54 protein-coding genes, 1 tRNA gene and 1 riboswitch (2 of these 56 only partly in view) are annotated in these 56,134 nt (G+C 61.4%); of the genes, 24 read left to right on the top strand and 31 right to left on the bottom strand.

Annotated elements, in window-relative coordinates:
• Positions 1-300, top strand: partial view of a 5-guanidino-2-oxopentanoate decarboxylase gene (locus tag IFT99_RS22585; RefSeq protein ID WP_192135280.1) — the end only. It extends 1,332 nt beyond the left edge of the window; only the last 300 of its 1,632 coding nucleotides appear in the window; the start codon falls outside the window, past its left edge; its stop codon occupies positions 298-300.
• Positions 301-326: 26 nt separating this feature from the next.
• On the opposite strand, the gene IFT99_RS22580 is transcribed toward IFT99_RS22585, so the two are convergent.
• On the bottom strand, positions 327-1,280 hold the full coding sequence (locus tag IFT99_RS22580) for an AraC family transcriptional regulator (protein ID WP_192135278.1): 954 nt from the start codon (positions 1,278-1,280) through the stop codon (positions 327-329).
• A 368-nt stretch (positions 1,281-1,648) separates the two neighbouring features.
• Between IFT99_RS22580 and IFT99_RS22575 the strand changes: the two genes are divergently transcribed.
• Positions 1,649-2,002, top strand: a complete 354-nt coding sequence (locus IFT99_RS22575) for an antibiotic biosynthesis monooxygenase family protein (protein ID WP_192135276.1) — start codon at positions 1,649-1,651, stop codon at positions 2,000-2,002.
• A gap of 102 nt (positions 2,003-2,104) precedes the next feature.
• Positions 2,105-2,344 (top strand): hypothetical protein, encoded by a 240-nt coding sequence (locus IFT99_RS22570; protein ID WP_065992300.1) that lies wholly within the window; start codon positions 2,105-2,107, stop codon positions 2,342-2,344.
• Here IFT99_RS22570 and IFT99_RS22565 read toward each other — a convergent pair whose 3' ends face one another.
• The 7 genes from IFT99_RS22565 to bglX all read right to left on the bottom strand — a co-directional run bounded on the left by IFT99_RS22565 (position 2,345) and on the right by bglX (position 12,830).
• On the bottom strand, positions 2,345-2,968 hold the full coding sequence (locus IFT99_RS22565) for a flavin reductase family protein (RefSeq protein ID WP_065992302.1): 624 nt from the start codon (positions 2,966-2,968) through the stop codon (positions 2,345-2,347). It abuts the gene before it with no gap.
• 216 nt (positions 2,969-3,184) lie between these two features.
• Entirely contained in the window at positions 3,185-3,508 is a 324-nt protein-coding gene (locus tag IFT99_RS22560; protein ID WP_065992303.1) for a hypothetical protein, read from the bottom strand.
• Between the two features lie 408 nt (positions 3,509-3,916).
• Entirely contained in the window at positions 3,917-4,342 is a 426-nt protein-coding gene (locus tag IFT99_RS22555; protein WP_192135274.1) for a hypothetical protein, read from the bottom strand.
• 248 nt (positions 4,343-4,590) lie between these two features.
• On the bottom strand, positions 4,591-5,913 hold the full coding sequence (locus tag IFT99_RS22550; RefSeq protein WP_065992311.1) for an MFS transporter: 1,323 nt from the start codon (positions 5,911-5,913) through the stop codon (positions 4,591-4,593).
• Between the two features lie 1,472 nt (positions 5,914-7,385).
• On the bottom strand, positions 7,386-8,732 hold the full coding sequence (locus IFT99_RS22545) for a sigma-54-dependent transcriptional regulator (protein WP_192135272.1): 1,347 nt from the start codon (positions 8,730-8,732) through the stop codon (positions 7,386-7,388).
• A complete protein-coding gene (locus tag IFT99_RS22540; RefSeq protein WP_192135270.1) occupies positions 8,726-10,489 on the bottom strand; it encodes a sensor histidine kinase in 1,764 nt (587 codons plus the stop codon). Before IFT99_RS22540 ends, IFT99_RS22545 begins: the two co-directional genes overlap by 7 nt.
• 43 nt (positions 10,490-10,532) lie before the next feature.
• Positions 10,533-12,830 (bottom strand): beta-glucosidase BglX, encoded by a 2,298-nt coding sequence (gene bglX, locus IFT99_RS22535; protein ID WP_065992316.1) that lies wholly within the window; start codon positions 12,828-12,830, stop codon positions 10,533-10,535.
• A 342-nt stretch (positions 12,831-13,172) separates the two neighbouring features.
• Here bglX and IFT99_RS22530 point away from each other — a divergent pair, with 342 nt between their 5' ends.
• The 4 genes from IFT99_RS22530 (at position 13,173) to IFT99_RS22515 (ending at position 16,525) form a co-directional block, all read left to right on the top strand.
• Positions 13,173-13,736 (top strand): LemA family protein, encoded by a 564-nt coding sequence (locus tag IFT99_RS22530; RefSeq protein WP_420793016.1) that lies wholly within the window; start codon positions 13,173-13,175, stop codon positions 13,734-13,736.
• The gene (locus tag IFT99_RS22525; RefSeq protein ID WP_192135268.1) at positions 13,736-14,521 is read left to right on the top strand and encodes a TPM domain-containing protein; all 786 of its coding nucleotides are present in this window, start codon (positions 13,736-13,738) and stop codon (positions 14,519-14,521) included. Before IFT99_RS22530 ends, IFT99_RS22525 begins: the two co-directional genes overlap by 1 nt.
• A gap of 27 nt (positions 14,522-14,548) precedes the next feature.
• Positions 14,549-15,166, top strand: coding sequence for a TPM domain-containing protein (locus tag IFT99_RS22520; protein WP_192135266.1), 618 nt, complete (start codon positions 14,549-14,551; stop codon positions 15,164-15,166).
• Between the two features lie 141 nt (positions 15,167-15,307).
• Positions 15,308-16,525, top strand: coding sequence for a class I SAM-dependent methyltransferase (locus tag IFT99_RS22515; protein ID WP_192135264.1), 1,218 nt, complete (start codon positions 15,308-15,310; stop codon positions 16,523-16,525).
• Here the strand turns inward: IFT99_RS22515 and IFT99_RS22510 are convergent.
• The gene (locus tag IFT99_RS22510; protein ID WP_192135262.1) at positions 16,522-17,421 is read right to left on the bottom strand and encodes a DMT family transporter; all 900 of its coding nucleotides are present in this window, start codon (positions 17,419-17,421) and stop codon (positions 16,522-16,524) included. The genes IFT99_RS22515 and IFT99_RS22510 overlap by 4 nt on opposite strands.
• A 410-nt stretch (positions 17,422-17,831) precedes the next feature.
• Between IFT99_RS22510 and IFT99_RS22505 the strand changes: the two genes are divergently transcribed.
• Both IFT99_RS22505 and IFT99_RS22500 read left to right on the top strand, forming a co-directional pair.
• Positions 17,832-18,062: a hypothetical protein gene (locus tag IFT99_RS22505; protein ID WP_192135260.1), complete on the top strand. Its 231-nt coding sequence runs from the start codon at positions 17,832-17,834 to the stop codon at positions 18,060-18,062.
• A 354-nt stretch (positions 18,063-18,416) separates the two neighbouring features.
• On the top strand, positions 18,417-18,860 hold the full coding sequence (locus tag IFT99_RS22500) for a DUF2442 domain-containing protein (protein WP_192135258.1): 444 nt from the start codon (positions 18,417-18,419) through the stop codon (positions 18,858-18,860).
• A gap of 3 nt (positions 18,861-18,863) precedes the next feature.
• Here IFT99_RS22500 and IFT99_RS22495 read toward each other — a convergent pair whose 3' ends face one another.
• The gene (locus IFT99_RS22495; RefSeq protein ID WP_065992328.1) at positions 18,864-19,898 is read right to left on the bottom strand and encodes a DUF4917 family protein; all 1,035 of its coding nucleotides are present in this window, start codon (positions 19,896-19,898) and stop codon (positions 18,864-18,866) included.
• Positions 19,899-20,108: 210 nt separating this feature from the next.
• Here IFT99_RS22495 and IFT99_RS22490 point away from each other — a divergent pair, with 210 nt between their 5' ends.
• A complete protein-coding gene (locus IFT99_RS22490; RefSeq protein ID WP_192135256.1) occupies positions 20,109-20,306 on the top strand; it encodes an SPOR domain-containing protein in 198 nt (65 codons plus the stop codon).
• A 92-nt stretch (positions 20,307-20,398) separates the two neighbouring features.
• On the opposite strand, the gene IFT99_RS26525 is transcribed toward IFT99_RS22490, so the two are convergent.
• Positions 20,399-20,524, bottom strand: coding sequence for a hypothetical protein (locus IFT99_RS26525; protein WP_274605157.1), 126 nt, complete (start codon positions 20,522-20,524; stop codon positions 20,399-20,401).
• A 39-nt stretch (positions 20,525-20,563) separates the two neighbouring features.
• On the opposite strand from IFT99_RS26525, the gene IFT99_RS22485 reads away from it, so the two are divergent.
• Positions 20,564-21,040 (top strand): hemerythrin domain-containing protein, encoded by a 477-nt coding sequence (locus IFT99_RS22485; protein ID WP_133772400.1) that lies wholly within the window; start codon positions 20,564-20,566, stop codon positions 21,038-21,040.
• Positions 21,041-21,676: 636 nt separating this feature from the next.
• Entirely contained in the window at positions 21,677-22,447 is a 771-nt protein-coding gene (locus tag IFT99_RS22480; RefSeq protein ID WP_192135254.1) for an alpha/beta hydrolase, read from the top strand.
• A 57-nt stretch (positions 22,448-22,504) separates the two neighbouring features.
• Here IFT99_RS22480 and IFT99_RS22475 read toward each other — a convergent pair whose 3' ends face one another.
• On the bottom strand, positions 22,505-23,314 hold the full coding sequence (locus IFT99_RS22475; RefSeq protein ID WP_192135253.1) for an EAL domain-containing protein: 810 nt from the start codon (positions 23,312-23,314) through the stop codon (positions 22,505-22,507).
• Here IFT99_RS22475 and IFT99_RS22470 point away from each other — a divergent pair.
• The gene (locus tag IFT99_RS22470) at positions 23,309-23,449 is read left to right on the top strand and encodes a hypothetical protein (RefSeq protein ID WP_167355829.1); all 141 of its coding nucleotides are present in this window, start codon (positions 23,309-23,311) and stop codon (positions 23,447-23,449) included. The two genes, IFT99_RS22475 and IFT99_RS22470, sit on opposite strands and share 6 nt — an antisense overlap.
• 99 nt (positions 23,450-23,548) lie before the next feature.
• On the opposite strand, the gene IFT99_RS22465 is transcribed toward IFT99_RS22470, so the two are convergent.
• The 11 genes from IFT99_RS22465 to IFT99_RS22415 all read right to left on the bottom strand — a co-directional run bounded on the left by IFT99_RS22465 (position 23,549) and on the right by IFT99_RS22415 (position 37,117).
• Positions 23,549-23,622 (bottom strand) — tRNA-Gly (locus IFT99_RS22465).
• Between the two features lie 184 nt (positions 23,623-23,806).
• On the bottom strand, positions 23,807-24,691 hold the full coding sequence (locus tag IFT99_RS22460) for an alpha/beta fold hydrolase (RefSeq protein WP_192135251.1): 885 nt from the start codon (positions 24,689-24,691) through the stop codon (positions 23,807-23,809).
• Between the two features lie 83 nt (positions 24,692-24,774).
• On the bottom strand, positions 24,775-25,467 hold the full coding sequence (locus IFT99_RS22455) for a pseudouridine synthase (RefSeq protein ID WP_192135249.1): 693 nt from the start codon (positions 25,465-25,467) through the stop codon (positions 24,775-24,777).
• Positions 25,457-25,675, bottom strand: coding sequence for a cysteine-rich CWC family protein (locus tag IFT99_RS22450; RefSeq protein WP_108122281.1), 219 nt, complete (start codon positions 25,673-25,675; stop codon positions 25,457-25,459). Before IFT99_RS22450 ends, IFT99_RS22455 begins: the two co-directional genes overlap by 11 nt.
• A gap of 82 nt (positions 25,676-25,757) precedes the next feature.
• Positions 25,758-29,174: a dermonecrotic toxin domain-containing protein gene (locus IFT99_RS22445; protein ID WP_192135247.1), complete on the bottom strand. Its 3,417-nt coding sequence runs from the start codon at positions 29,172-29,174 to the stop codon at positions 25,758-25,760.
• 128 nt (positions 29,175-29,302) lie between these two features.
• Complete coding sequence (gene uca / locus IFT99_RS22440; RefSeq protein ID WP_192135245.1) at positions 29,303-32,941, bottom strand: urea carboxylase; 3,639 nt, start codon at positions 32,939-32,941, stop codon at positions 29,303-29,305.
• A gap of 128 nt (positions 32,942-33,069) precedes the next feature.
• Entirely contained in the window at positions 33,070-33,705 is a 636-nt protein-coding gene (locus tag IFT99_RS22435; RefSeq protein ID WP_192135243.1) for an urea amidolyase associated protein UAAP2, read from the bottom strand.
• Between the two features lie 11 nt (positions 33,706-33,716).
• Positions 33,717-34,442, bottom strand: coding sequence for an urea amidolyase associated protein UAAP1 (locus IFT99_RS22430; protein WP_192135242.1), 726 nt, complete (start codon positions 34,440-34,442; stop codon positions 33,717-33,719).
• A gap of 12 nt (positions 34,443-34,454) precedes the next feature.
• Entirely contained in the window at positions 34,455-35,219 is a 765-nt protein-coding gene (locus tag IFT99_RS22425; protein WP_192135240.1) for an ABC transporter ATP-binding protein, read from the bottom strand.
• Positions 35,216-36,031 (bottom strand): ABC transporter permease, encoded by an 816-nt coding sequence (locus IFT99_RS22420; protein ID WP_065992408.1) that lies wholly within the window; start codon positions 36,029-36,031, stop codon positions 35,216-35,218. Before IFT99_RS22420 ends, IFT99_RS22425 begins: the two co-directional genes overlap by 4 nt.
• Before the next feature lie 18 nt (positions 36,032-36,049).
• Positions 36,050-37,117: a putative urea ABC transporter substrate-binding protein gene (locus IFT99_RS22415; protein ID WP_192135238.1), complete on the bottom strand. Its 1,068-nt coding sequence runs from the start codon at positions 37,115-37,117 to the stop codon at positions 36,050-36,052.
• A 58-nt stretch (positions 37,118-37,175) separates the two neighbouring features.
• Positions 37,176-37,278, bottom strand: a riboswitch (guanidine-I (ykkC/yxkD leader).
• Positions 37,279-37,555: 277 nt separating this feature from the next.
• On the opposite strand from IFT99_RS22415, the gene IFT99_RS22410 reads away from it, so the two are divergent.
• Positions 37,556-38,131, top strand: a complete 576-nt coding sequence (locus IFT99_RS22410; protein WP_192135236.1) for a hypothetical protein — start codon at positions 37,556-37,558, stop codon at positions 38,129-38,131.
• A 289-nt stretch (positions 38,132-38,420) separates the two neighbouring features.
• Here IFT99_RS22410 and IFT99_RS22405 read toward each other — a convergent pair whose 3' ends face one another.
• Positions 38,421-39,533 (bottom strand): enoyl-CoA hydratase/isomerase family protein, encoded by a 1,113-nt coding sequence (locus IFT99_RS22405; protein WP_192135234.1) that lies wholly within the window; start codon positions 39,531-39,533, stop codon positions 38,421-38,423.
• A 172-nt stretch (positions 39,534-39,705) separates the two neighbouring features.
• Between IFT99_RS22405 and ung the strand changes: the two genes are divergently transcribed.
• The gene (gene ung, locus IFT99_RS22400; RefSeq protein ID WP_065993194.1) at positions 39,706-40,401 is read left to right on the top strand and encodes a uracil-DNA glycosylase; all 696 of its coding nucleotides are present in this window, start codon (positions 39,706-39,708) and stop codon (positions 40,399-40,401) included.
• 199 nt (positions 40,402-40,600) lie between these two features.
• Here ung and IFT99_RS22395 read toward each other — a convergent pair whose 3' ends face one another.
• The 4 genes from IFT99_RS22395 to IFT99_RS22380 form a co-directional block, all read right to left on the bottom strand.
• Positions 40,601-41,647, bottom strand: coding sequence for an AbrB family transcriptional regulator (locus IFT99_RS22395; RefSeq protein WP_192135232.1), 1,047 nt, complete (start codon positions 41,645-41,647; stop codon positions 40,601-40,603).
• A complete protein-coding gene (locus IFT99_RS22390) occupies positions 41,640-43,154 on the bottom strand; it encodes a tripartite tricarboxylate transporter permease (protein ID WP_065992418.1) in 1,515 nt (504 codons plus the stop codon). The genes IFT99_RS22395 and IFT99_RS22390 overlap by 8 nt, the downstream gene beginning before the upstream one ends.
• Position 43,155: 1 nt before the next feature.
• Complete coding sequence (locus IFT99_RS22385; protein ID WP_108122261.1) at positions 43,156-43,614, bottom strand: tripartite tricarboxylate transporter TctB family protein; 459 nt, start codon at positions 43,612-43,614, stop codon at positions 43,156-43,158.
• Positions 43,615-43,688: 74 nt separating this feature from the next.
• Positions 43,689-44,669 carry a Bug family tripartite tricarboxylate transporter substrate binding protein gene (locus tag IFT99_RS22380; RefSeq protein WP_065992422.1) on the bottom strand — a complete coding sequence of 327 codons (981 nt, stop codon included), beginning with the start codon at positions 44,667-44,669 and terminating at the stop codon, positions 43,689-43,691.
• Positions 44,670-45,143: 474 nt separating this feature from the next.
• Between IFT99_RS22380 and IFT99_RS22375 the strand changes: the two genes are divergently transcribed.
• Entirely contained in the window at positions 45,144-45,815 is a 672-nt protein-coding gene (locus IFT99_RS22375; protein WP_192135230.1) for a response regulator, read from the top strand.
• Entirely contained in the window at positions 45,808-47,232 is a 1,425-nt protein-coding gene (locus tag IFT99_RS22370; RefSeq protein ID WP_192135228.1) for a sensor histidine kinase, read from the top strand. The genes IFT99_RS22375 and IFT99_RS22370 overlap by 8 nt, the downstream gene beginning before the upstream one ends.
• An 18-nt stretch (positions 47,233-47,250) precedes the next feature.
• Here the strand turns inward: IFT99_RS22370 and IFT99_RS22365 are convergent, their stop codons facing one another.
• Together IFT99_RS22365 and ygfZ are read right to left on the bottom strand one after the other, a co-directional pair.
• A complete protein-coding gene (locus IFT99_RS22365) occupies positions 47,251-48,072 on the bottom strand; it encodes an HDOD domain-containing protein (RefSeq protein WP_065992430.1) in 822 nt (273 codons plus the stop codon).
• Positions 48,073-48,169: 97 nt separating this feature from the next.
• Entirely contained in the window at positions 48,170-49,111 is a 942-nt protein-coding gene (ygfZ, locus tag IFT99_RS22360; RefSeq protein ID WP_192135226.1) for a CAF17-like 4Fe-4S cluster assembly/insertion protein YgfZ, read from the bottom strand.
• A gap of 142 nt (positions 49,112-49,253) precedes the next feature.
• Here ygfZ and IFT99_RS22355 point away from each other — a divergent pair, with 142 nt between their 5' ends.
• On the top strand, positions 49,254-49,508 hold the full coding sequence (locus IFT99_RS22355; protein WP_065992433.1) for an FAD assembly factor SdhE: 255 nt from the start codon (positions 49,254-49,256) through the stop codon (positions 49,506-49,508).
• Positions 49,492-49,959 (top strand): protein YgfX, encoded by a 468-nt coding sequence (locus tag IFT99_RS22350; protein WP_192135224.1) that lies wholly within the window; start codon positions 49,492-49,494, stop codon positions 49,957-49,959. Before IFT99_RS22355 ends, IFT99_RS22350 begins: the two co-directional genes overlap by 17 nt.
• Here the strand turns inward: IFT99_RS22350 and nadB are convergent.
• Entirely contained in the window at positions 49,928-51,544 is a 1,617-nt protein-coding gene (nadB, locus tag IFT99_RS22345; protein ID WP_192135222.1) for an L-aspartate oxidase, read from the bottom strand. The genes IFT99_RS22350 and nadB overlap by 32 nt on opposite strands.
• A 495-nt stretch (positions 51,545-52,039) precedes the next feature.
• Here nadB and rpoE point away from each other — a divergent pair, with 495 nt between their 5' ends.
• The 5 genes from rpoE to lepA all read left to right on the top strand — a co-directional run.
• Positions 52,040-52,621, top strand: coding sequence for an RNA polymerase sigma factor RpoE (gene rpoE / locus IFT99_RS22340; protein ID WP_037014368.1), 582 nt, complete (start codon positions 52,040-52,042; stop codon positions 52,619-52,621).
• Positions 52,622-52,654: 33 nt separating this feature from the next.
• Entirely contained in the window at positions 52,655-53,242 is a 588-nt protein-coding gene (locus IFT99_RS22335) for a sigma-E factor negative regulatory protein (RefSeq protein ID WP_192135220.1), read from the top strand.
• Between the two features lie 8 nt (positions 53,243-53,250).
• A complete protein-coding gene (locus tag IFT99_RS22330; protein WP_192135218.1) occupies positions 53,251-54,213 on the top strand; it encodes a MucB/RseB C-terminal domain-containing protein in 963 nt (320 codons plus the stop codon).
• Between the two features lie 292 nt (positions 54,214-54,505).
• The gene (locus IFT99_RS22325; protein WP_197986076.1) at positions 54,506-55,942 is read left to right on the top strand and encodes a DegQ family serine endoprotease; all 1,437 of its coding nucleotides are present in this window, start codon (positions 54,506-54,508) and stop codon (positions 55,940-55,942) included.
• Positions 55,943-56,113: 171 nt separating this feature from the next.
• Positions 56,114-56,134, top strand: the beginning of a protein-coding gene (gene lepA, locus IFT99_RS22320) for a translation elongation factor 4 (RefSeq protein WP_065992448.1). The gene runs 1,776 nt beyond the window's last position; 21 of the gene's 1,797 nt are visible here — the first part of the coding sequence; its start codon is at positions 56,114-56,116; the stop codon falls past the right edge of the window.

The following is a 56,134-nucleotide window of genomic DNA, read 5'->3' as shown; positions in this document are numbered from 1 at the left end:
CAGTTCACCTTGTCCGAACTGGCGAGTGCGGTGGAAGCGCGAACGCCCATCGTGGTGCTGCTGTGGAATAACCAGGGCTATGAAGAGATCAAGAAGTACATGGTCAACCGCGCCATCGAGCCCATCGGTGTCGACATCTACACGCCCGATTTCATCGGCGTCGCCACAGCACTGGGATGCGCCGCGGAGGCGGTTGGCAGCGTTGAGCAACTGACCACGGCCCTCAACTCAGCCAGCCAGCGTGACGGCCCGACGTTGATCGAGATCGACCAGAAGCGCTGGATGAGCAGCATCGGCTGACGTCTTACTTCGACTGAGCGGCGCGTTCAAACCGTGCTGCGCAGGCGCGCCAGGTCCCGCAGTGGTGGCGCGCCGAACAGGCGGCTGTATTCGCGGCTGAACTGCGAGGCGCTTTCATAGCCGACCCGGTAACCGGCGGCGGACGCTTCCAGGCCGTCCGCCAGCATCAACCGTCGGGCCTCCTGCAGACGCAGTTGCTTCTGGTATTGCAGCGGGCTCATGGCGGTGACGGACTTGAAACGGTGGTGCAGCGTCGAGACGCTCAGGTTCACCTCTCTCGCCAGATCTTCAATGCGCAGCGGCTCCTGGAAATGGTCGTTGAGCCACTTGATCGCCTGGGTGACGCGATGGGTCTGGCAGTTGGAGATGGCGATTTCATACAGCCGATGCCCTTCGCTCCCACGCAGGAGTCGATAAAGGATCTCCCGATTGATCAGCGGGGCGAGCATGGGAATGTCTTTTGGCGTGTCCAGCAGACGGATCAGGCGGATGACAGCGTCGAGCAGCTGAGCGTCGATCCGCTCGACGTACATGCCGCGCCCGCTGTGACGCGTCGGTACGCTCATCGGCCCTGCTTCGGCGATCAGCGCGTTGATTTCCACCGGATCGATTTCCAGGCGCAAGGCCAGATGCGGCTCTTCCGGGGTCGCGTAAATCACCTTGCCGCTGATGGGCAGCGCCACTGACAGCACCAGGTAGTTGAGCGGGTCGTAGGTGTACAGCTCGCCGCCCAGCGTCACGTCCTTGCGGCCCTGAGCCATGATGCACAGCGCCGGCTGCACCAGCCCCGGCACCGATTGCGACGGGCGATCGTGGCGCACCATGAACAACGGTTTGATCACCGTCTGGAAACTGCCGTCGACGGGGGCATGCCGGCGGATCAGTTCTGCCAGCTCGGCGCGCTGTTGCGTCATCTGCGCGCTCAGCTCGGCAACAGGTCGAGCATCCGGAGCGGACGGCGCAAAAGCGGATAACGACATGGGGAGTTCCTCTGACAGGGCGTTGATGCAGCACAGCTTATTTTTGGGCAAGCGCAAGCGTTAGGCGAATCCTGCCGAATGCTTGCCTGATTCTGTTGCCGATGTGTTGCGTTACCGTGAACGGGCCCTGTTCGCCCGGGATCGTTGCTCGAAAGTCCACAGGCATCACGCGACCCAGCGACGAGAGCGGCCGTCACTATGAACCTGCCCGCGCAGAATCAGGCAATAACCGCGCAGTAATTGGCTACCGCAGGGTGCGCGTCTGCCCCTAACCTTCACTTCCCGCCGCCGCCTGTTCCACGGATGCCAGATCCCGAATCGCGGCACGCCTGCTTAAGCCAAGCACGTAAAGAGAAGGAGCGCAGAGCATGCTAAATACGTCAGTCGTGAGCCATTGGGTCTCCGTCCGCGCCCGGCCCGGACACAGTGCGCAGCTGGGCGCCCGCTTGAGCAGCCTGATCAACCCGTCCGCTGCCGCGTCGGGTTGCCTGCACTTCGCGCTGCAGAAATCCATGACCGACGACGACCTCTGGGTCATTACCGGCTCCTGGGCCGACCCCTCCGCAATGAACGACTGGTTCGGCGCGCCTGAGCTCAACCTGTTTTCCGAACTGGTGACCGAGTTGCTGGTGGCGAGCCTCGACTTTCAAACCTTCGCCACGGTATCGACGGCTCAGGCACAGACGGTTGATGTCCCTATAGGTGCTCGCCTGGTGGGCTAACTGGTTTCGGTAGCCGATAAGGCCTGCGAAGAAAACCTTTCAGGTGTTCGAACGCCTGCGTTTAAAATCCTGCCTTCATTTTTCCAGGCAGGACGTCGGACCATGGCACGCAAAGAATTCCAGCATCACGAGGCCGTTTCGGCAGCGGTCCCCGGTGACGACGGCTACAGTGCCGCGATCGCCGTCAAGGCTCGGGTCATGGGCGGGGCGCCAACCTTTCATCGCGTCCTCGCCGAACAGAAATTCCCCACCGCGCTCGCCGCTGACGACGCCGCCGTAAAAGAGCTGGAGCGGCTCGCCGACGTCACCCAAGAGGGCGAACTGGTGTTCGCCCAGGATTGATCAGACGTTCGGCCGGTACATCTTGAACAGCGACTCTGCGCTCAGCTGGAAATAGTCAGCCGGGCCGCCGCCGCGCAGGATGGGCTCGCCGGCTGCGGTGTCATACACACCTTCCTTCAGCAGCCGCTTGGCGATATGCACCGCCACCACTTCCCCCAGAATCAGCCAGCTCGGCACCACTTCCTTGTCGGCGCGTTGCAGCTGGATGATCTGCGTGACTTTGCATTCGAACGAAACCGGCGTCTCTTTGACCCTCGGCACGGCAACGATGCGCGACGGTTCTGCGGTAAGGCCCGCCAGCTCGAACTCACTCACGTCTGCCGGCACTGCCGCGCAACTCATGTTCATCTGCTCGGCCAGGCTGCGCGTGGCGAGGTTCCAGACGAACTCGCCGGTCTGTTCGATGTTGTTCAGGCTGTCTTTGCGGCCGATGCTGCAGAACCCGATGATGGGCGGTACATAGTTGAAGGCGTTGAAGAAGCTGTAGGGCGCCAGGTTCAGCTTGCCCTCTGCGTCCTGGGACGAGATCCAGCCGATCGGACGTGGGCCCACGATAGCGTTGAACGGGTCGTGGGGCAGTCCATGACCTTTGGACGGTTCGTAGAAATGAATATCGTCTGACATGGTGTGTTCCTGAATGTGGGGGTGCGGGCGTGCCGGCCACGGTGAGTGCGTTCACGGAATGCAGGCCGACATAGTGCAAGGCATTGGATGAGGATTCCAGCGACCTCCGAACCCCGCGCAAAAAAAAAGCCCGACAAGTGTCGGGCTACAAAGGGAGTTCAGGAGGTGGAACATGAAGCGGTCAACATGAAGCGGTGGGCATGGTGCGGATAACGCTTAGCTGGCGCGATTGGCACCGACGCGATCGGCGCCGTCAGCGGCCAGACGGTTTGCACCGATATGGTCAGCGCCATCGGCAGCCTGGCGGTTGTTACCTACGCGGTCAGCGCCGTCGGCGGCGAGGCGATTGGCACCAACGTGATCGGAACCATCGGAAGCCTGACGATACGAACCGGTGTGCGACGCATTGGTGTGGGAAGAACCGCCTTCTGCGACAACAGTGCCGTTAAATGCAGAGTGCTGTTCGGAAACAGGCAGAGCGAATGCGCTCGATGCCAGAATGGACAGACTAATACCAAAAATAATATTCGACGTTTTCATGAGTGTTGCTCCAGTAAGTTCAATAATGTTTTCAACTTGGGAATGGAGCCAATGTTACGCGCGTGCCGATTAAGTTGAAGTTAACGCTGTTGCTATCGACCATCGCTAAAAATGATAGTGGGCTGGAGCGCCCGGTTTTAAAGCGTCGGCGAGACATTTGCGCTGGAATGGAGCAATTTTCACCGGCGAAGGCGAATTTGCCTGTTGACTCGGGTGGCTGTTATTTGGTAGGTCGGTGCGCAGCGGGGAGGGGATCGGGCATGCCAGCTAAAGAAAACGAGATGGATACGCGATTCGCTGTCGACCCACATCTGTCAGGAGACCAGTCAAATCGGGGGGGGGCAGTCTTCCACGTGCGGGAAAAATTAAGCCCGGCATAAAGCCGGGCTGGGAGAACGACAGGGCGAATCAGCTCAGGCGATTTGCACCAACATGGTCCGAGCCGTCAGCTGCCTGGCGATTGGCACCGACACGATCAGCGCCGTCAGCAGCGAGGCGGTTGGCACCAACGTGATCCGAACCATCAGCGGCCTGGCAGTTGTTACCCACACGGTCAGCGCCGTCAGCAGCGAGGCGGTTGGCACCAACGTGATCCGAACCATCAGCGGCCTGGCGGTTGTTACCTACACGGTCAGCGCCGTCAGAAGCGAGGCGGTTGGCACCTACATGGTCCGAACCGTCAGCAGCGACACGACCAATATTAGTGTGGGACGAGCCGTTTTCTGCAACGACCGCAGTATTAACTGCGTGCTGGGCATCAACAACGGGAAGTGCAAATGCGCTGCTGGCAAGAAGGGAGAAAGCGAGGCCGAAGATCAGTTTGTTAGTTTTCATGGTAGTTGCTCCAGATCGATTTAATGAGTGGGTAACTCGGTATGGAGTGAACTTTACTCGCCTCAACATTATTAAAAAGTCAATCGCATTAGTAGCGATCATCGCTGAAATTGATACTGCGAAAAGCGATCGTTATTCATGCACTTAGCGGCTTCTGCGAATGCAAAAGGGCAGCTCATGTGCGTGAGCTGCCCTCGTTTTGCTGCCTTTAAGCGCTGGTCGAAGCGGCTAGCCAGCGCCGTTTCAGGTCAGTCAGTCTCGATCCGCGAATGCTTGCGGGTGTCTTTCATGAACACATACACCAGCAGCGACACTGCGATGCAGGCGGTGACGTACCAGTAGTAGCCGGTTTCCATGCCAATGCTCTTGAACCACAGCGCGATGTATTCGGCTGTGCCGCCGAAGATCGACACCGTCAGTGCGTACGGCAGGCCGACGCCCAGGGCGCGGATCTCGGTCGGGAACAGTTCGGCTTTCACCACGGCGTTGATCGACGTGTAGCCGCTGACGATGATCAGCGCGGCCATGATCAGGAAGAACGCGCCCCACCAGCTCTGGATGGTGTGCAGGGTGGTGAGGATCGGCACGGTACACAAGGTGCCCAGCACGCCGAAGGCGATCAGGATCGGGCGGCGACCAATCTTGTCAGACAGCGCGCCGATCACCGGTTGCAACAGCATGAACAGGAACAGCGTAGCGGCGGAAATCGTCGTCGAATCGGTGATGCTCATGCCCACCGTGTTCACCAGGTATTTCTGCATGTAGGTGGTGTAGGTGTAGAACGCCAGTGTGCCGCCCATGGTCAGGCCGACGACGGTCATCAGCTCCTTGGGATGGCGCATCAGGGTGCGCATGAGGCTTTCTTTGGGTTTGTCCTTCTTGCGGTTGAACGACTCGGTTTCTTCCATCCCGCGACGCAGGAACAGCGCCACCACCGCGCACAATGCACCAATGGCGAACGGGATGCGCCAGCCCCATGCGTGCAGCTGTTCAGTGGTCAGCGTCTGTTGCAGCACAATCAGCACCGCCAGCGCGATGAGCTGGCCGGAGATCAGCGTCACGTACTGGAAGCTGGAGAAAAAGCCCCGGCGTTCTTTGGTCGCCATCTCGCTGAGGTACGTCGCCGAGGTGCCGTACTCGCCACCTACCGACAGGCCTTGTAGCAGGCGGGCGAACACCAGCATGATCGGGGCGCCAACGCCGATGGTTTCATAGCCAGGGGTGAGGGCGATGATCAGCGAACCGAAACACATCAGCAGCACCGACGCCATCAGCGCGGCCTTGCGGCCTTTGCGGTCTGCGTAGAGGCCCATGAGCCAGCCGCCGATGGGGCGCATCAGGAAGCCCACGGCAAAGATCGCGGCGGTGTTGAGCAATTGGGCGGTGGTGTCGCCCTTGGGGAAGAAGACTTTGGCGAAGTAGAGGGAGAAGGCGGCGTAGACGTACCAGTCGTACCACTCGACCATGTTGCCGACCGAACCGCTGAAAATGGATTTCAGGCGACTTCCGGTGGTTTTTTCGGCGGCTGGCGTGGCAGCCGTTCCGTGGGAGGCAGAATTGGGGATGGCCATGGGATTTCCTGCAAGTCATTGTTGTTAGAAGGAACGCATCGAGGCGGTCTGACGACAGTGATAGCAGGAGCTGTGCCAAAGGCTGAAAGGCCCGTAGTAGAGGGGTTGTCGCGGTCAGGGTAAGCGGAAATCCGCTTGATGTCTGAAACCCATGAGCGAAAATCCGCTCATTCCCCGATCTGACAGGATCGAAGTTTCTTCCCGGCTGAAGCCGGTCACACGGAATCACCGCATGCTCTTGTAGGACTGGCTTTAGCCGGGAATGCGTCGGGTGTCGCGCCGCGGAATCGAGGGTGATTTTGCTGGCCTCTTCCCGGCTGAAGCCGGTCCCACGGGATCGCCGTACGCGCTTGTGGGACTGGTTTTAGCCGGGAATGCGTCGGGTGTCGCGCGGCGGAATCGTGGGTGATCTTGCTGGCCTCTTCCCGGCTGAAGCCGGTCCCACGGAATCGCCGCGTGCTCATGTAGGACTGGCTTTAGCCGGGAATGCGTCGTGTGTCGCGCCGCGGAATCGAGGGTGATCTCGCGGGCCTCTTCCCGGCTGAAGCCGGTCCCACGGGATCACCGCATGCGCTTTGTAGGACTGGCTTTAGCCGGGAATGCGTCGTGTGTCGCGCCGCGGAATCGAGGGTGATCTTGCTGGCCTCTTCCCTGCTGAAGCCGGTCCCACGGGATCACCGCATGCTCATGTAGGACTGGCTTTAGCCGGGAATGCGTCTGGTGTCACGCCGCAGAATCGTGGGTGATCTTGCTGGCCTCTTCCCGGCTGAAGCCGGTCCCACGGGATCACAGCGTGCGCTTTGTAGGACTGGCTTTAGCCGGGAATGCGTCGGGTGTCGCGCGGCGGAATCGTGGGTGATTTTGCTGGCCTCTTCCCGGCTGAAGCCGGTCCCACGGAATCGCCGCGTGCGCTTTGTGGGACTGGCTTTAGCCGGGAATGCGTCGTGTGTCACGCCGCAGAATCGTGGGTGATCTTGCTGGCCTCGTCCCGGCTGAAGCCGGTCCCACGGGATCACCGCGTGCGCTTTGTAGGACTGGCTTTAGCCGGGAATGCGTCTGGTGTCGCGCCGCGGAATCGTGGGTGACCTTGCTGGCCTCTTCCCGGCTGAAGCCGGTCCCACGGGATCACCGCATGCTCATGTAGGACTGGCTTTAGCCGGGAATGCGTCGGGTGTCGCGCGGCGGAATCGTGGGTGATCTCGCGGGCCTCTTCCCGGCTGAAGCCGGTCCCACGGAATCACCGTGTGCGCTTTGTGGGACTGGCTTTAGCCGGGAATGCGTCGGGTGTCGCGCGGCGGAATCGTGGGTGACCTTGCTGGCCTCTTCCCGGCTGAAGCCGGTCCCACGGGATCACCGCGTGCGCTTTGTGGGACTGGCTTTAGCCGGGAAGGCGTCGGGTGTCACGCCGCGAAATTGATGGTGTTCACGCTGGCCTCTTCCCGGCTGAAGCCGGTCCTACGGACCCCCCGCGGTCATCCTGTAGGACTGTCTCCCGCTAGAAAGTCCTCGCGCACCAGTCCGTGTCGCTGCATTTTTTCATTCAGCGTACGGCGGGGCAGTTGCAGTTCGTGCATGACCGCTTTGATGTCGCCCCTATGCCGTCGCAACGCCGAGCGAATGCAGTGCGCTTCGAACGCTTCCTGCTGCGCCACCAGCGATTGCCCCATCGGGTTCTCTTGCGCAGCGGGACCGTCCAGCCCCAGCACCTGGCGCTCGGCCGCGTTCGCCAACTCGCGCACGTTCCCTGGCCAGTCGTGGCTGAGCAGATGGCTCAGTTGTTCCCCGCTCAATACCGGCGCGTCGCGGCCGAGGCGCTCCGCCGCAGTCCGCGAGAAATGGCTGAACAGCATCGGGATGTCTTCTCGCCGCTCGCGCAACGGCGGCAGGCGCAATTCCGCGATGTTCAGCCGATAGGCCAGGTCTTCGCGGAAACGCCCGGCCCTGGCTTCGTCCAGCAGATCGGGCTTGGTCGCGGCAATGATGCGCACATCAATGTCGATGCTCTGGTTCGAACCCAGTCGCTCGATCCGCCGCTCCTGGATCACCCGCAGCAGCTTGACCTGCTGCGCCAGCGGCATGCTTTCGATTTCGTCGAGGAAGACCGTGCCGCCGTGGGCGTACTCCAGTTTTCCGATCCGCTTGCCCTGGGCGCCGGTGAACGCGCCGCTTTCGTGGCCGAACAGCTCGGCTTCGAACAACTGCTCCGGGATCGCCGCGCAGTTGACCGCAACGAACGGCTTGTCTGCCCGCGGACCGAAGTCATGGAGGCAACGCGCGACCATTTCCTTGCCACTGCCGGTCTCGCCGCGAATCAGCACATTGACCGGCAGTTGCGAGAGGTCCAGGACCTGCCGCCGCAATGTCTGCATCGCCGGCGACATCCCCAGCAGCGTGGCATCGAGCCGCGAGCGGTTATCCGCCCGTTCATGCAGCGCGCGGTTTTCCAGCACCAGCGCGCGTTTCTCCAGTGCCCGCCGCAGGCTTCCGAGCAGGGTTTCAGGGGTGAACGGCTTTTCGAGAAAGTCATAGGCGCCGTCGCGCATGGCGTCCACGGCCATTGGCACGTCGCCGTGGCCAGTCAGCAAGATCACCGGCAGATCGCGATCCCGCCGTTGCAACTCGGCCAGCAACTGCAAGCCATCCATGCCGGGCATGCGCACATCGCTGAGGATCACGCCGGGAAAGTGCTCGGGCACTTGCGCCAGGCATTCCTCGGCACGGCTGAACAGACGCACCTCGAACCCGGACAGCGTGAGCCATTGCTCCACCGCTTCCCGGATGGGCGCCTCGTCATCCACCACGATTACCGCGTTCAGCATGGGGCGTCGGCCTCCGGGGCCTGGGGCAGACAGAAGAAAAACCGCGCGCCGTTATTAATGTTTTCGGCGCTGAGCCGGCCGCCCAGTTCATGCACGATGGCGAACGAAACCGCGAGCCCCAGCCCCAGGCCATCGCCCACCGGTTTGGTGGTGAAAAACGGATCGAATACGTTAGCCAAGTGTTCTTCGGCAATCCCGCCGCCACTGTCGATGACGGAAACGCACCAGTGCTCGCCCTGTGCATCGATGCGGATTTCCAGACGCCTGAGCGGTTTATCGCCCATCGCGTCCAAGGCGTTGCGCATCAGATTGATCAGCACCTGTTCCAGCCGAATCGCGTCACCGCGCACCCAGGCCGGACGCGTGAGGTCGAGCACGCAGCTGACGCGCTCTTCGCGAATCCGCGCATCCAGCAACAGCAGCGCCTGATCGACCACGGTGGCCAGATCAAGGCGCTCGCGCAGGCCGCTGGGGCTTTTACGGGCGAAGGTTTTCAGGTGGCCGGTGAGCGCGGCCATGCGCGTCAGCTGCTGATCCAGCAGGCTCAACGCCTTGTACGCATCGTCGACACGGCCATGCTCCAGCAACAAACGCAGGGTCGCGAGCTGCATGCGCTGCGCCGTCAGAGGCTGGTTGATTTCGTGGGCGAGGGCGGCGGACATCTGGCCGAGCGCCGCCAGCTTGGTCGACTGCACCAGACCGTCTTGCGCGGTGTGCAGGTCGCGCGTGCGCTCTTCCACCAGACGCTCAAGCTCTTCGCGACTGCGCTGGCGCACCCGGGCAAGGCGCCAGCGTTGATACAAAAACAGCCCGAGGAACACCAGGGTCAGCCAGATGCCTGCCGCCGCCAGACCTGCATTGCGCGCGTCTTCGCTGGCGGGCTGCGGTTTACGCAGCAGGTGCAGCGTCCAGCCCTCGGTCGGCAGCGGCATCGACTGCCACAAGAAATCCGCCTGCTCGTTGGGGGCGTCAACGCGGCTGAGGTGGCTATTTTCGCCGAACGCAAGCAGCGGCTCCTGATGCAAGGGCGTCAACGGTTGCTTGTCGTACTGACGCGTGCTCGCCAGTTCGGCGCGCTCTTGCTCGTTCAGCGGTCGCAGGGCCCGATAGCGCCAGCCCGGCTGATTGGCAATGAAGACGATGCCCTTGGCGTCACTGACCAGCAGCAGGTCATCGTTTTGCGCCCAGGTGTGTTCCAGGTCCGGAAACTCGAGCTTGACCACCATGGCACCGATGAACTGCCCGGCCTCGTCACGCACCGCGTTCGACAGGAAGTAACCCGGGATGCCGCTGGTCACGCCGACGGCATAAAAGCGCCCGACGCCGTTGGCGCGGGTTTGCGTGAAGTAGGGGCGGAAGCCGTAGTTGTGACCCACATAGCTGCTCGGCAGACGCCAGTTGCTCGCGCCGACGGCAAGGCCGTTGCGGTCGAGCAGTTCGAGGGTGGAGGACTGGGCAGCGCCGTTGATCTGCTCCAGTTTGAGATTGAGCGCCTGGGTGGTGTCGGCGCTGACCGGGCCGCTCAGCGCCGCCCGCAGTTGCGGATCAAGGGCCAGAACGGCCGGCAGTGCCCGATAGCGTTCGATCAGGGTTTGCAGCGTATTGGCGTAGAGCGCCAGACGGTCCCTGGAACGTTCGGCATCGTCTTCCAGGGCATGCCGCTGAGCCTGATGCATCGCCAGCGTCGCCGCGATGGCGGCACCGGCGAGGATCAGCAACACGTAGAGCACAAGGCGGACGGAACGGGGCATGGGCATGACCTCCTTTCAGTGGCTGGCGCATTCGCCCCGGATTCCTGCCTTATAGCAAGTTAAACGTCGTCTCTTTCACGTTCTCCGAATCCAGGCCGATCATCAGCTTGAACTCGCCCGCCTCGGCCGCGTACTTCAGCGACGGATTGAAGAACTTCAAGTCTTCTTCGGTCAGGGTGAAGCTCACGGATTTCTCTTCGCCGGGGTTCAGCATGACCTTCTGAAAGTTCTTCAGCTCTTTCACCGGGCGGCTAATCGACGCGGCGACGTCGCGCAGGTAAAGCTGGACCACGGTTTCACCCGCGACCTTGCCGGTGTTCTTGACCATGACGCTGGCGGTCAACTTGTCCTTGCGGGTCATCTTGTTGATCGACAGGGTGATGTCCGAGACGCTGAACTGGGTGTAGCTCAGGCCGTAACCGAACGGGAACAGCGGGCTGGTCGGCTCTTCGAAATAGTTCGAGGTGTAGTTCGAATCATTCGGGCGGTACGGACGACCGGTGTTCAGGTGATTGTAGTAGGCCGGCACCTGACCCACGGAACGGGGGAAGGTCATCGGCAGTTTGCCGGACGGGTTGTAGTCGCCGAACAACACGTCAGCCAGAGCATTGCCGCCCTCGGTGCCGAGGAACCAGCTCTCCACCATGGCGTCGGCCAGCTCGTTTTCTTCGCCCAGCGCCAGCGGCCGGCCGTTCATCAACACCAGCACCAGCGGCTTGCCCGTGGCTTTGAGCGCGCGGATCAGCTCCCGTTGACGGCCGGGGATCACCAGGTCGACACGGCTCGCGGCTTCGTGGGACATGTTGCGTGACTCACCAACCACTGCCACCACGACGTCAGCCTGCTGCGCGGCCTTGACGGCTTCGTCGATCATTTCCTGTTCCGGACGCGGATCGATGGCGATCTGGTCGTCCATTTTGTTCAGGTAGGTAATGGCGTGCTGATTGTCGGTGACGTTGGAGCCCAGTGCATAAATCAGCTTGGCCTTGTCGCCGACCGCCGCCGCAATGCCGTCGTAGGCGTTGACGGTCTGACGCGCCAGACCGGCCGCCGACCAGCTGCCCAGCATGTCCATCGAGCTCTTGGCCAGCGGGCCGATCACGGCGATGGTGCCTTGCTTCTTCAGCGGCAGGGTGTCGTTCTGGTTCTTCAGCAGCACGATGCTCTTGCGCGCGACGTCGCGGGCTTCGGCACGGTGCAAACGGTTTTCGGCGTTACGGTCGGCGGGGTCATCCACTGCCGCGCCGATGCGCAGGTACGGGTTGGCGAACAGGCCCATTTCCCACTTGGCGCCGAGCACTTCTCGCACGGCATTGTCGACTTCTTTCTCCGACACTTCGCCGCTCTTCACCAGCCCCGGCAGCTCTTCGCCGTAGGCTTTGTCGTTCATGCTCAGGTCGACGCCGGCCTTGATCGCCAGCTTGGCGGCTTCGCGGAAGTCTTTTGCCACGCCGTGGTCGATCAATTCCTTGATCGCGCCGTGGTCGCTGACGGTCACGCCTTTGAAGCCCCAGTCCCTGCGCAGCACGTCCTGCAGCAGCCAGGCGTTGGAGGTGGAAGGCACGCCGTTGATGGAATTGAGCGCGATCATCACGCCCCCTGCGCCAGCATCAATCGACGCGCGATAGGGCGGCAGGTAGTCCTGCTGCATGCGCACCGGGCTCATGTCGACGGTATTGTAGTCGCGACCGCCCTCGACCGCGCCATACAGGGCGAAGTGTTTGACCACCGCCATGATGCTGTTGGGCGCCTGCATGCTGGTGCCCTGAAACGCACGGGTCATGGTGGCGGAGATGCGCGACACCAGATAGGTGTCCTCGCCGAACCCTTCGGAGCTGCGGCCCCAGCGTGCGTCGCGGGTAATGTCGACCATGGGCGCGAAGGTCATGTCCACGCCGTCGGCCGCCGCTTCGATCGCCGACACGCGACCGGTGCGGGTGATGGCGTTCATGTCCCAGGTCGACGCCAGGCCCAGGCTGATCGGGAATACCGTGCGCTGGCCGTGGACGACGTCGTAGGCGAAAAACATCGGAATCTTGTTGCGGCTGTGCCCGGCGGCGTCCTGCATGGCGCGGTTGTCCGGCAGCACGACGGAGTTGAACGTGCCGCCGATGCGGCCGGCGGTGATTTCCTTGAGAATTTCCGGCTTGGGCATTTCCGGACCGATGCTGATCAGGCGCAGTTGACCGATCTTCTCGTCTAGGGTCATTTGCTTCATCAGGTTGGCGATGAATGCATTCTTGGCTTGCAGCGTGGAAGCGGTGCCGACGCCGGTGGTGGCGTTTTCGGCCCAGGCGGACTGACTGACCAGGCCGATGACGAGACTCAGGAAACACAGCTTATTCATGAATGGTTTTCTCAAGGCGTCGCCGGCAACTCGCGCGTAATACCGGTCAGCCATTGTTATAGGTGTCGAACCTTTGGTTTTTTATTGTCGTCAGGACGGCAACGTCGCTGAACTCCTGTCTCATATGAGCATCAGTAGCGCAACGAGTTTTATCTGATTGTGGCCCGGCAATCCAGAGCCCTGACAACGCGATGGGGCGGGATTATGCCGGGGATCGTCCGGTTTGGCTAAAGTCATGACTGACAGGACTAATTATTGATGAGTACAGGGAGCACGCACGCCATGCAAACAGAGCGTTATGACCACAGCCGGGGCAGTCGTTACAAATTGTCACTGGCGTTGATGATGCTGCTGACGACCCTGTTGTCCGGCTGCGGGATCAACAACATTCCGACCTACGACGAGCAGGTCAAGGCCGCCTGGGCACAGGTGCAGAACCAGTATCAACGCCGCGCCGACCTGATCCCCAACCTGGTGGAAACGGTGAAGGGCTACGCCAAACAAGAGCAGGACACCCTGACCGCAGTCATCGAAGCGCGGGCCAAGGCGACGTCGATTCAGGTAGACGCCAGCACCCTGAACGATCCGGCCAAACTCAAGCAGTTCCAGGACGCGCAAGGTCAGCTGACCGGCGCATTGAGCCGCTTGATGGTGGTTTCGGAGCGCTATCCGGACCTCAAATCCAACCAGAACTTCCTGGCGCTGCAATCTCAGCTTGAAGGCACGGAAAACCGCATTGCGGTGGCCCGTCGCGATTTCATCACGGCGGTCGAGCGTTACAACACCGAGATCCGCACCTTCCCGGGCCGTCTGTGGCATACGGTGATGTACAGCGATCTGCCGGTGCGTCCGAACTTCGAAGCCACCGCCGCTGACGCTGACAAAGCGCCGCAAGTGAAGTTCTGATGGGACGCGCGCGCCGGGGAGTGCTGGTCGCGTTACTGGCGATGTCGGTGGGTATGTTTGCCCAATGGGCTCAAGCCGACCTCACGTTTCCGCCGCTGACCGGGCGCGTTGTCGACGCCGCCGGGATGATCGACGGCCCGAGCAAAGAGCATCTCGAACAGATGCTGCGCGCGCACGAAGAACTGACCACCGAGCAAGTGGTGGTGGTCACGTTGCCTGACTTACAGGGCTCAAGCATTGAGGACTACGGCTATCAGCTGGGTCGTCACTGGGGCATCGGGCAGAAGGGCAAAGACAACGGCGCCTTGTTGGTGGTCGCCCGCGACGAGCGCAAGGTGCGCATCGAAGTGGGTTACGGCCTGGAAGATCGTCTGACGGATGCGCAGTCATCGGTGATCATCAATCAGATCATCACGCCGGCGTTCCGGCAGGGCGATTTTGTCGGCGGTATCACCAAAGGTGCCGAGGCGATGGTTCAGGTGCTCGGCGGCGATCCCCTCGCCGAGCCGGCAGTCGGCGCCACTGGCAGTGCTGCGGCGAGTGAGGACCAAGGCGTCGACTGGAAAGTGACCCTGCTGTTTCTGGTGCTGTTCGTGGTCATCAGTTACATCAGCGCACGGTCCGGGCGGGGCAGGTCCATCGGCTCCGGTGGCGGCGGTGGATTTGGCGGTTTCGGTTCCGGCGGTTCCGGCGGCTTCGGTTCAGGAGGATCGGGCTCCGGCTCCGGCGGTATGCGCGGTGGCGGTGGTGGATTTGGCGGGGGCGGTGCCTCCGGTGGCTGGTAGTCGTTCGCTCAGGAAGGGTTTGCTTGCATGACATTGCTCAATAAAGACGAACAGCAGCGGGTTGCCCACGCCATCGAAACCGTCGAGCGTCAGACCGACGCAGAACTGGTGACGGTGCTGGCGACCAGCGCTGATGACTACACCTACGTGCCGCTCATCTGGGCCGGGGTCGTCGCGTTATTGGTGCCGGGGTTGATCAACCTGCTGACCGGCTGGCTCAGTGCCAATCACCTGCTGCTGGTGCAGGTTGTCACCTTCATCGTGGTAGCGCTGGTGTGCCGCTTGCCGGGCATCACCACGCGGCTGGTGCCTATTCGCGTGCGGCATTGGCGGGCGGGTAATCTCGCCCGTCGGCAGTTTCTCGAACAGAATCTTCATGCCACCGCCAATGGCACCGGCGTGCTGATTTTCGTCAGCGAGGCCGAGCGCTATGTCGAGATCATCGTTGATGACGGCATCGCTCGGCGCGTGGACAACGAAGTCTGGCGCGCGATGGTCGAGACCTTTACCCGGCAGGTGAAGGACGGCCGGATTCTGGAAGGTTTCGTAGGGTGCATTCGTTCGTGCGGCGACGTGCTGAGCGAGCAGGTGCCCGTGACCCAGGCGCGCAACGAGCTGCCAAACCGGTTGGTGGTGTTGGAGTAGGGCCTCACGGCTGCCGACACGATCGTTCCCGCGCCCCGCGTGGGAATGCGTCTTCCGATGCTCCGCGTCATTTAATTGCACCTACTGCTTACGACCCGCCTAAAATAGCGCCTCGCATTTCTGCTCCCGAGGCGCTTTCCGATGTCCGTTACCGCACCCGCCACCGTTCCTGCGCAGGACCACCGCGCTCAGTTCCTGAGTCTGCTGGACACCTGCCTGACGCAAAATTCGCTGATCAAACTGGTGCTGGCCAAGTACGTCGGAAGTGAAGCGGAGTTGCAGCGGGTCATCATCAAGCCCGTCACGGTCAAGGATCAGCCTTGCCTGTCCTTCGTCTATCGCTACAAGACCCGCGACATCACCAAAAATCACCCCCTCGCCGAAGCGCAGACGCTGATCGCCAGCCTGCTGCCCGAGTCCTTCAAGAACGCTCATCTGCTGTCGCTCACCGATGAAGTGCAGCTGGAGTTCAGCAAGAAGGGCAAGAGCACGCTGTTCCGCAACAAGGCCCAGCAGGAACGCGAAGCCCCGACGGCCGAGCATGACCGCGAAAAGAAACGCTACCTGGAACTCAGCCGGCCGTTCCTGACCGACCTGGGCGTGACCAACAAGCAGCACGAGCTGATCCCGGCCATGTCGCGCAAGTGGAAGCAGATCAACAAGTTCATCGAGGTGTTCTCCCACGCCCTGGCGACGTCGCCGATCAAGCTGGACAAGCCGGTGACGGTCGCAGATTTCGGCTCGGGGAAGGGTTATCTGACCTTCGCCATCCACGATTACCTGCGCAACACCTTGCAGGCCGAAGGCAACGTCACCGGCGTCGAGTTGCGCGAAGACATGGTCACGCTGTGCAACAACGCCGCCGCGCAGCTGGAGCATCCGGGGCTGGTGTTCAAGTGCGGTGACGTGCGTTCGGTGGCGCCCAGCGAACTGGACGTGATGATTGCCTTGCACGCCTGCGACATCGCCACCGATTACGCCATCCACACCGGCATCCGCTCGGGCGCCTCGATCATCATGTGCTCGCCGTGCTGCCACAAACAGATCCGCCTGCAGATCCAGAGCCCGACGCTGCTCAAGCCAATGCTGCAATACGGTTTGCACATGGGCCAGCAGGCCGAGATGGTCACCGATGCTTTGCGCGCGTTGCTGCTGGAGGCCAGCGGTTATGAAACCAAGGTCTTCGAGTTCATCTCGCTGGAGCACACCAACAAGAACAAGATGATTCTGGCGGTCAAGCGCGCCACCCCGGCGGACCCTGCTGAATTGCTGGCAAAGATCCAGGAGCTGAAAGTGTTCTACGGTATTCAGGAACAGTGCCTGGAGCGCTTGCTCCAGGCGGATGGCCTGCTCGGCTAAATGGGAGCGGCAGCAACCGGCTTGGGTGCAATCACCGCCGTTTTGCGCCCAATGGCCAGCGTGACCACGACACCGGCGGCGAAGATCCAGGTCGTCGGATCAATGTGCTCACCGAAAAACAGCGCTGAAAAGGCCATGGTGAAGAACAGCTGCACCAGCTGAATCTGGCTGACCCGCGCGATGCCGCCCATGGCCAGCCCGGCGTACCAGGCGAAGAATCCGATGAATTGCGAGAACAGCGACACGTACCCGAAGGCCCACCAGGTGCCGGGAGAAATCGGGCCCTGGTGCTGCCACGCCAGATAGCTGACGGGCACGATCAATACCGGGATCGAAATGACCAGCGCCCAGCAGATCACCTGCCAGCCACCCATCTCCTTGGCCAGACGGCCACCTTCGGCATAACCCAGCCCACCGATCGCCACTGCGGCGACCATTAGCACATCACCGGCCTGAAGATTGCCGGCGCCGCTGATCAGCGCGTAACCCAGCACCAGAACGCTGCCCATGGCCGCGCAGGCCCAGAAGGCTTTCGACGGTCGTTCATGGGAAAGCCATGCGGCGTAGATGGCGACCAGCAGCGGTTGCAGGCCATTGACCAGTGCGCCGTGGGAGGCCGGCAGGGTTTTCATGGCCCAGGCCGAGAGCACCGGGAACCCGACGATCACTCCCAACGCCACGACCATGAGCGCCTTGAACTGCGCGCGGGTAGGCCATTTTTCTCTGCGCCAGAGCAGCAACGCCGCCGCCGGCACCGCCGCAAACAAGGCGCGGCCCAGACCGTTGAGCAAGGGATGGATTTCCTGCACCACGATGCGGGTCATGGGCAGCGTCAGACTGAAGATCACCACGCCGATCAGTCCGAGGACCATGCCGGTGTTTTCACGAGAGGACATAGAAGGTCTTGCCTTGTTCTTGTGGGGGCGAAACGCGAGCTCATTCAGCCACAGAAGCGGAGTGGCGGCCCTTTACAGCTGCGTGCGGAATCGTCCGTACACTTCACCCGTTAATCCTGCGGCGCTCAAACCGGCCTCTTCCCGGCTGAAGCCGGTCCTACATTTGAATTGCGCGCATTCAGCGGGATTGGCGACGGCCGTATTTGTAGGACCGGCTTCAGCCGGGAAGAGACTGCACCCAGTGGGACGGGCTTTAGCCGGGAAGGGGGCGAGGGCGGAAATGCCGTTTTCGAGGATTTTGCGACTGCGGACTGAATCGTTCCAAATGTTGGTGCAGAAGTTGAATGCAATGTTGCTGCAACAGTTAGAAGGTCAAATTGATGCCGTCGAATTCAGCCAGGAGAACCATCGTGTTGGTTATCGGAAAATGGGCGTTGCAGGGTGTCGTGGTATTCCTTTTCGCATGGCTGGCGACGGTGGCCGCTCAATGGTCGGGCAGCGTCGTGCACACGACGAGCAGCGACCGACTCGCCGCCCTCAGCAGCATGCGCCTGACCACCGAATCGGTCGCCACCAGTGTCAATAAACATACCCAGGGTGGGGCAGTGGTGGTGGGGTCGTTGTCGGAAGGTAACGAATAAAGGGCAGCGGCTGGGAAGATTGGAAGCGGTAAGCGGCTGGAGGACCGGACCTGAAAGGTCCGGTTCTTGTTTTTCCGTGCAGAGTTTGTCCTGGGGAAAAAATCTCTAGTATCCCGCCATGGCTACCGTACATAACAATCGCAACTGGAAGATCAAAATCTATCCGGACGACCACGCCCCACCCCATTTCCACGTCCAGACCCTGGCGGGGAGTCGCTCGTGCAAATTGATGGCTTAAGGGTCTTAGGCAAGGGCGCTGAGGGGACGGCGCTGAAAGAAGCGCTGCAGTGGGCCAGGAGTCATACCCGCGACTTATGGCGGATCTGGTATGAGCAGAATCGGAGGACTTGAGACATGACCAGCAAATTACGCATCGCCGCTGCGCAACCTGTCGCGAACAGCCGCTCATTGATACTCGACTGGAACAACGGCAAGCGTCATACCGTAGATTTATCCCCCTACATCGACCAATTTGAAGCGCTGACGCCGCTGAAGGATGAAACGCTATTCGGCCAAGTGACTTTGGGTGACTGGGGGTTTGACGTCTCGTGGGGCAATGACATCGAGCTGGCTGCGTCGACGCTTCACCGGCTGGCGTTGGAGCAGGCCGGTGAAGTCATGCCGACGCGAGACTTCAAACAATGGATGGAGAAGAACAACCTTTCTCTCTCGGCAGCGGCCATCGAGCTGGGCTTTACGCGTCGAACCATTACTGCTTATAGCAGCGGTGCTGCACTTATCCCCAAGCACGTAGCTTTGGCCTGTCGGGGTTGGGAATATGAGCATTCACCGCGCTAACCCTCAGCTCTTCTTCAACTCCAGCGCTTCCTTCAATCGCGCCACCGGCACGGCCAGTGTCGGATCGCCCAGCGGGTGGGTGGTGGCGTTGAAAAATGTCAGCTCGATGTTCTGCCCTTCAAACAGTTCGCTGTAGCGGCGTTTCTGGTGCTGGATGAAGGCGTCACTGCGCGGCAGCACCGAGATGGCGATGGATTTGGGGCGGGCCTGGAGAATGGCGTTCAGGATGTGTCGATCCTGCTTGCCCAGCGAGTGGCCGAAGACGCACAGCGCGCCCTGATGCTGCGCCAGTTGGGCGTGGCAAAACGACAGATAGTCCGAGCCGCGAATGATCTTCATCTTTTCGTCGCTGCGGCCCTCGCAGACAAACAGCGGCACATCCTCCAGCGCGTTGATCGCGAAACTGCCCAGCAGCGTGCTTTCCGAGGACATCAGCTTGCGCGCCGTACCGTCGAAATTCTTCACCAGGTGCATGCCGCCGTGCAGATACAAGACGCGGGTGGCGTGGCTGTCGGTGCGGTGCAGGTTGAACATCGCATCGTCGTCGAACAGATCATCGAATGGCTGCGCGCCATGCATCGCCGCCCAGTACGCCAGCAGGTCGTAGTTGGTGGAATACACCGTCTGGTAGCGGCTCAGGGCGTCGCTGATCCTGGCGATGGTGGCCGCTTCCATCAGCCGCCACGGGATATGCGCCGAGCGGATGCCGTGAATCAGGGCTTCCTTGATCGCAAAATAGCGGTTGCGTGGCGATGACGAACCAATCGTCAGCGCCGCATTGACGCGCATGGCGACTTTCAAGCCGCTGAGCACCGGCTCGAAATTTTCCGTTTCCATGGATTTGAACAGCGCCAGCTCGGTGGCGCTCAGGGGTTTGTTGCGCGTGGTCTGCGCGAGCTCGAACAGCGAGTCATAGGCGAAGTTCTTCCATACGGCAAGACTGGCGCCGTTGCCCAGCAGCAGTCCCGAGCAGGGAGTGGCGGCTTGCAGGGTGTTCCAGTCGGCCAGTTCGGCATCAAAATCCGTGAATTCCATCATCTCGCTTCGCTTTCAGGTGAGCAGGTACTGACCGGACGCCAGAACGGAGGGGACTTATAGAAACCCAGGTCGGCGTTGTCAACGCAGCATCCCGGCTTCGAGCATTCTTGGCAGGGCACCGCTGGTCTCGGTAACGTCTATAGAGTGAATGGCGGGTGTAAGGTTTTATCCGACAACCCACAACACTCTCTTGAATGAGGGGAGATCGCCATGCATACCGCAATGCTCAGCAAGACGCATTTCAACGGCTACGATGTGATCAACGTGAACAACGGTCCTTGGCGGGTCTGCACCCATCACGACCGACTAGGCTCGTTCTCCACTCGCGAAGAAGCCATGGCGTTCGCGGCTTCCCTGCCGGCTTATCAAGAGCGGACGGCGTTGGCGCCTGCGACTAAATCGCACTAATAACGCTATTTATCGCTAGTTGAGCTCTGGCTTTGCCGGAGCTCAATCAGGCGGATGGCAACTCGTGAACTGCACTATCCGTTCGCGAAGTTTCATGCAGGCTGCACGATTCCGTATTTCACGTCTTTTGCTAACTGTCTGATTCGTTGCGCTTTTTGATACTCCGCTTTTTCGGCACGCTCGATGCAATACTCATCACGAACCAGCAGGGTCGGCACTTAGATCGACCCGCCTACCGTGATCTAGAGGAAATCTATATGAACGCCATCGAACTGTTGAAAGCCGACCATGAACGCGTAAAGGCCATCTTGACCCAACTGAGTGAGTCCACTGAGCGCGGTGTTAAAAAGCGCACGGACTTGCTGGCCAAGCTGGAAATGGAAATCACCATCCACACCAAGATCGAAGAAGAAATTCTTTATCCGGCTTTCAAAGAGGCGGGCGGTAAAGAGCAGGACATCATGTACTACGAAGCCAAGGAAGAGCACCGCACTGTCGATGCCCTTGTGCTGCCGGACCTCAAGCAAACTGACCCTGCCACCCCGGAGTTCTCCGGTCGTGTGAAAGTGGTCAAAGAGCTGCTGGAGCACCACATCGAGGAAGAAGAGGAAGAGATGTTCCCGCAAGCTGAAAAGTTGCTGGGCAAGAAGAAGCTGGAAGAGCTTGGTGCGCAGATGGAAGCGATGAAGGCTGAATACAAGAAGTCACTGTCGTCGCCGAGCCTTGCGGCGTAAGCGTTGACGGCACGAACAAGCCCGGAATTTCCGGGCTTTTTTGTGGGTGACTGGTTGTGCCTATAGGCCAGGTCGGGATCTGCCCAGCATCCTGGTTCCGCTCAAGCCTGCTGCAGCACTTTCAATGGGGCGGATGGGCAACCGACCTGTTCCCGGCTGAAGCCGGTCCTACATTTGAATTGCATGCGTTCAGCGGTACTGGCGGCTAGCCCATTGTAGGGCTGGCTTTAGCCGGGAAAGCGTCAGCCGACACGCTGCAGAACTGATGACGAACATACTTGCCTATTCCCGGCTAAAGCCAGTCCCACATTTCAATTGCGTGCATTCAGTGGGACTGGCGGTGGACCTCATTGTAGGACCGGCTTTAGCCGGGAAAGCGTCAGCCGACACGCTGCAGAACTGATGACGAACACACTTGCCTCTTCCCGGCTAAAGCCAGTCCCACAAAAAAAGCGCCAGCTTTGTATACCCGTGTATCCAGACCCCTTGCCGATACGTGCTGACTGAAAGCTCCCCCCTCAGCGACACACTGCAGATACGTGCAGCGCATTCAATGATTCACAACGAAGGGCGGCGCCAGGCTTTGGCTATCCCGGGCAGATCGCCGACCATGAATGCACACTGAGGAAACACCCCATGAACAGAATCAACGCGTCATTGCTGCTAAGCGTTTTTACGGCGGGCGCCCTGGCGCTGGGCGTTGCCAGTGCGGCGCAGGCTGCCCCGGTGAAGAACATCGTGTTGGTCCACGGCGCCTTTGTGAACGGCTCGGGATGGAAGCCGGTCTACGAGATCCTGCGCAAGGACGGGTACAACGTCTTGATCGCTGAACACCCATTGATGTCGTTCGCCGATGACGTGACGGCGGTCAAGCGCATCGTTGACCAGCAGGATGGCCCGACGATTCTGGTCGGTCACAGTTATGGCGGCGCGATCATCACGGACGTCGGCAATGACGCGCACGTCGTGGGCTTGGTGTACATCGCCGCTCACGCGCTGGATCAGGGTGAAACCGAAGCGCAGAACGGCAAATTATTTCCTAACGCCACCAAGGCGGTGAAGCAAACCGCTGACGGTTTCCTGTCCCTTGACCCGGCGTTCTACCCGGCGGATTTCGCGGCTGACCTGCCCAAGGCTCAGGCTGAGTTCGAAGCCATTTCCCAGAAGCCGACCGCTGCGTCGGTATTCACCACGCCCGCTGGGGTGCCTGCGTGGAAAACCAAACCTAGCTGGTACGCAGTGGCCGGGGCGGACCGGATCATCAACCCGGACCTTGAACGCATGTACGCCAAGCGGGCCAACAGCCACACCATCGAGATCAAAGGCGCCAGTCACTCGGTGTACCAGTCCCGTCCGCAGGAAGTGGCCGCGTTGATCGAACAGGCAGCCACTCACGCGGCGGAGTGATGTGTCGCCTTCATAACTGACCCCTAACCCCAGGATCGTCAACGATTGCTCTGGGAATCAAGCGACTTCGACAACGTCCGAGCCGCTTATCAGATGCGACGGCATCGGCTGCAATTGCCCCACCATGGGCTTGGCAAACAGGTAGCCCTGCATCAGTTCGACGCCCAGGCCCAGCAAGGCGTCGCGCTCTTCGCAGGTCTCGATGCCTTCGGCGACCACGGTGATACCCAGACGCTTCGAAACCAGCACAATCCCTTCAACAATCGCCTGACGTACACCGTCCCGGTCGATATCACGGGTGAGCGCCATGTCGATTTTCAGCACCTGTGGCTGAAACATCGCCAGCATGTTGAGGCCGGAATATCCTGATCCGAAGTCATCTATAGCGGTGGTGAAACCTTGCCGCGCGTACTCTTCAAAAATCGACTTGAGATGGTTCGGGTCTTCGACGCGCTCGCCTTCGGTGACCTCGAACATAAGCCGATCCACCGGGAAGTCGAACGTCCGAGACGCTTCAAGGGTTGCGCGAATGCAGGTTTCCGCCCGATACACCGCTTTGGGCAGGAAGTTGATACTCAGCTTGCAGTCTGGAATCGCGGGAAGGCCCAACTGGGTAGCGAGCTCGATGGCCCGCACTCGGCATGCCTGATCGAAACGGTATCGGTTGCCGTCGTTGACCTGGCCCAGGATAAACGCGGCGGACTCGCCGTTGACACCCCTTACCAGCGCCTCGTAAGCGAAGGGCGCGCCCGTGGTGACGTTGAAAATAGGCTGAAAAGCCATGGTGAAGTCGAATCCCAGCCCTTCAAGGTTTCGGCATTCAGCGCAGCCAATGGATTCGAAGGTTGCCAGGGGAATGTGTTGCATGATCGTCACTGCCTTGAGATTTGGTCGGTCGATCTGTGGATTTCGAGCGACTGGTTTCTCTGTATCGGCAGCGTCGGTGAAAACTTTGCTGCGGATTTTCAGCAGGGGATCAGCGGTAGCGAAGTCGATGCGTGAGAGGGGGCGGCCTGTCTCGGGCTTTTAGAAGGCGAGGGCAAGAGGCGAGGTTGATTCTGAGAGAAGGAGGGCTGAAAGGCCCGGAAACACTGGGGGAGATGGAGCGGGTAGAGGGAATCGAACCCTCAACTAAAGCTTGGGAAGCTTTCGTTTTACCACTAAACTATACCCGCTTTTAAATCGACGCCTTTGGCGCGGCTGACTTTGTACCAGATGCTGCGTGTTAATTGAAGCGTTATATGCCGCACCGACCAAATGCCACCTCGTCGACCCCTGATTCGCTGTCCAATCGCGCTCATCAGGTTCTGCAGCAGACCATTCCTTCCCCGTCTTCTGCTCTTGCATCTCCCAGTCCAATCACACCGCAAACGCCTGTTGCAACTGCCCCGTTCTGTAATGAACGCGGCGGGGTTCAGGCGCGGGCGTCAGAAACCCATGCAGTGCATTTTTCGATGCCAGGCATGCCGCCTTGTTCTCCATGTCCAGAAAGTGCCCGGCATCCTGAAGGGTGCTGAAGTGGCAGTCGCGGATGTAGTGAGCGAAGTGCCGGGCGTCGGCAGCCGAGGTGTATTCGTCCCACGCGCCGTTCATGAACAGCACCGGCACATTGATGCGCTTCGCCGCTTTCATCTGAGGATGATTGCTCGGGTCCAACACATGATCGATGTGGTGGTGCATCTGCGCGTACTCATGCAAATCCAGAGAGCTGACGTGCTTGTGGTTGTAGCGTTTGAACAGCGAGGGCAGGTGTTTGCCCAGGGTGCTGTTGAGCAACTCCCCGACCCCGTGACGATTGTAAGTGCCGAAGTATTGCCGGCCGCGCTCAAGATAGTCGCGCAGCGGGTCGCTGATGACGGGAGAGAACGAGCTGATGACTGCCTTTTCGATTCGTTTGGGCCGGTGCGCCAGAGCGACCAGTGCCGCCGCGCCGCCCCATGAGAACGACATCAGGAGTTCGGCGTTGAAATGGTCGATCAGCTCCAGAAGCAGCTGGCCTTCAATCTCTTTGGTGAGCGGCCGTTCATGGGCATTGTGGGGTTTTGATTTACCGGCGTAGGGCGGATCGTACAGCACGACGTTGAATTGCGGGTGAAGGTTGCGCACGGTCTGAGCGAAGGAGGTGGTCGTTGCAAGCGAGCCATTGACCAGAATGATGGTCTGCTCGGCGGCGTCCGCGCGGTACAGCTCCGTATACACCCGGAACTGGCCCTGTATATCCAGCACAGCGATTTCTGCTTTCATCTCCATGTCTCCTGACGAAAAAACGGGGTGCGCGCAGACACGTTGCACGGATTTCGTGACAGGTAGGCAATAGGACTCAGGTTTCAGATCAACGCGATTTCATCGGCACTCAGCGTTCTGTACTGTCCGGGCTTCAGCGTGGGGTCGAGCATCAAGGGGCCCATGCTTTCGCGGTGCAGCCGGGTCACCTTGTTGTCGAAGTGGCCGAACATGCGCTTGACCTGATGGTAACGCCCTTCGACGATGCTCAACCGGGCGCGATGACTGGCAAGAATCGTCAGCGCGGCGGGCTGTGTCGTCAGGTCCTCGAACGCGAAATAAAACCCTTCAGCGAATTTCTCGATGTAATGCGCGCCGATTTCGTCTTCGGTCTCGACGTAATAGACCTTCGCCAATTTGGTGGTTGGCTGCGTCAGGCGTCGCGACCACTGGCCATCGTTGGTGATCAGCATCAGCCCGGACGTGTTGAAATCCAGGCGGCCGGCGATGTGCAGATCGTCCTTGTCCGGTTCATCGAGCAGATCGAGCACGGTGGGGTGCTGCGGATCGACGGTCGCGCTGACGCAACCCTGGGGCTTGTTCAGCATGAAGTAGCGGGCGGGTTTGCCGAGCTGAAGGACTTGGTCATCGATCCGCACCTGACTGAATTCGCGCACCTCATGCAGCGGGTTTTTGACCGGCACCCCGTCGACCTGCACACGGCCTGCGATCAGCACCAGGCGCACGTCCTTGCGGCTGAAGCGCGGCAGGTTGCTGAGGAAACGGTCAAGACGCATCGCGGCTCGCCGCTTCAAGGCCGGCACATCGCGGGCAGAGGCATGCCAGTCCACGGACCTCTTCGGGCAGGGCTGCCAATACCGCCGGGTCGATCTCGGCGGTGAAACACCAGCAGGCCTGGTCCACTGTGCGCGGATCAGCCAAGGTGCAGCGGTTACCGGCGCCGCAAACCGGACAGATGCTCGTGTCGATGATGTGAGTGTCCATGTAGGGCGCCGCCTTTGAATGCCGCCAATGCTAGCGCGCCGCCCTGTCTTGCGCCATGAGCATGTGATCTCGGCCGATGCGCCTACGGGGTAATCGGCGATGGGCCCGGGGGGGCTACAAAAGAGGGGGAGCGCCCCAGCAATGATCCCACGGCAGGGCATCGGCAATGCACCAGCAGGATGTTGTCGTAATGAATTCCTTGCCGATGCAACGCCCCGAACAGGTCCTGCAGGGTCGGGTTGGTCATGCCGAACCGGTTGCGCACGGTCAGCACATCCATGGGCGTTTTCGGCAGTGGACTGGGCAGCGGCGGCTGATGACTGTTGCGCACGATCTGGCTGATGTCCCGATAACTCTCATAGTGCTCGCTCTGAAATTTCGCCAGGGTGTAGTTCTTGATGCGCCCCGGCAGCAAGGTGCCGGCCATCAGCGTGTCCCGCGCCAGCATGTCATGAAACGGCCCGACGCCCGGGCCGGGCAGCGTCTGTGTACTGTTCAGCATTGCGTAGGGCCGTACGGACTGGCTGGCAATCCGGTGCAGTATCGGGTCCACCAGTTCATGGCCGTGGGGCGCGAAGGTTCTGAGCTCCGTGCCGTTGGGGATTGCTGTCGTGCGTGTCCAGGGCAGGTAGTAGCCATGGCTGCTGACGACCAGCGTGCGGGCCTGGCTCCGGTGCGAGGTCCACAACAGAAACTTGCGCCCCAGTTTCCACACCTGAACCGCTGACGTACCGAATTCGGCGCTGCCCGCCACGCGCCATGTCTTCATCAGCGCAGTGCCATTGAAAAACGGCTTGATCAGCGTTTTGCGTGCATGGGTCGAGCGCCGCAGCCAGTCCCCGAAACGATGGGCAGGTGGAACGGACTGGCCTCGCGTAAGCCCCTGTCCAAGCCCCCGCCCAAGCCCTCGGCTCAGGGCTTTAGTCGGCGCTGCCAGTTTGCGGAACGCCTGGAGCAGCCGTGGTGTGGCCGGCGCCATGTGTAACAGTCCCAGAGACAGAATGGCGAACATCACCTGGCGCCGCTCTTCCTGACGGTCGCCGGGGAGGTTGGCGGCCTGAATGCCGAGCGCGACACTTGCCGCGCTGGCTGTCAGCGCCGCAACCGAGGCCGCCGGCAGCAAGAGCGCCATCGGTGCCAGCAGCAGTTGCAGGCGATTGAGGTGTTGAAGCCAGCTGCCGAGTGCCTGCTCTCGGTCGGTGACGATGCGGTCCTCGGCGTCGTACTGGCTGTTAAGACGCAGGCCCTCACAGATGAAGCCCATGGGCGAGCCGGACAGTTTCTGCTCGTCCCATTGATGTTGCCGAGCGGCATGGGTGTCCGGGCTGTAAAGCGGCTCGGTCCAGGGACGCAGGATCGAAACCGGTTCGGCCGGCGCACGAACCCCGCCCCACAGCTCGAGGATATAACCAAGCCTGACGTGAAGACGGCGCGGCATGTAGCTGAGCACTGTCTCGCGCCAGGCAGGGTCGGCGGCGGCGGCAGTCAGATGGTCGATGAGCGCCTGACGACCGCTGAAAGGCACGAAGGGCCTGGACTGACCGGCTTGATAAAGCACGCCGCCTTCCTGGCCTGGAGCCCTGATCATCAGCAAGCCGACGCAAGGAGGGCAGTCGGCACCGAGTGGCAGGCCGTTGCCCACGTAAAAGCCCGCAGCGCTCCAGCGTATGAGTGCTGTCCCGAAAAGTGGCGTGTCCGGCAGATGCACCTGCTGAGCCTGCTCTACAGCATCGGTGACCCTGTGGAAGCTGTCCCTTGGAAGATCGCCGTTCTTCAGGGCCAGCAGCGCCTGGCCGATGAACGTCGACCAGAGTGAACGCTCGACGTCGGCGCGTTGCTGCTGCCAGAACCGGCCGAGTTGGTGCTGCATGAGCCCGAGAAAATCGATGCCCTGAATGTAGGCCTCGACGCTGGTTGCGCTGATATTAAGCTCCGCTTCCGCCGACCACGTCCCTTTGCCGCTGGGGTCGGCATACACGACCCAGCGCCCGCCTTCGTCATCGTACCCCTGAGGTTGAAGCGCCCTGAAACGGCTCAGCAGTGCCTGACTCAGCGTGACGGGCGTTTCATCTGGCGCAACGATGACGTTGGCCGCCGCGATTCGCGGGTGGCCCCAAGGCGTCCTCGACGTGCCGGGCAGGTAGCGGATGAACACCTGCTGCGGGTCTGTGATCAAAGTGTGCGTTTGATTCAACGGGACCGGTTTGAGCCGGGGAGACATCTGCCTGAGCCACTGGCCCATGAGCCGATTTGCAACCCCGAGGGGCGTCGGGATTCGCGCCAGCAATGGCTCATGGTGGTGCCAGTGATCGAGGGCGCTGACCAGGGCCAGCGCTGGCTCGATGGGCATGAGCGCCGCGTGGTCGTCGTCGATGAGAGCGTCGGGCGATTCAACCGTGTCTCCGCCGGTCAGTCGCGCAGCCCAAAAGCGTTGCTGGGCAACACGCAGTTGAGCGAACACGTCGTCCGAAGGATCCCCCAGCGTGAGGGCCGTGCGCGTGCCGTCCAGGGAAAGATTCAGCCGATGCCAGGCCGATGCGTTGATCGCCTCCAGCACCTTGTCCGCCTTCCAGGGCGCGTCATCGCTGATGTACTCATGGCAGTGGGGCGCGCTGCCCAGCACATGGACATAGCAATGCCCCGTGGTGTTGGATCGTACATGGAAGATACCGGGGATGATCTCGCCGTTCAGCGCCAACCCGCGCACGGTCGAGCGTGCCGGTGGCCTGATCGGCTGCAGGTCCTGAAGCTGTTGCGGGAAACGGCTGAGCGCCAGTGCATCGAGCGCTAGCAGATGGCCTTCGTTATCGATGCGCTTGCGCGAATGCAAGCGGGTCAGGCCATCGAGAAACGCCAGCCTGGCGAGCATCTCCCATGTGTCGCCGTGCTGCTCCCAAAACTGACGCTGCATCTGCTCATATTCCAGTGTCCATCGGGCTTCAATGAGCAGCTCGAAAAACACGGAGACGGTCAGCGAGGGCGTCGAGGCCGACAGCGGGCGATCAGCCTCGGCGCAGCGTTGAAGGGCGAGGAGTGCGAGCGGGTTCAGCGTCTCCCGGCCCAGCTCGCGTAGCGTCAGGCGCAGCTCGAAACGCTCCCGGCCGTCGACCTCCACGGCTGGCTCCAGCGCAGTGTCAAAACTGACGTGCAGCTCATCGATGTCGATTGCCGTGGCGAATCGGGCCTTCAGCGTTTCCTCCAGCCTCTGGTCCAGATGGCGGACGATTGAGTGCGGAAACGCCAGATCGAGTTGCCAGGCTTTAAGGACCCAGAATGATCCGTACAACAATTCGGCGACCGGGCTGACGGCCTGGCGCATCAAACGTTTGTGGTTGAGCGAGTGAGGTTCAGCGGGCGCGACGGCGGCGGTCTCCAGGGATTCAACCGGACTCAAAGGCTCGACGAACGGCGAAACGCTGAAATCCCCGCCATGGGGCAGGGTGTCGTTGGAAATGAGATCAAGGCCGCTCGCGGAATGAGCGCTGCTGCGGTCGTTCATGAAAAATCGCGCCACGTGGAAAGGTGCCCACTATGGCGCGATGCCGGGTTGCAATGGCGGTAACTATGTATTGCGTATGCCACCGCGTTTTATGCCTGTATGAAAGCCGCAAGCCGCAACAGTGCCAGTCAGCCAACGTCCAGCACGACCACCCGTTGCCCAGCGCGGACCGCCGAGCCGGGTTGCACGCGGACGTCACTGACGACACCGGCATGGGGTGCCAGCAACGGGATCTCCATCTTCATCGACTCCAGAATCACCAGGGTTTCGCCCGCTTCGACGCGCTGACCGACGCTGACCTGCACTTGCCAGAGATTGCCGGCAATGTGGCTGTCGATACTGGTCTGCCCGTTTTGCAACGGGGCTTCTTCCGTGGATTCGGCCACCGCTTCGTCGCTTTCGAACGAGGCCTGGCCGTTGGCGATCCAGCGCTCGCGTTCGGCGTTGAACGCGCTTTGCTGCTGAGTGCGGAATGCCGCAATGCTCTGCGCTTCATCGGCCAGAAAGGCTTGGTACTCGGTCAGATTGAGCGTGCTGTGCTCGATCTGCAGCGGGTATCGACCGAGGGGAAAATCGCGGCGGATGGTCAGCAGCTCGTCGGCGCTGACCGGATAAAAACGGATCTGATCGAAAAACCGCAGCAGCCACGGTTTGCCATCGAACGCCGCCACGGCGCGATAACGGTTCCACATCTGCAACGTGCGGCCCACGAACTGATAACCGCCGGGACCTTCCATGCCGTAGACGCACATGTACGCGCCGCCGATGCCGACGGAGTTCTCGGCGGTCCAGGTCCGCGCCGGGTTGTATTTGGTGGTGACCAGCCGATGTCGGGGATCCAGTGGCGTGGCGACCGGCGCACCGAGGTAGACGTCGCCCAGCCCCATCACCAGGTAGCTGGCCTCGAAGACGGTGCGGTGCACTTCGTCGAGGTTTGGCAGGTCGTTGATGCGGCGGATGAATTCCAGGTTGCTCGGGCACCACGGCGCGTCCTTGCGCACGGTGGTCATGTACTTCTCGATGGCCAACTGACAGGCCGGGTCGTCCCACGACAACGGCAAATGAACGATGCGTGACGGCACTTCCAGATTCTTGCTGGCGCAGACCCCGTCCCACTCGCCGGCGACCACATCGAGCAGCGTCTTCAGCGGCAGTTGCTCGGGCTGGTAATGCACCTGTAGCGAACGAATGCCTGGCGTCAGGTCAATCACCCCGGTCAGCTGTTTGCTTTCCAGCGCCTGCATCAGCGCATGGCCCCGGAAGCGCAGCACCAGATCCAGCTCCGGCGCGCCGATTTCCAGCAACAGATGGGTGTCGCCGGAAAGCCGGGCAACCAGGCGGGTGTCGTTTTCACCTATATCAAGAACGATGGGTGACTGTAGGAGCGCGCTTGCCCACGAATGCGATGGCCCAGCCGCCATAGACTCATGGGATGTACCGATCTCTTCGCGAGCAAGCTCCTTCCCACACAGATCAGTGTTCAGTTTCAGCCAGCGGGCGGCTTCGACGCTGACCGGATAAAACCGCACCTTATCCCCGGCTTTGAGCTGCCCCAACTGCCACAGATCCGCCTCGATGATCGTCACCGGGCAGACAAACCCGCCCAGACTCGGCCCATCTGGCCCAAGAATCACCGGCATGTCCCCGGTGAAATCCACTGCGCCGATGGCATACGGATTGTCATGGATGTTCGACGGGTGCAGGCCCGCTTCGCCGCCGTCGGCACGCACCCATTCCGGTTTCGGCCCGATCAGGCGCACGCCGGTACGGCTGGAGTTGAAATGCACTTCCCAGTCGGTGGCGAAGAAGGTCTCGATGTAGCGCTCGGTGAAATATTCGGGAGCCGCGTGGGGGCCATAGATCACCCGGATATCTCGCACCTCCGGTAGCTCGGCGACTTGCGTCGGGTCAAGCCGTTCGCCTGCGCTGCGGTCCGACAACGGCGCGACATGCAGCACGTCCCCTGCACGCAACGCTCGCCCGCCATGCCCGCCAAACTGGCCCAGGGTGAATGTGCTTTTGCTGCCCAGATAATCCGGCACATCCAAACCGCCCCGCACGCACAGATAACTGCGGGCACCGGCGCCCGAAATGGTCCCGAACGCTAAAGTCGATCCGGCAGGCACAAGCAACGACTGATTCATCGGCTTCGCGACGCCGTCCAGCGAGAGCGGAATGACCGCGCCCGTCACGGCGATGACCGCATCGGTATTGAAGCGCAGCGTCGGACCGCTCATGGTGATTTCCAGCGCGGCGCAGCCTTCAGCGTTACCCACCAGACCATTGCCCAGACGCAACGAACGGCTGTCCATCGGACCGGAAGGCGGTACGCCCACCGCCCAGTAACCCAGGCGCCCCGGATAATCCTGAACGCTGGTCTGGGTGCCGCCGCTCAGCACTTCGAAGGTGTCCGCGCGATAGCTCAGCCCTTCAAGGCACCGCGTCCACGGCTGGCCGCTGGCGAATGGCACGTCCGCGATGATCTGACGCAAGTAGTCGCGGTTGGTCTCGATCCCGTACAGCCGCGTCTCGCTCAATGCCTGAGCCAGACCGTCGCTGGCGGAGGCTCTGTCCGGCGCCCAGCTGATGACCTTGGCGATCATCGGATCGAAAAACGGCGGAATCTCACACCCGGCCTCGACCCACGTGTCGATGCGCAGGTGTTGGCCGTCGGCGGCGGGGAAGTGCACCGAGGTCAGCAAGCCCGGGCTGGGCTGGAAATCCCGGCCCGGGTCTTCGGCGTACAAACGCGCCTGAATTGCATGGCCGACGGGCTGTAGACCCGCGCGCAATTCAACGAGCGGCGGCAGATCACCGGCCGCGAGCTGAATCATCCAGCTCACCAGGTCCACGCCCCAGACCTGCTCGGTCACGCCGTGCTCGACCTGCAATCGGGTGTTCACTTCCAGAAAATAAAAGCGCTGATCGTCGCTGTCGAAGACGAACTCCACGGTGCCGGCGCTGCGATAGTTCACCGCTTTCGCCAGCTTGATCGCCGCGGCGCACAGCTCATCGGCCATGCCGGCAGGGAGGTTCGGCGCAGGGGTTTCTTCGAGGACTTTCTGATTGCGACGCTGCACCGAGCAATCGCGCACGCCGAGGGCGATCACCTCGCCACAACCGTCGCCGAACACCTGCACTTCCAGATGGCGGGCACGCTGGATGTACTTCTCGATGAACACGCCGGCGTCGCTGAAGTTGTTCTGGCCCAGGCGCTTGACGGCCTCGAACGACTCGCTCAGTTCACTGGCGCTGCGGCACACCCGCATACCGATGCCGCCGCCGCCCGCCGTGCTTTTCAGCATCACTGGGTAGCCGATGGTTTCAGCAGCGCTCAATGCAGCGTCAACGCTGTCCAGCAGCTCGGTGCCTTCGAGCATCGGCACGCCGTGCTGTTTCGCGAGGGCGCGGGCGGTATGCTTGAGGCCGAAAACCCGCAGCTGCTCAGGCGTCGGGCCGACGAAGGCGATGCCGGCGTCTTCACAGGCCTGGGCGAAGGCCGCGTTCTCTGACAGGAAACCGTAACCCGGGTGAATCGCTTTGGCGCCGGTGGATTGAGCGATGGCCAGAATCTTGTCCACGGCCAGGTACGTGCCAGCAGCACCACCGTCGCCCAAGCTGTGGGCTTCGTCGGCTTGCAGGATGTGCAGGCTGGCAGCGTCCGCTTCGGCGTACACCGCGACGCCCTCGACCTGCAGGTCGCGAAGGGTGCGCAGGATGCGGCAGGCAATGGCGCCGCGGTTGGCAATCAGCAGTTTGTCGAACATGGCATAGACCCCGGGGACTGATAGCGATCAGTCCCCCACTGGGTAGCGGGCCGTCCCGCTGTGGTACGCGTTGCACGAAGGCCGTCCCTCGCGCCGAAGCCTTGAAGCCTTGAAACTGTGGTCAGCGATCAGTCCCAGACGAGCAGTTCCGCCGGGGTAGGGTTGTAGCCGTTGCACGGGTTGTTGAGCTGCGGGCAATTGGATATCAGCACGATCACGTCCATCTCGGCGCGCAGTTCGACGTACTTGCCGGCGCCGGAAATGCCGTCTTCGAAGGTCAGCCCGCCGTCCGCCGTGACCGGCACGTTCATGAAGAAGTTGATGTTCGGGCCGATGTCGCGCTTGCCCAGCCGACCGTCATGGATGCAGGCCCGCAGGTAGCTGTCGCGGCAGCTGTGCATGTGCTTTTTTTCCAGCGCGTAACGCACGGTATTGCTCTCCTGGGCGCAGGCGCCGCCGAGGGTATCGTGGCGTCCGCAGGTGTCTTCGACGATGGTCAGCATCGGCTTGCCCAGGTTCGAATAAAGGACGCTGCCCTTGCTCAGGTAAACGTTGTTCTGCCGGCGCAGCGTCCGTTGCACGTCGTAGCGTTCGCGGGGGTTGGCAAGGCTGTAGAACAGCGTGTCGACCGCCTGATTGCCTTCGAGATCGAGCAGGCGCAGGGTTTGCCCGGCCTTGAGTTCGGTCAGTGATGGCTCGCCGGCCGGGATGTGGGTGATGGAAACGGGGGCGTTCGTGTGGTGATGAGAGTGTGCAGTGCTCATGGCAAGCCTCCTCAGGCGAACAGGCGATCGGTGTTGATGAAACCGCGCACGTTTTCTTCGCGGGACGTGCGGCAGTGTTCGGCGACGCTGGGGTCGGCCTTCATCCAGCTCAGCTGGACCGGCTGCGGTGCGTACTCGGGGTTGGGGTCCATCGGGTGTTGCAGGGCGGTCATGACCACCAGCGTGTCCATCGGCGCGTACAGCTCGATGCTGTCGCCCGCTCTGGAGTTGCCAGGAACGAAGGTCAGGGCGCCGTGAGCGTCGACGTTGACCCGGCTGAACAGGTTCAGCGTCATCAACAGGTCGGAAAGCCCCAGGCCCCACTTGCCCATTTCCACCAGCAGGTTGTCGGCGCCGTTGCGGAAGAAGCCGTTGCGCAGTTCCTGATAGCGGCCCTGGCCGTATTTCTCGCTGACCTCTTCGGCGCACAGCACGCCGCCGATGCTGTCGCTCCAGCCGCAGGTGTCGGCGGTGATCGCCGCCAGCACGCGGCCCATGTCCGAATACAGGCAATGGCCCGCCGTGAGCTTGGCGGTGTGCTGGCACTTGAGGCTGTCGGGCAGGTTCAGGCGCTCGGTTTTTTCATGGGCGTTGAACAGCGTCAGGCTGACGTTGGCGTTGCCGTTCAGGTCAGTCAGGCGCAGCAGTTCGCCGCGTTTGAGCACGAACGACAGGTGGCCGCCGCCGGGCAGCAGCTCTTCGGCGAAGACGGGAAACAGCGTGGTTGAGTCAGTCATGGGCAATGTCCTTCAAGCCGTTTTCAGCGAATCGAGCGCCACCCGGGCGGCGCGACGATCGCTGTTCAGGGGAATGTCGTAAGTGATGCGCGCGCCATAGGCGCCGGGGGCGTGGGGGTCGATGCGCACCTTGTCGAACACCAGCAGGCGGGTGCCGAGGTTGAAGCCTTCGGATAGGTCGTGGGTGACCATGAACACCGTCAGCTTGGTTTCGCGCCACAGCTCCAGCAGCAGCGCGTGCATGTCCTTGCGGATGCCGGGATCAAGGGCGCCGAAAGGCTCGTCGAGCAGCAGCACCCGAGGCTTCATGATCAGCGCCTGGGCGATGGCCAGACGCTGCTGCATGCCGCCCGACAATTGCGTCGGGTATTTGTCTAGCGCGTGATCGAGGCCGACCTTGTGCAACAGCGCCGCCGCCTGGTCGCGGGCGTCGCGCTTGGCGGCACCGAACAGCCGCCCGAGCAACGCCGAGCGCGGCAATTCAAGGCCCAGCGCGACGTTGTCCAGCACCGACAAGTGCGGGAACACCGAATAGCGCTGAAACACCACGCCACGGGTCGAATCCGGTTCCTTCGCCAGCGGTTGGCCATCCAGCAGAATCGTGCCTTTGCTGGCGACTTCCTGGCCCAGCAGCAGGCGCAGGAACGTCGATTTGCCGCAGCCCGACGCGCCCACCAGCGTGCAGAACTCGCCTTCGGCGATGCTCAGGTTCAGGCCTTCGAGCACCACCTGATCGCCGTATTGCTGCCAGACGTTTTTGACCGAAATAAAGCTCATGGGCGCGCCCCCTCGTACCACGGGAATGCCTTGCGTGTGAGCGCTTTCAGGCCCCAGTCCATCAGCCAGGCGAGGAGGGTGATCCACACCACGTAGGGCAGAATCATGTCCATCGCCAGATAGCGCCGCACCAGAAAGATCCGGTAACCCAGACCGTCCGTGGAGGCGATGGCTTCGGCCGCGATCAGAAACAGCCACGCCGACCCCAGCACCAGCCGCAGGGAGATCAACAGGCGCGGCAGCAGCTGCGGCAGCACCACCCGCAGGATCAGCGTCCAGGTCGAGGCGCCCAGGGTCTGCGCCTTGATCAGCAGTTCGACCGGAATCTCCCGGGCGCGCTGCTCCAGATCACGGGCCAGCACCGGCGTGATGCCGATGACGATGAGCATCACCTTCGACAGCTCGCCCAGACCGAAGACGATGAACAGGATCGGCAGAATCGCCAGCGGCGGCACCATCGAGAGCACGGTCAGTAACGGCGACAGCGGCGCGCTGAATAACGGCAGCACGCCCGACGCAATGCCCAGGCACAACCCGACAATGGCGCTGATCGCCAGGCCGATCGCGAGGCGCTGCAGACTGGCGCCGGTGTCCTGCCAGAGGATGTATTCGCCGGTGCGTTGATCGGGCACGAACGCCACCCGTTTGATCGCATCGGTCATCTGCACGGCGCTGGGCAGCAGCTTGTCGTTGGGGTTTTCCGTCAGCCGCGTCGCCGAGCCCGTGAAATAGGCGAACAGCAACAGGGCGAACGGCAGGAGCACCAGGATCAATCGACTGGCGCGATCCGGGCGGCGGTTTATCAAACGCATGGCAAAGACCCTTGGTTTTTACAACGTGCCGTCGGCAGCCATCTGCACGTAGCTCGGGTCGAAGTGCAGCTTGAGGTTGGCCTTGTCGCCTTCGGTCACGCCGCCTGCGAAGGTCATGCCGACCGCGCTGGCGTCTCTGGCGCCTTCGCCAAGCAAACCGTGTTCGAAGGAGAAGTCAGCGACCCTGCGCATGGTCGCCGGCAGTTGCTTGCTGGTGGCGAATTCCAGCGCTTCCTTGGGCGTGGCGAACAGCTTGGTGGTGTCCAGTTGCGACTGGAACCCGGCCAGATCGGTGCCCGACGCCTGGGCCATGTGCTCCAGTGCGGCTTTCGATTCGGCGGATTTGGCGTTCATCAGCGCCACCACTTCAAACCACGCGCCGGTCAGGGCTTTGCCCAGTGCCGGGTTGTCTTTCAGGGTCTGGGTGTTGACCACCATCATGTCCATGATCTCGCCAGGGATCTTGCTGGAGTCGAACACTTCGGTGACGCCGGGCTTGGCCTTGATCTCCGAAAGCATCGGGTTCCAGGTGGTGACGGCCTTGACCTCGCTGGTATTGAAAGCGGCGGCGATGTCGGCGTCGGAGGTGTTGACGACTTTGAGGTCTTTCTCGGTCAGGTCCACCGAATCCAGCGCGCGGGCGAGGAGGTAGTGGGACACCGACAGCTCGACCAGATTGACGTCCATGCCCTTGAGGTCGGTGACTTTCTTGCCGTCGCCCTTGATGACGATGCCGTCGTTGCCGTTGGAGAAGTCGCTGACCACCAGCGCCGTGCTTTCAACGCCACCGGCGGCGGGAATGGTGAGGGCGTCCATGTTGGTCATGGTGCAGCCATCGAACTGGCCGGCGGTGTACTGGTTGATGGATTCGACGTAGTCGTTGAGCTGGGTGACTTTGATGTGGATGCCGTACTTCTTGGCCCACTTGTCGACGATGCCTTGAGTCCCTGCGTATTCCCATGGCATCCAGCCGGCGTAAATGGTCCAGCAGACGTCGAAATCTTTTTTCGGGGCGGCGGTGGCCGAGAGGCTCAATGCTGCGAAGACGCCTGCGGTGAGCAGACTGAACAGACGGGACTTTTGCATGGGTGTCTCCAGTAGCGAAAAGGGACGGTCAGGAGCACGGCGACACCACTGGTGTCCTGTCTCCCGGGCTTTTATCCCGCCGTGTAACCTCTACTGGAGGTCGCCAACTCTCGGACCAGCCACTCGCTGGAAGGCGAGCCGGAACCCTAGTCGGCTATTGCAAATTGTGGTGCCGTGAACCTGAGATGACTCCTGCACCCGATCATTAAAGCGAGAGTTGTGCCAAGTCCCGCAAACCCTTGTGGCGCCTGAGTCGGGCAGGCGCAGGTCGTTTCAGGACGGTCGAGACGTGCACTGAAGCAGGGCGCCGTCTGGCGCCTGGGTGCCGCGTTGGGGCACTAGGTCCGCAATTCGCAGTCTCAGTTAACGTTCTCGGCAGTTTCGGGAACGCCGACCAGCGCCGCTGGTTCGAGCTCTACCGCGGTCCGGGAGGCCGCCATGTATCGACGATTGCTTACCGCTTTGATGACGCTGTCCCTTGCAGGTTGTTACGGAGGTTATTACGAATCAGAGAGCTACACGCAGCCCATCTATAGCAGTGGCTACAGCAGCGGTTACGTGTACGACAGTTATCGCCCGGTCGCTCCGGTGTATTCAGGCGGAGCGGTGTATTACTCCTCGCCGCGTTACTACTCGGCGCCCCGCTACTATGCGCCGCCACCGCGTTATTACGCGCCTCCACCCCGTTATTACGGGCCTGGATACGGAGGTGGTCGTCCCGGATACGGGGGGCGTCCCGGTTATGGCGGTGGCAATTGGAACGGTGGAGGGGGTGGGTACCATGGCGGGGGTGGCTATAACGGTGGCGGCAACGGCTATCGTCCACCGCCCCCAGGTCCGAGACCCGGCGGCGGCAATGGCCCCGGCCCAGGCGGCGGTTGGCATGGCAATCCTGGCGGCGGCGGTGGTGGCGGCGGCCCGCGTCCCGGCTTTGGCCCCGGGGGAGGCGGCCACCGAGGAGACGGCGGCTTCGGCCGTGGCGGCCACGGCGGACCGGGTGGCGGCAACCGCTGAGTCACAACAAAACGGCGCTCCGAGGAGCGCCGTTTTTTATGGGATGAATCTCACGGTTGAGGTGTACCACCTGACGCTTCCCCGGCTAAAGCCAGTCCTGTTAAAGGGTGTTAAAGGGGACTGATTTATTTACAACGCTTCACCGTAAATTAATCTGTCCCCGTCTTCTGAAAATCAAATAAATCAGACCCCTTTTAATATACAGGGGGTACGCATTCCAGTAGTAGGACCGGCTTCAGCCGGGAAGAGGCCCGTTAGAACACCCTCCATGCAGGCATGAACCAACGCCTCAATACTCCGACAAATCCGCCAGCGGGTGTCGGCCTTCCCAGGCTTTTTCGAAGTGCGCGTCCACCACCGCCAGAGGAATGGTAGAAATGTCCTGCCAGTGCCAGTGGGGAGTTTGATCCTTGTCGATCAGCCGCGCGCGCACCCCCTCGGCGAACTCGGGATGTCGGCAGCAATTCAGGGCCATGGTGTATTCCATCTGAAACACCTCGGCCAACGACAGATGCCGCGCCCGTTCGATCTGCTCCCACACCAGGTGCGCCGTCATCGGGCAGCCATCCGTCAGGGTCTTCGCCGCCTTGGCCAGTAAAAGGTCATCGCCATTCAAATGGTGTTTCAACGCATGCCAGGCGCTCGAGGCATCGGCCACATCCAGCAGCTCATCTACGGTCTCGCGACGAGGCAGCCATTGCGCGGCAGGCATCTGATCCACGGCCTCCAGCTGCAGGGCCCTGAACAGGCTGGTCAGTTGCACCTTCGTCTGCTCCTGCCAATTGAGCTGCAACAGCCGGTCGATCATCTCCTCCTGCTGATCGTCCAGCAGAAAGCGATCGGCGAGCCCTAGATCCAACGCGTCACGGCCGTTGATGTGCGCGCCGGTCAATCCAAGGAACAGCCCCAGTTTCCCCGGCAGTCGCGACAGGAACCAACTGGCGCCGACGTCAGGAAACAGGCCGATGCTGACTTCCGGCATCGCCAGCCGGCTGCTTGGTGTGACGACACGAATGTTCGCCCCTTGCAGCAAGCCCATCCCGCCGCCCAATACATAACCGTGGCCCCAGCAGATCAGCGGTTTGGGGTAGGTGTGCAGCGTGTAATCCAGTCGATACTCCGCCGCGAAAAACTGCGCAGCCAGCGGCGGAACCGTACCGGGCTGACCGCTCCCGGCCTCGACCAGCGCGCGCACGTCACCGCCGGCGCAGAAGGCTTTCTCGCCATTGCCGCGCAGCAACACGCAGACAATTTGCGGGTCGCTCGCCCAGTCGTTCAGTCGGTCCTGCAGCGCAAGAATCATCGGCAGCGACAGGGCATTCAGGGATTTTTCCGCATCCAGCGTGGCGATGCCCAGGCGGGCACCGTCCGTGGCGGTGAGCTCTTCAAATTGCAGATTCATCGTGACCTCTTATCAGTGGTACGGGGATCTCTCGAGGCTTGTGAGTCCTCTCGACGCCCGGAAGTTGCAAACCGGCGGCTGTGAACGAGTGTAGGAAAGCCCACGGTGCGCTGCGCTGGAAATAATCAGCCACAGTCCCTAAAGTTGCGCATTGTTTCTGCCGGATTACACCATGACAAACGACGACCGCATCAAACTGGAGGCCAGCTGGAAGCAGGCCCTGCGCGACGAATTCGAGAAGCCTTACATGGGCGAGCTGCGCGAATTTCTGCGTCAGGAGCATGCGGCGGGCAAGGAAATCTATCCGCCGGGACCGTTGATCTTCAATGCGCTGAACTCGACGCCGCTGGATAACGTGAAGGTGGTCATCCTCGGTCAGGACCCGTATCACGGCCCCAATCAGGCCCACGGCCTGTGCTTCTCGGTGCAGCCGGGCGTGCCGGCGCCGCCTTCGCTGGTCAACATCTACAAAGAGCTCAAGCGCGACTTGAACATCGACATCCCCAACCACGGTTATCTGCAGTCGTGGGCCGAGCAGGGCGTGCTGATGCTCAACACCACGCTCACCGTCGAACGCGCCAACGCCGCCTCCCATGCAGGCAAAGGCTGGCAGCATTTCACCGACAAGATCATCGAAACCGTCAGCGCCCAGCAGCCGCACCTGGTGTTCCTGCTGTGGGGCGCCCATGCGCAGAGCAAGAAAAAACTGATCGATGCATCCAAACACCTGATCCTGACCGCCGTGCACCCATCGCCACTGTCAGCGTACAAAGGGTTTCTGGGCTGCGGCCATTTTGGTCTGACAAACAAGTTTCTGGAGCAGAACGGCCTGGCGCCGATCGAGTGGCGATTGCCAGCCAGCGTCTGACGCAAATGCTTCGTCCGCCGCGAAGTTTCTAGGAGCGCGCCCAACATCTGCGCCGGCCGCAGATCCCGATGTAGGAGCGTGGCTTGTCCCGCGATCGGCCGGGAACCGGTCGTGGAATGGGCGCATGGGGTGGATCAGGGAAGAAATCGATGGCTGGTGTGCTGCCGCTGCGCGCCAGATCGCGGGACAAGCCACGCTCCTACAATTTTTTGCCTGCGCAGGCCTTGCGATCCCAATACCGAAACAACGGCTCGGCCAGAAACAACACGAACAACAACCGCATCACCTGCATCGCCGTCACCAGCGGAACCGACAGTTGCAGCACCTCCGCCGTTAGGCTCATTTCGGCAATCCCGCCGGGCATCATCCCCAGCGTCAACGAGCGCAAGTCCAGATGGGTCAACGCGCTCAGCCCCAGTGCGCACAACGCCGCGATGCTCATCGTCAGCGCCGTCCCCAGCAACGTGCGGCCGATGAATGACGGCGCGCGACGGAAGAACGCGCGGTTGAAGTGGCAACCCAGGCCGCTGCCGATCAGCCATTGCCCCAACTGACTGCCGCCCTGAGGCAGGCCGATGTGCAGATCGAAACTGACGCTGATCACCGCACTGATCAGTAAAGGCCCGAACAGCCACGGATTGGGCTGTTTCAACCGCTGCCAGCCCCAGGCCACCAGCGCGCCCAGCGGAAACAGCAGCATCAGCCACCGCCAGTCCACCACCGTCGCGTGGGACGGCGCGCCGCCGTCGCCCATCAGATATTTGAAGATCGCCGGCACGCACAGCACCACCGCCAGCACCCGCAGGCTTTGCCCGGCGGCGACGTTGCTGAGAATCGCGCCGTTGCGTGCGCCAAGGTTGACCATTTCGCCCGAGCCGCCGGGCATGCTGGAAAAGAACGCCGTCGCGCGGTCCTCGCCGGTGCGCAGCATCAGCCACACGCCCACCACGCTGGAGACGCTGGTGACCAGCGCACCGATAAAAATCAGGCCGAAATGGGAAAGGACTTGTTCGATGACCACGGGGGTGAAGTGCAGGCCGATGCCGATCCCGACCACCCATTGGCCGCATTTGCGGCCGCCGGGGATTTCAGCCAGCTGCCAGGGCGTGAGGCAGCGGACCAGAATGATCGCCAGTAACGAGCCGACCATCCAGGGCAGTGGCCAGCCGACCTGACTGGCGAGAAATCCCCCCAGCAGGCCGACCAGCGGTGTGCCCCACCACGTGCTGAATGGCCGGTCAGACATCGGCCAGCGCGCGACGCTGCCTGGAGCGCTTGCGCCAGATGCGGATCAGCGGGAACACCAGCATGAACGCCGTCACTACCCACATGCCCAGGGTGATCGGGCTCGACCACAGAATCTCCAGGCCGCCGTTGGAAATCGACAGCGCGCGACGCAGGTTCTGCTCCATCAGCCCGCCGAGGATGAACCCCAGCAGAATCGGCGACAGCGGGAAATCCAGCTTGCGCAGGATGTAGCCGAAGATGCCGATGCCGACCATCAGGAACAAGTCGAAGGTGGTGGCATGCACCGCGTAGACGCCGATCCCGGTGATGATCGCGATCACTGGCACCAGTGCCCAGTTCGGCACCGACAGGATGCGGGTGAAGATGCGGATCATCGGGATGTTGAGGATCACCAGCATGATGTTGGCGACGAACAACGACGCGATCAGGCCCCAGACGATGTCCGGTTGCTGTTGAAACAGCAGTGGCCCCGGTGTGATGTTGTACAGCGACAGGGCGCCGATCATCACTGCCGTGGTGCCCGAACCCGGAACGCCCAGCGTCAGCATCGGCACCAGCGCGCCGCAGGCCGTTGCGCCAATGGCGGTTTCCGGCGCCGCCAGACCGCGCATGTCGCCCTGTCCGAACTTGCCACTTGCGCCGGCGATGCGTTTCTCGGACATGTAGGTCACGGCGCTGGCCAGCGTTGCCCCGGCACCCGGCAGCACGCCCATGATGAAGCCCATCAGACCGCAACGGATGTTCACCCAGAACACCGAACTGGCTTCCTTGAAGTTGAACATCATGCGCCCGGTGGCTTTCACCGCTTCCTGGCCGCGATGGGTTTTCTCCAGCAACAACAGGATTTCGCTGATCGAGAACAGGCCCAGCACCAGCACGACGAATTGAATGCCGTCCGCCAGATGGATGTTGTCACCGGTGAAGCGGTACACGCCGCTGTTGGCGTCGATACCGATGCTCGACAGAAACAGCCCGATCAACGCCGCCACAAAGGTTTTCAGCGGTCGATCGCCGGCCATGCCGCCCAGGCAGACGATGGCGAACACCATCAGCACGAAGTACTCCGCCGGCCCGAAGGCAATTGCCCATTTCGCCAGCAGCGGCGCGAACATGACCATGCCGCAGGTGGCGATGAACGCGCCGATGAACGAACTCCATGCCGACAGCGACAACGCCACGCCGGCCATGCCCTGACGTGCCATCGGGTAGCCGTCCAGCGCGGTCATCACGGTCGATGCTTCGCCCGGAATGTTCAGCAGAATGGAGCTGATGCGGCCGCCGTATTCGCAGCCCAGGTACACCGCTGCCAGCAGGATTAACGCCGATTCCGGCGGCAGGCCCAACGCGAATGCGATCGGGATCAACAGCGCCACGCCATTGATCGGACCCAGGCCGGGCAGCAGGCCGACGACGGTGCCGATCAGCGTGCCGGAAAGGGCGGTGATCAGGTTGTAAGGGGTCAGCGCGACGCCGAAGCCCTGGCCGAGATAGCCGAGAGTGTCCATATCAGTTCTCCAGAACGTCGAGCAGGCCGAGGGGCAGGGGCACATCCATCACTTTGTCGAACAGCACGTACAGCGCGATGCTCATGAAGGTGATGATCACGACGCTTGGCAGCCAGCGGCCACCGTACAGGCGCGCCATGGGGATGCCGATCAGAATGCTGCTCAGCACGAAGCCCAGCGGCTCGAACAACCCGGCGAATACCAGCAACAGCAGGGTGCAGATGCCGATTTTGATCAGCGTCGGACGGTCCAGCGCCGGTTCTTCCTCGGAGTGCACGATCGGTGTCGGACGGATCGCCATGTACAGCAGCGAGATGCCCATCAGCGCCAGCATCAGCAGCGGGAAAGCGCGAGGGCCGACAGGTTCGTAGGAAAACGGCGCCTGATAAGGCCATGCCATCATGGCGAGGCCGATACAGACCAGCAGCAGCACGACGGCGAAAATGCGTTGTATAACCATGGAAAGCTCCCGGATCACGCCACCGCGCAGGCGGCGCAATCCTCAGTCAATCGAGTACGCTTCGATGGGTTCAGTCACTGAATCAGGCCGAATTCCTTGGCCAGCGTTTTGTACTCGGCGACGCGGGTTTTCACGTACTTGTCCAACTCTTCACCGGTCATGGCGAACGGGAACAGCTCACGCTGATCGCGCAGCTTGGCGAAGTCTTCCGAGGCCAGCAGCTTGTCGAATGCCGCTTTCCACCAGTTGTATTCCTCGTCCGACACCTTTGGCCCCAGATAGAAGCCGCGCACCACCGGCCAGACGATGTCGTAGCCCTGTTCCTTGGCGGTCGGAATGTTCTTCATTTCCGGCTCGTCCAGACGCTCTTCAGAGAACACTGCCAGCAGGCGCATGTCGCCGCTGAGAATGTGCGGCATGGAGTCGGAAATGTCGGTGGAGCCCACTTGGATGTGGCCGCCGAGCAGGGCAGTGGCGATTTCACCGCCGCCTTCGAGGGCGACATAACGCAGCTCCCGCGGGTTGATGCCGGCCGCTTTGGCGATGAGTGCGGTCTGCATCCAGTCCTGGCTGCCCACGGTGCCGCCTGAGCCGATGACGACTTTGCCCGGGTCGGCTTTCAGCGCTTTAACCAGATCGTCGAGGTTCTTGTAAGGCGAGTCAGCCTTGACTGCGATCGCGCCGTAGCTGGTGCCGACGGCGGCCAGCCAGCGCACGGCGTTTTCATCGTAACGGCCGAATTTGCCCTGCGCCAGGTTCAGCAGCGAGCCGCTGGACCAGGCCACCAGCGTGCCGGCGTCGGCAGGGCGCTGGGCGACCACCGCGTTGTACGCCACGGCGCCGACGCCGCCTGGCATGTAGGTGACGCGCATCGGTTTGGAGAGGATTTTCTCGTTGATCAGCGCGCTCTGCGCCAGTTTGCACGTCAGGTCGAAGCCACCGCCGGGGGAAGCCGGCGCGATGCATTCAGGACGATTGGGCTCGGCGGCCCACAATTGGGTGGCCATCAGCATGCAGCTGGCGGCAACGCTGATTTGGCGCAACGATAGGTTCATGGTCCGTCTCCAGAGGAGTTGTTGTTTTAATGGGGGCAGGCGGTTGTACGTTTGTCAGGCAGTCGTCCCACAACCTTGAGAAGGAGTGGGCCGACGCAATGCGGACGTGACGAAACACCGCGCAACAGGGCTGCGAGGTGAACAGTAAACACAATGGGATTCTGACGGCACGAGGGCCGATGATGGCAGTGAGGGCATCACTGATGACTCCGATATTGTTTTTATTGTTGAAAACGCATCAAGGCGTTTTTCGTCACGGCCCTGGCATCAGCAGCGTCGCGCGGGACGCAATCGTGACAAGTCGTAACGGGATCCTAATCAGCGAAGCTTTCGTGAACCTTTCAACTACCTTTCAGGAAGCTTTCAACTGATCCGCCTCAAGCGCAGGAGGTGGCTGTTCCCGCGCGCCGGACCTTCACAGACGACGGCGCCCCTGTAAACTCGGCCCATAAAATGCCCACTCTGGAGAAGTCGATGCGTGTCCTGCTCGTCGAAGATCATCTGCAACTGGCTGAAAGTGTCGCGCTGGCCCTCAAGAGCAGCGGCATGACCGTTGACGTTCTGCACGACGGCGTCGCAGCTGATCTGGCCCTGAGCAGCGAAGAATATGCCGCGGTGGTGCTCGACGTCGGCCTGCCGCGCATGGACGGCTTCGAAGTGCTGGCGCGTCTGCGGGCGCGGGCTAAGAACACGCCCGTGCTGATGCTGACGGCCCGCAGCGACGTCAAGGACAGGGTCCACGGCCTCAACCTCGGCGCCGACGACTACCTGGCCAAACCCTTCGAGCTGTCCGAGCTGGAAGCGCGGGTCAAGGCGTTGTTGCGCCGTAGCGTACTGGGTGGCGAACGCCAGCAACGCTGCGGGGAGCTGGTCTACGACCTCGACACCCGCCGCTTCACCTTGGGCGAAGAACTCCTCACGCTGACCTCCCGCGAGCAATCAGTGCTCGAATCGCTCATCGCCCGGCCCGGTCGGGTGATGAGCAAGGAGCAACTGGCGGCCCAGGTATTTGGCCTGGACGAAGACGCCAGCGCCGACGCCATCGAAATCTACGTGCACCGTCTGCGCAAGAAGCTCGACGGGCACCCGATTGCGATCGTCACGTTTCGGGGTCTGGGTTATCTGCTGGAAAGCCGGGATGCTTAATCCGTTCCCTTCAGCGGAAAACAGCCTGCGCTGGCGCTTGCTGTGGAACCTCGGTCTGCTGCTGGTGGTGCTGATGATCGCCAGCGGCATGAGCGCCTACTGGAACGGACGCGAAGCGGCAGACACCGCTTACGATCGCACTTTGCTGGCCTCGGCGCGGACCATCGCTGCCGGGTTGTCGGAACGCGACGGCACCCTCAGCGCCGACGTGCCCTACGTGGCTCTGGATACCTTCGCCTACGACAGCGCGGGACGCATCTACTACCAGGTCAACGACATCAATCAGAAGCTCATTTCGGGCTACGAAAATATTCCCGCGCCGCCCCAAGGCACGCCGCGCACCGACGCCTATCCGGCGCTCGCCAAGTTCTACAGCGCGCGTTATCAGGGGCAGGATGTGCGAGTGGTGAGCCTGCTCAAGGCCGTGAGCGAGCCGAACATGAACGGCATGGCCGAGATTCGCGTGGCGGAAACCGAAGAGGCGCGGGTCGACATGGCCCAGGCCCTGATGGCCGATACCCTGCTGCGTCTGGGCATGCTCGGCAGCGGCGCTCTGCTGCTGGTCTGGTTCACGGTCAGCGCCGCGTTGCGACCCCTGGACCGCTTGCGCACGGCGGTGGAAGAACGCCAGCCTGACGATTTGCGCTCGTTGCCGCTGGTCGAAGTGCAGCACGAGCTGCGTCCGCTGGTCAGCTCGCTCAATCATTTCACCGAACGGCTGCGCATGCAGTTCGAGCGTCAGGCGCAATTCATCGCCGACGCCGCCCATGAATTACGCACGCCGCTGGCTGCATTAAAGGCGCGGCTGGAGCTGGGGCTGCGTGATCAGGAGCCTGCGGCGTGGCGTAACACGCTGGAGAGCGCCGCCTCCGGCACCGACAAACTGACCCACCTGGCCAACCAGTTGCTGTCGCTGGCACGCATCGAAAATGGCGCGCGGGCCATTGCGGAGGGCGGCGCACAATTGCTCGACCTCAGTCAGCTGGCCCGGGAGCTGGGCATGGCGATGGCGCCGCTGGCCCATGCCCGGGGTGTGGCATTGGCGCTGGAAGCCGAAGAGCCGGTGTGGATGCGCGGCGAACCCACGTTGCTCAACGAACTGCTGAGCAACCTGGTGGATAACGCCCTGGCTCATACCCCGGCGGGCGGCAACGTGATTTTGCGTGTTCATGCGCCGTGTATGCTCGAAGTCGAGGACGACGGCCCCGGCATCCCCGCCCACGAGCGCGAGCGAGTGTTCGAGCGCTTCTACCGGCGTAATCAGCAGAGCAAGGGTTCCGGTCTGGGATTGGCGATCGTGGGGGAGATCTGCAGGGCACACCTGGCGCGTATCACCTTGCATGACGGCGCACAGCGGGGCTTGAAAGTGAGGGTGAGCTTTATGGTGCCGGAGTCGGGGCTGGTGGGGCTGGTTTGACCGGTTAGGTCAACAGGATCAGTACAACAGCGTCATTGCCTGGTTCATCTCGTTGATCAGCCCGCCATCGGCCATGTTCAGGCCCAACCGCGCCACGGCGGGAACGGCCTGAAACTGCAGATTCGAGTACGGCGTGCCGTTCATTTCGTGAATGTGAATCGTCGCGACCTGGACCAGATCCACGTAGTCAGCCTGACCCGAGACACGGCTGAAATTCTGGAATTCCCGGGGCACGATCGCCAGGCCGTCCGGAAAATCCCATGAGCGCAGCAGCCGCTCGCCAATGATCGGATGGATGCGTTCGATGACGTGATTGAGGCTGATCGGGTCGGCGAGCAACTCGTAGTTGTCCTCGGCGTACGTCAGGATCGGCAACACACCAATAAGGTGGATGAGCCCGGCCAGCGTGGCCTTGTCAGCCTTGAGGCGCGCACTGCGGTAACTGAGGACATTACACACCCCGGCCACCTGCATGCTGAGTTTCCAGATGTCGCGCATCTTGGTTTCGATGACGTCGGATTTGGCGTGAAACATCTGCTCCACCACCAGCCCGATGGCCAGGTTACAGCTGTAGTTAACGCCCAGCCGTCGGACCGCCGTCAGCACGTCGCTGACTTCGAAATTGGGCCGCAGCAGGGGGCTGTTGACGACTTTGATCAGCCGTGCGGAAAGCGCGGTGTCGCTGCCGATGACCTTGCTCAGTGCAGCAATGGAGATTTCCGAGTCTTCCGCCGCGAGGCGGATTTTCAGTGCAACTTCGGGGAGAGTTGGCAGAAACAGAGCATCCTTGTCGATCGCCTTGATCAGATCCCTCTGCACTTCGTCAGCCATGCTACTCATATTGGATCTCTGGACATTGCATTCCGGCCAACGGCCGTCCACACGAGGGGACGGCGCTGGCAACTACACCGACGTCTTGCACATGCCTCAACCGGGTTCAACGCTGTGTTTCGAGCTTCGCGTCGAGGGTGTATGGCAATTCGCTCATTTGCAGGGCCTCGCCATCTGCCGCACCCAGATGGATCCGGCCATCTTCCGCCGCATCCGCCTGCAAGACCGCCAGCACCTCGATCCCGACATCAGACCGGGCCGCGATCACAACGTTGCCTACTGCGCTTGAGTGAACCGGCGAAAACAGTGCAGCGCCCGGTTCAGGCAGTTCTGTGCTGCCCATGGTCAGGCGGTACATCCGGCGTTTCAGCTTGCCGAGGTACTGCATGCGCGCCACGATTTCCTGGCCGGTGTAGCAACCTTTCTTGAAACTCACACCGCCCACGGCTTGCAGGTTGATCATCTGTGGAATGAATTCTTCGCGAGTCTGCCCGACCACCTGGCCGATGCCGGCGCGAATCTGCCCCAGCAACCAGTCGTTGAGCGGCGCTTGCGGCACGTGGGCGATCAGCCGGCTGCGCACGTCCTCGGCCTGCTCGACACGTACCCACAATTCGGCGCGGGCAGGGGAGACGCGAATGGCGATGAGGTCATTGACGCGGACCACCGAGTCGGTTTCCTGCGCAAGGTCGAGGCCAAGGCTGACCAGTGCCCCGTCGCCATCCTGCAAGCCGAATCGCACCCAGGACACGCTTTCGTCGGTCAGTTTGGATTTGGAGAAGACAGCGTATTTCTTCAGGTCCAGCAATTGCGCTTCGATCAGCTCGCTGGCCATCGCCAGCAGCACGCCATCACCTTCGAGCAGGATGCGGAAGCTCGACTGCATGCGGCCCTTTTGCGTGCAGCGCGCACCGAGGGTGGCTTTGCCTTCGCTCAGGTAGTCGATGTTGCAAGTCAGTTGGCCTTGCAGGAATTTGCCGGCATCCACGCCGCGAACGGCGAGCACACCTTCATGGGACAGGGGGCAGAAAAATGCTGGAACGGCCATGAGTCATCGCAGGGTAGAAGTCTGGGGCACCATCATAGTGCCGCGTGTCGTTAATGGGTATACGCAAAAAGCTGCGACTAACTGCAAGTACGCCCCGGGACGATGCGCCTGTATACTCGCCGGCAAATTCGAGGAGCCCTCCATGGTCGAAGATGTTGAACTCAATCGCCTCTTTTGGCACAGCCGTCGCGGCATGCTCGAGCTGGACGTATTGCTGGTGCCGTTCGTCAAAGAAGTCTACCCGACGCTCAATCAGGTCGATCGCGACCTCTACGTGCGCCTGCTGACCTGTGAAGATCAGGACATGTTCGGCTGGTTCATGCAGCGCGCGGAATCCGAAGATCCGGAGCTGCAACGCATGGTTCGGATGATCCTGGACCGTGTCCAGCCGAAGTGATCGCTTCGAATGCCGTTGGCAGCCTTCCCGGGCGCTGCTGGCGGCGTACCTCGTCACGCAAATCCTTGCGCTGGCGTCGACCGTTTTCCTTTCAATTCCCTTGTGGGCAAAAGCCATCGGCGTCTTGCTGTGCGCCTTGCACGCAGCACGCAGTCTCCGGACGTTCATTCTGCTGGACCGGCCGCAGTCATCTACGGGGCTGCGCCGTGACGGCAGCGGCTGGGCGTTGTGCAGCGAGGAGGGCGGCTGGCACCCGGTGCAGCTACGCCCCGACAGCCTGGCGCTGCCGCACCTGGTTGTGCTGCGTTTCCGGCGGATGACGGGCCATTGGCTGAGCCGCATGTGGGTACGAAGCCTGTGCATCCCGGCAGACGCCATGGCCCCGGACAGTCACCGACGCCTGCGTTTGCGCCTGAAGTTCAGCCGGCGAAGGTGGGCGGCACCAGAATAGTGTCCAGCGCTTCGGGCAGCATGTCGGGGTAATCCAGCGTGTAGTGCAGACCCCGGCTCTCTTTGCGCGCCATCGCTGAAGCAATCATCAGCTCTGCCACTTGGGCCAGGTTGCGCAGCTCGATCAGATCGCGACTGACCTTGTAGTTGCTGTAGAACTCGTCGATCTCGTCCAGCAACAGCCGCACCCGATGCTGGGCGCGCTGCAGACGCTTGTTGGTGCGCACGATGCCCACGTAGTCCCACATGAACCGACGCAGCTCATCCCAGTTGTGGGCGATGATCACGTCTTCGTCGGAATCGGTCACCTGGCTCGAATCCCATGCCGGCAGGTTTTGCGGCTGGGGGACGTGCTCAAGCTGAGTCACGATGTCTGCCGCAGCCGAGCGGGCGTACACGAAGCATTCCAGCAGCGAGTTGCTGGCCATGCGATTGGCGCCGTGCAGGCCGGTGAAGCTGGTCTCGCCGATCGCATACAGTCCAGGCACATCGGTGTGGCCCTGTTGGTCAACCATAACGCCGCCACAGGTGTAGTGCGCCGCCGGGACCACCGGAATCGGTTGACGGGTGATGTCGATACCGAACGTGAGGCAACGCTCGTACACGGTCGGGAAGTGGTTCTTGATGAAGTCTTCGGACTGGTGACTGATGTCCAGAAACACGCAGTCGGCGCCCAGGCGTTTCATCTCGTGGTCAATCGCCCGGGCAACGATGTCGCGGGGAGCCAGTTCGGCCCTTGGGTCAAAACGCTGCATGAAGCGTTCGCCATCGGGCAGCTTCAGGTAAGCGCCTTCGCCGCGCAGGGCTTCGGTAATCAGAAAGCTCTTGGCCTGGGGGTGGTACAGGCAGGTGGGGTGGAACTGGTTGAACTCCAGATTGCCCACGCGGCAGCCCGCGCGCCAGGCCATCGCTATGCCGTCGCCGCAAGCGCCGTCTGGGTTGCTGGTGTAGAGGTAGACTTTCGCCGCGCCGCCGGACGCCAGAATGGTGAAACGCGCGCTGTGGGTGTCGACCTCTCCCGTCAAACGATCCAGCACATAGGCGCCCAGGCAACGCTGCCCTTGCAGGCCCAGCCGGGACTCGGTGATGAGATCGACTGCCACGCGCTGTTCCAGCAATTCGATATTGGGGCGTGCGCTGGCCTGCGCCAGCAATGTGCGGAAGATCGCCGCGCCAGTAGCGTCGGCGGCATGAATAATCCGGCGATGGCTGTGACCCCCTTCGCGGGTGAGGTGAAACTCGAAGCCGCCGTCCACGACGGTCGAGGGGTCATCGCGGGTAAAGGGCACGCCAAGGTCGATCAGCCATTGAATGGCCTCGCGGCTGTGCTCGACGGTAAACCGGACTGCGTCCTCATGGCACAGGCCGCCGCCCGCGTTGAGGGTGTCTTCCACGTGTGACTGTATGGTGTCGGCGTCATCCAGCACTGCCGCAACGCCGCCCTGAGCCCAGAACGTCGAGCCGTTCGCCAGATCGCCTTTGCTGAGGACCGCCACGCGCAAATGCCCGGGCAGTGTCAGTGCAAGACTCAAACCGGCTGCGCCGGAGCCTATTACCAATACGTCGTGCTGGAAATGCTGACTCATCTCAGGTACCGGCGTCTAAATGGCCACTAGTATAAGCAAGTGTGGAACGGCACAATGTCCGCGCTTTATGGCAACGGTGAATCACGGTGGGAGCGGAGTGTGCGCCACCTCGCAATCTCCCGCACCCCGTTTGATGGATGCGATCTTTCCCACAGCTTCATATGGATTGAGTCCTACAACTGACAGGGGATGTGTCTTACGGCCAATAATGAACGATGGGAACTTTTCACGAACCCGCACGTTCAATAGTGGGTTGCCCATAAAGGAACAGCGTCGACGTTACGCAGTGGCAGTTTCCAGCCAGTACGAACGTTTTTGACGACAAGATTATTTACGCAGCCGACCTGGTTCGAGCGGCGTTTTCTGTGCGGGCAGCAGACGCCCGCCGGAAACTTGCTTGAAGGGGGGAGAACTTTTGCTTAAAGCCCGAGTCTATGTTTGCAAGCCTGCGAAAGAGCCGATGCGATGCTCCTTTAAGCTTTATGAGGAGTGTTCATGCTAACCCAGGAAGAAGATCAGCAGCTGGTTGAACGCGTACAGCGCGGCGACAAGCGAGCGTTTGATCTGCTAGTGGTGAAATATCAGCACAAGATTCTTGGGTTGATCGTGAGATTTGTTCACGACACCCACGAAGCCCAGGATGTTGCGCAAGAGGCATTTATCAAAGCCTATCGCGCACTTGGTAACTTCCGCGGTGACAGTGCGTTTTATACGTGGCTTTACCGTATCGCCATTAACACGGCGAAGAACTATCTGGTGTCGCGAGGTCGGCGTCCGCCGGATAGCGATGTCAGATCGGAAGACGCGGAGTTCTACGATGGCGATCACGGCCTCAAGGACATCGAGTCGCCAGAACGGGCATTGCTGCGGGATGAGATCGAAGGCACCGTCCATCGAACCATCCAGCTACTGCCAGAAGATTTGCGTACAGCTTTAACGTTGCGTGAGTTCGACGGTCTGAGTTACGAAGACATTGCCAGTGTCATGCAATGTCCGGTTGGTACCGTGCGCTCTCGCATTTTTCGCGCTCGGGAAGCCATCGACAAAGCCTTGCAACCTCTGTTGCAGGAAACCTGAGACAGCGGCGATAGCCACAAGAGAGGAACCGCCATGAGTCGTGAAGCCCTGCAGGAATCGCTGTCCGCGGTGATGGATAACGAAGCGGACGAATTGGAACTGCGTCGGGTGCTTAGCGCCATTGAAGATGCAGACACACGAGCCACCTGGTCCCGTTATCAGATTGCCCGTGCAGCAATGCATAAAGAACTGTTGCTGCCTCATCTGGATATTTCGGCTGCCGTTGCTGCCGGAATCGCTGATGAAGTCAGCCCGTTGAAGGCCGGTCGCGGCCCTTGGCGTACGCTGGGTCGCCTGGCGGTAGCCGCCTCGGTGACTGTTGCCGTTCTGGCTGGTGTCCGCTTGTACAACCAGGACGAAATTACCGGGGCGCAACTGGCTCAGCAATCTCAGCCGGCCAACGTCGCAATGCCGCAGGCCAAAGGCCCGGCGGTGCTCGCAGGCTACACCGAGGGCGAGCAGTCCCCGGGTCCGATGGCCAGCGGTGTGCTGCAGAACCAGGCCGGTTGGCATGACCAACGTCTGCCAGGTTACCTGCGTCAGCATGCTCAGCAAGCTGCCATGAAAGGCGCTGAAGGCGCTCTGCCATACGCTCGTGCTGCAAGCCTGGAAAACCGTTAAGGAGGATCATGCGCGCCATCCCTCTACTGCCGCTTCTGCTGGGTGGATGGCTGGTCCTTCCAGCTCATGCCGATGACGCGCAAGACCAGCTGAAACGTCTTGCGCAGGCCGAGCAACGGCAAAGCTACACCGGCACATTCGTTTACGAGCGTAACGGAAGCTTCTCTACTCACCGAATCTGGCAGCGCGTCGCCGACGGCAAGGTTCGCGAGCATCTACTTCAACTGGATGGCTCTCCTCAGGAAGTACTGCGCGTCGACGGGGTTACCCAGTGCGTGAGCGGTACCCTCGAAGAGGGTGTGTCCAGCGTTCCCGATTCTCCGGCCCGAGCTTTAGATGCTGCCAGGTTGTCATCCTGGTATGACATCAAGTCAGCAGGTACCTCGCGTGTTGCCGGACGTGTGGCCAATGTGGTGACGCTTACCCCCCGTGATCAGCACCGCTACGGCATCGAACTGCACCTCGACAGTGAAACAGGTCTGCCATTGAAGTCGTTGTTGCTCAGTGACAAGGGCCAATTGCTCGAGCGCTTCCAGTTCACCGACCTCAACACCTCGCAGTCGCTGACTGATCAGATGCTGTCGCCAAGTGGTGACTGCAAGCCGGTTGAAGTGGCCAGGTCCAAAGCAGATGCGCCAAAGCAGAATGTTGTGTGGCGCTCGGACTGGTTGCCTCCCGGTTTTGACCTGAGCAGCGCTGCCGCACGCAAGGATCCGGACTCGAAAAGTCTTGTGACGAGCCTGATGTATGACGATGGCCTCGCCCGTTTTTCGGTGTTCGTCGAGCCCGTCACTGGCGCCGCGGTCACGGACATCCGCACTCAGTTAGGGCCAACCGTTGCCGTCTCCCGTCGCGTAACCACACCCAAGGGTGATGCGATGGTGACCGTGGTGGGCGAGATCCCCATCGGGACCGCCGAGCGCATTGCGTTGTCGATGCGCGACGATGCTGCGACCACGAGCAAGAACTGATTCTGCACGCCGGTGATGGCCACTATGAAAAAGGTTTCATTCGGTCGTTTCACGTTCACAAGCCTTTAAATATGGGCTTCACTGGTACTGCTGAAATGTTTAGTGCGCTTTGTCGGTTGCAATCGGGTGTATTTTTTTCTATAGGTCACAGCTTCGCAGCTGTGGCCTTTGTTGTTTCAGGGTCCAGGAAACTGGAGCAGACACAGGTGTCACGGGAAGCCGCGACACACAGATGCTTCGCGAGCCTGCGGGCTCGTACCGCTTAACCATGCTCGTTGTAAACGGGAGCCATATGTCGATACCACGCTTGAAACCTTACCTGGCCTGGATGGCCGCTGTGCTGATGCTTGGACAGGTCTTCACCGCTCAGGCCGAAGCCCTGCCGGACTTCACCTCTCTGGTGGAGCAGGCTTCCCCTGCAGTCGTCAACATCAGTACGCGTCAAAAACTGCCGGACCGCGCGGTTGCCCAGGGTCAGATGCCTGATCTGGAAGGCCTGCCACCGATGCTTCGTGAATTCCTTGAGCGCAGCACGCCGCCAGGCTCCCGTGCGCCAGGGGGCGGCAAGGGGGATCGCCAGCGTGAGGCGCAGTCACTCGGCTCGGGCTTCATCATCTCCGCCGACGGGTTCATCCTGACCAACAATCACGTGATCGATGGTGCCGATGAGATTCTCGTGCGTCTTTCAGATCGCAGCGAAATGAAGGCCAAGCTGATCGGCACCGATCCTCGTACCGACGTCGCGGTGCTGAAGATCGACGGCAAGGACCTTCCCACCGTCAAGCTGGGTAATTCCGACAAGCTGAAAGTCGGGGAATGGGTGCTGGCGATCGGCTCGCCGTTCGGCTTCGATCACTCGGTGACCAAAGGCATCGTCAGCGCCAAGGGCCGCAGTCTGCCGAATGATACCTACGTGCCATTCATCCAGACCGATGTGGCGATCAACCCGGGTAACTCGGGTGGGCCGCTGTTCAACATGGCGGGCGAAGTGGTGGGTATCAACTCGCAGATCTTCACCCGTTCCGGTGGCTTCATGGGCCTGTCGTTCGCCATCCCGATCGACGTGGCGATGGATGTTGCCAACCAGCTCAAGGCCAGTGGCAAGGTCAATCGTGGCTGGTTGGGCGTCGTCATCCAGGAAGTGAACAAAGACCTGGCCGAATCCTTCGGTCTGGACAAGCCGGCCGGTGCGCTGGTGGCTCAAGTGCTTGATGACGGTCCGGCAGCGAAGGGTGGCCTGCAAGTGGGCGACGTGATCCTGAGCGCCAATGGCACCCCGATCGTCATGTCCGCAGACCTGCCGCACCTGATAGGCAACCTGAAGGACGGCAGCAAGGCCGAGCTCGAAGTGATTCGCGACGGCAAGCGTCAGAAGCTCACGGTGACTGTGGGTGCACTGCCGGCCGAAGGCGAAGAGATGGGCGCGGCTGACACCGGTGTTGAGCGCAGCAGCAACCGCCTGGGCGTTTCCGTGGTCGATCTGACCGCTGAACAGATGAAGTCGCTGGACCTGAAGGGCGGCGTCGTCATCAAGGAAGTCCAGGACGGTCCTGCGTCGCTGATCGGTCTGCAGTCGGGTGATGTCATCACTCACCTGAACAACCAGGCGATCACTTCGTCCAAGCAGTTCACTGAAGTGGCCAAGGGCTTGCCGAAGAATCGCTCTGTCTCCATGCGCGTGCTGCGTCAGGGTCGTGCGACATTCATCACGTTCAAACTGGCGGAATAACCCGTCGGGAACAGCAAAAAGGAGCGGTCAGACCGCTCCTTTTTTTGTGCCCCCAGGGTGCATGGCGAGCAGGCGCTGCGCGTGAACGTGACGCCTGATCGTTCCTTCAGGTACAATTCCCGGCTATTTTTGGCGGGCAGTCTGCCTGCGACCTTTTTCGAGTGTTGATCCGTGAGTGATTTGAGTCATATC

It is taken from the genome of Pseudomonas sp. CFBP 8772 (assembly GCF_014841665.1).
GTDB lineage: Bacteria > Pseudomonadota > Gammaproteobacteria > Pseudomonadales > Pseudomonadaceae > Aquipseudomonas > Aquipseudomonas graminis_B.
The sequence above is the reverse complement of the archived record's forward strand: the minus strand, read 5'-3'. Positions and strand labels throughout refer to the sequence as shown.

Coding starts and splice junctions, on each gene's coding strand:
- IFT99_RS22405 (WP_192135234.1), bottom strand. CDS start 39,533: ATGAATCTGCAATTTGAAGAGCTCACCGCCACGGACGGTGCCCGCCTG.
- IFT99_RS22480 (WP_192135254.1), top strand. CDS start 21,677: ATGAACAGAATCAACGCGTCATTGCTGCTAAGCGTTTTTACGGCGGGC.
- IFT99_RS22550 (WP_065992311.1), bottom strand. CDS start 5,913: ATGGCCATCCCCAATTCTGCCTCCCACGGAACGGCTGCCACGCCAGCC.
- IFT99_RS22430 (WP_192135242.1), bottom strand. CDS start 34,442: ATGACTGACTCAACCACGCTGTTTCCCGTCTTCGCCGAAGAGCTGCTG.
- bglX (WP_065992316.1), bottom strand. CDS start 12,830: ATGAATAAGCTGTGTTTCCTGAGTCTCGTCATCGGCCTGGTCAGTCAG.
- IFT99_RS22370 (WP_192135228.1), top strand. CDS start 45,808: ATGCTTAATCCGTTCCCTTCAGCGGAAAACAGCCTGCGCTGGCGCTTG.
- IFT99_RS22335 (WP_192135220.1), top strand. CDS start 52,655: ATGAGTCGTGAAGCCCTGCAGGAATCGCTGTCCGCGGTGATGGATAAC.
- IFT99_RS22380 (WP_065992422.1), bottom strand. CDS start 44,669: ATGAACCTATCGTTGCGCCAAATCAGCGTTGCCGCCAGCTGCATGCTG.
- IFT99_RS22510 (WP_192135262.1), bottom strand. CDS start 17,421: ATGTCCTCTCGTGAAAACACCGGCATGGTCCTCGGACTGATCGGCGTG.
- IFT99_RS22570 (WP_065992300.1), top strand. CDS start 2,105: ATGGCACGCAAAGAATTCCAGCATCACGAGGCCGTTTCGGCAGCGGTC.
- ygfZ (WP_192135226.1), bottom strand. CDS start 49,111: ATGGCCGTTCCAGCATTTTTCTGCCCCCTGTCCCATGAAGGTGTGCTC.
- nadB (WP_192135222.1), bottom strand. CDS start 51,544: ATGAGTCAGCATTTCCAGCACGACGTATTGGTAATAGGCTCCGGCGCA.
- IFT99_RS22520 (WP_192135266.1), top strand. CDS start 14,549: ATGACATTGCTCAATAAAGACGAACAGCAGCGGGTTGCCCACGCCATC.
- IFT99_RS22455 (WP_192135249.1), bottom strand. CDS start 25,467: ATGCGTCTTGACCGTTTCCTCAGCAACCTGCCGCGCTTCAGCCGCAAG.
- IFT99_RS22545 (WP_192135272.1), bottom strand. CDS start 8,732: ATGCTGAACGCGGTAATCGTGGTGGATGACGAGGCGCCCATCCGGGAA.
- IFT99_RS22460 (WP_192135251.1), bottom strand. CDS start 24,691: ATGAAAGCAGAAATCGCTGTGCTGGATATACAGGGCCAGTTCCGGGTG.
- IFT99_RS22355 (WP_065992433.1), top strand. CDS start 49,254: ATGGTCGAAGATGTTGAACTCAATCGCCTCTTTTGGCACAGCCGTCGC.
- IFT99_RS22565 (WP_065992302.1), bottom strand. CDS start 2,968: ATGTCAGACGATATTCATTTCTACGAACCGTCCAAAGGTCATGGACTG.
- ung (WP_065993194.1), top strand. CDS start 39,706: ATGACAAACGACGACCGCATCAAACTGGAGGCCAGCTGGAAGCAGGCC.
- IFT99_RS22420 (WP_065992408.1), bottom strand. CDS start 36,031: ATGCGTTTGATAAACCGCCGCCCGGATCGCGCCAGTCGATTGATCCTG.
- IFT99_RS22525 (WP_192135268.1), top strand. CDS start 13,736: ATGGGACGCGCGCGCCGGGGAGTGCTGGTCGCGTTACTGGCGATGTCG.
- IFT99_RS22395 (WP_192135232.1), bottom strand. CDS start 41,647: ATGTCTGACCGGCCATTCAGCACGTGGTGGGGCACACCGCTGGTCGGC.
- IFT99_RS22555 (WP_192135274.1), bottom strand. CDS start 4,342: ATGAAAACTAACAAACTGATCTTCGGCCTCGCTTTCTCCCTTCTTGCC.
- IFT99_RS22410 (WP_192135236.1), top strand. CDS start 37,556: ATGTATCGACGATTGCTTACCGCTTTGATGACGCTGTCCCTTGCAGGT.
- IFT99_RS22390 (WP_065992418.1), bottom strand. CDS start 43,154: ATGGACACTCTCGGCTATCTCGGCCAGGGCTTCGGCGTCGCGCTGACC.
- IFT99_RS22540 (WP_192135270.1), bottom strand. CDS start 10,489: ATGCCCATGCCCCGTTCCGTCCGCCTTGTGCTCTACGTGTTGCTGATC.
- IFT99_RS22445 (WP_192135247.1), bottom strand. CDS start 29,174: ATGAACGACCGCAGCAGCGCTCATTCCGCGAGCGGCCTTGATCTCATT.
- IFT99_RS22450 (WP_108122281.1), bottom strand. CDS start 25,675: ATGGACACTCACATCATCGACACGAGCATCTGTCCGGTTTGCGGCGCC.
- IFT99_RS22515 (WP_192135264.1), top strand. CDS start 15,308: ATGTCCGTTACCGCACCCGCCACCGTTCCTGCGCAGGACCACCGCGCT.
- IFT99_RS22375 (WP_192135230.1), top strand. CDS start 45,144: ATGCGTGTCCTGCTCGTCGAAGATCATCTGCAACTGGCTGAAAGTGTC.
- IFT99_RS22575 (WP_192135276.1), top strand. CDS start 1,649: ATGCTAAATACGTCAGTCGTGAGCCATTGGGTCTCCGTCCGCGCCCGG.
- uca (WP_192135245.1), bottom strand. CDS start 32,941: ATGTTCGACAAACTGCTGATTGCCAACCGCGGCGCCATTGCCTGCCGC.
- IFT99_RS22560 (WP_065992303.1), bottom strand. CDS start 3,508: ATGAAAACGTCGAATATTATTTTTGGTATTAGTCTGTCCATTCTGGCA.
- IFT99_RS22490 (WP_192135256.1), top strand. CDS start 20,109: ATGCATACCGCAATGCTCAGCAAGACGCATTTCAACGGCTACGATGTG.
- IFT99_RS22415 (WP_192135238.1), bottom strand. CDS start 37,117: ATGCAAAAGTCCCGTCTGTTCAGTCTGCTCACCGCAGGCGTCTTCGCA.
- IFT99_RS22475 (WP_192135253.1), bottom strand. CDS start 23,314: ATGCAACACATTCCCCTGGCAACCTTCGAATCCATTGGCTGCGCTGAA.
- IFT99_RS22330 (WP_192135218.1), top strand. CDS start 53,251: ATGCGCGCCATCCCTCTACTGCCGCTTCTGCTGGGTGGATGGCTGGTC.
- IFT99_RS22495 (WP_065992328.1), bottom strand. CDS start 19,898: ATGATGGAATTCACGGATTTTGATGCCGAACTGGCCGACTGGAACACC.
- IFT99_RS22425 (WP_192135240.1), bottom strand. CDS start 35,219: ATGAGCTTTATTTCGGTCAAAAACGTCTGGCAGCAATACGGCGATCAG.
- IFT99_RS22485 (WP_133772400.1), top strand. CDS start 20,564: ATGAACGCCATCGAACTGTTGAAAGCCGACCATGAACGCGTAAAGGCC.
- IFT99_RS22435 (WP_192135243.1), bottom strand. CDS start 33,705: ATGAGCACTGCACACTCTCATCACCACACGAACGCCCCCGTTTCCATC.
- IFT99_RS22365 (WP_065992430.1), bottom strand. CDS start 48,072: ATGAGTAGCATGGCTGACGAAGTGCAGAGGGATCTGATCAAGGCGATC.
- IFT99_RS22385 (WP_108122261.1), bottom strand. CDS start 43,614: ATGGTTATACAACGCATTTTCGCCGTCGTGCTGCTGCTGGTCTGTATC.
- IFT99_RS22500 (WP_192135258.1), top strand. CDS start 18,417: ATGACCAGCAAATTACGCATCGCCGCTGCGCAACCTGTCGCGAACAGC.
- rpoE (WP_037014368.1), top strand. CDS start 52,040: ATGCTAACCCAGGAAGAAGATCAGCAGCTGGTTGAACGCGTACAGCGC.
- IFT99_RS22530 (WP_420793016.1), top strand. CDS start 13,173: ATGATGCTGCTGACGACCCTGTTGTCCGGCTGCGGGATCAACAACATT.
- IFT99_RS22325 (WP_197986076.1), top strand. CDS start 54,506: ATGTCGATACCACGCTTGAAACCTTACCTGGCCTGGATGGCCGCTGTG.
- IFT99_RS22580 (WP_192135278.1), bottom strand. CDS start 1,280: ATGTCGTTATCCGCTTTTGCGCCGTCCGCTCCGGATGCTCGACCTGTT.